Origin of the sequence: Bradyrhizobium amphicarpaeae (assembly GCF_002266435.3) — a bacterium.
GTDB lineage: Bacteria > Pseudomonadota > Alphaproteobacteria > Rhizobiales > Xanthobacteraceae > Bradyrhizobium > Bradyrhizobium amphicarpaeae.
In genome coordinates, this window is sequence record NZ_CP029426.2 from 1,922,141 (window position 1) to 1,975,540 (window position 53,400).

The 53,400-nt window shown below is 64.7% G+C and carries 60 protein-coding genes and 1 tRNA gene (1 of these 61 running past the window's edge); 33 read left to right on the top strand and 28 right to left on the bottom strand.

Features of this window, described 5'->3' with window-relative positions:
* Positions 1 to 32: 32 nt before the first annotated feature.
* The 4 genes from CIT40_RS09075 to CIT40_RS09090 form a co-directional block, all read right to left on the bottom strand.
* On the bottom strand, positions 33 to 299 hold the full coding sequence (locus CIT40_RS09075) for a hypothetical protein (protein WP_018323382.1): 267 nt from the start codon (positions 297 to 299) through the stop codon (positions 33 to 35).
* A gap of 256 nt (positions 300 to 555) precedes the next feature.
* Positions 556 to 933 (bottom strand): TIGR02301 family protein, encoded by a 378-nt coding sequence (locus CIT40_RS09080; RefSeq protein ID WP_094892124.1) that lies wholly within the window; start codon positions 931 to 933, stop codon positions 556 to 558.
* A 79-nt stretch (positions 934 to 1,012) separates the two neighbouring features.
* Positions 1,013 to 1,447: an NUDIX hydrolase gene (locus CIT40_RS09085; RefSeq protein WP_094892125.1), complete on the bottom strand. Its 435-nt coding sequence runs from the start codon at positions 1,445 to 1,447 to the stop codon at positions 1,013 to 1,015.
* 19 nt (positions 1,448 to 1,466) lie between these two features.
* Positions 1,467 to 1,967 (bottom strand): hypothetical protein, encoded by a 501-nt coding sequence (locus CIT40_RS09090; protein WP_094892126.1) that lies wholly within the window; start codon positions 1,965 to 1,967, stop codon positions 1,467 to 1,469.
* A 62-nt stretch (positions 1,968 to 2,029) separates the two neighbouring features.
* On the opposite strand from CIT40_RS09090, the gene CIT40_RS09095 reads away from it, so the two are divergent.
* On the top strand, positions 2,030 to 2,794 hold the full coding sequence (locus tag CIT40_RS09095) for an SOS response-associated peptidase (RefSeq protein WP_094892127.1): 765 nt from the start codon (positions 2,030 to 2,032) through the stop codon (positions 2,792 to 2,794).
* Between the two features lie 37 nt (positions 2,795 to 2,831).
* Here CIT40_RS09095 and CIT40_RS09100 read toward each other — a convergent pair whose 3' ends face one another.
* A complete protein-coding gene (locus CIT40_RS09100; RefSeq protein WP_094892128.1) occupies positions 2,832 to 3,248 on the bottom strand; it encodes a Tautomerase enzyme in 417 nt (138 codons plus the stop codon).
* 161 nt (positions 3,249 to 3,409) lie between these two features.
* On the opposite strand from CIT40_RS09100, the gene CIT40_RS09105 reads away from it, so the two are divergent.
* The gene (locus CIT40_RS09105; RefSeq protein ID WP_162307420.1) at positions 3,410 to 3,916 is read left to right on the top strand and encodes a TetR family transcriptional regulator; all 507 of its coding nucleotides are present in this window, start codon (positions 3,410 to 3,412) and stop codon (positions 3,914 to 3,916) included.
* Positions 3,917 to 3,927: 11 nt separating this feature from the next.
* Here CIT40_RS09105 and CIT40_RS09110 read toward each other — a convergent pair whose 3' ends face one another.
* The 7 genes from CIT40_RS09110 to CIT40_RS09140 all read right to left on the bottom strand — a co-directional run bounded on the left by CIT40_RS09110 (position 3,928) and on the right by CIT40_RS09140 (position 11,189).
* On the bottom strand, positions 3,928 to 5,121 hold the full coding sequence (locus CIT40_RS09110; protein WP_094892130.1) for a CaiB/BaiF CoA transferase family protein: 1,194 nt from the start codon (positions 5,119 to 5,121) through the stop codon (positions 3,928 to 3,930).
* 37 nt (positions 5,122 to 5,158) lie between these two features.
* A complete protein-coding gene (locus CIT40_RS09115) occupies positions 5,159 to 6,088 on the bottom strand; it encodes a glycine/sarcosine/betaine reductase selenoprotein B family protein (RefSeq protein WP_094892131.1) in 930 nt (309 codons plus the stop codon).
* Positions 6,089 to 6,246: 158 nt separating this feature from the next.
* Positions 6,247 to 6,828, bottom strand: coding sequence for an NUDIX hydrolase (locus CIT40_RS09120; RefSeq protein WP_094892132.1), 582 nt, complete (start codon positions 6,826 to 6,828; stop codon positions 6,247 to 6,249).
* A gap of 107 nt (positions 6,829 to 6,935) precedes the next feature.
* Positions 6,936 to 8,129, bottom strand: coding sequence for a hypothetical protein (locus CIT40_RS09125; RefSeq protein ID WP_094892133.1), 1,194 nt, complete (start codon positions 8,127 to 8,129; stop codon positions 6,936 to 6,938).
* Positions 8,130 to 8,308: 179 nt separating this feature from the next.
* Positions 8,309 to 8,746 (bottom strand): GNAT family acetyltransferase, encoded by a 438-nt coding sequence (locus CIT40_RS09130; RefSeq protein ID WP_094892134.1) that lies wholly within the window; start codon positions 8,744 to 8,746, stop codon positions 8,309 to 8,311.
* A complete protein-coding gene (locus CIT40_RS09135) occupies positions 8,743 to 10,176 on the bottom strand; it encodes an FAD-binding oxidoreductase (protein ID WP_094892135.1) in 1,434 nt (477 codons plus the stop codon). The genes CIT40_RS09130 and CIT40_RS09135 overlap by 4 nt, the downstream gene beginning before the upstream one ends.
* Positions 10,177 to 10,199: 23 nt before the next feature.
* Positions 10,200 to 11,189 (bottom strand): L-threonylcarbamoyladenylate synthase, encoded by a 990-nt coding sequence (locus CIT40_RS09140; RefSeq protein WP_148667187.1) that lies wholly within the window; start codon positions 11,187 to 11,189, stop codon positions 10,200 to 10,202.
* 68 nt (positions 11,190 to 11,257) lie between these two features.
* Here CIT40_RS09140 and CIT40_RS09145 point away from each other — a divergent pair.
* Positions 11,258 to 11,334, top strand: a tRNA-Pro gene (locus CIT40_RS09145).
* Between the two features lie 628 nt (positions 11,335 to 11,962).
* On the opposite strand, the gene CIT40_RS09150 is transcribed toward CIT40_RS09145, so the two are convergent.
* Entirely contained in the window at positions 11,963 to 12,103 is a 141-nt protein-coding gene (locus CIT40_RS09150) for a hypothetical protein (protein WP_334265241.1), read from the bottom strand.
* On the opposite strand from CIT40_RS09150, the gene CIT40_RS09155 reads away from it, so the two are divergent.
* Entirely contained in the window at positions 12,087 to 12,275 is a 189-nt protein-coding gene (locus tag CIT40_RS09155; protein WP_334265242.1) for a hypothetical protein, read from the top strand. The genes CIT40_RS09150 and CIT40_RS09155 overlap by 17 nt on opposite strands.
* A gap of 576 nt (positions 12,276 to 12,851) precedes the next feature.
* Here the strand turns inward: CIT40_RS09155 and CIT40_RS09160 are convergent.
* On the bottom strand, positions 12,852 to 13,178 hold the full coding sequence (locus tag CIT40_RS09160) for a hypothetical protein (RefSeq protein WP_094892138.1): 327 nt from the start codon (positions 13,176 to 13,178) through the stop codon (positions 12,852 to 12,854).
* Positions 13,179 to 13,415: 237 nt separating this feature from the next.
* Positions 13,416 to 13,640: a hypothetical protein gene (locus CIT40_RS09165; RefSeq protein ID WP_094892139.1), complete on the bottom strand. Its 225-nt coding sequence runs from the start codon at positions 13,638 to 13,640 to the stop codon at positions 13,416 to 13,418.
* A gap of 287 nt (positions 13,641 to 13,927) precedes the next feature.
* Here CIT40_RS09165 and CIT40_RS09170 point away from each other — a divergent pair, with 287 nt between their 5' ends.
* From CIT40_RS09170 to CIT40_RS09190, 5 genes are all read left to right on the top strand, one after another.
* A complete protein-coding gene (locus tag CIT40_RS09170) occupies positions 13,928 to 14,887 on the top strand; it encodes an N-carbamoyl-D-amino-acid hydrolase (RefSeq protein WP_094892140.1) in 960 nt (319 codons plus the stop codon).
* Positions 14,888 to 15,999: 1,112 nt separating this feature from the next.
* Positions 16,000 to 16,620, top strand: a complete 621-nt coding sequence (locus CIT40_RS09175) for a TetR/AcrR family transcriptional regulator (protein WP_094892141.1) — start codon at positions 16,000 to 16,002, stop codon at positions 16,618 to 16,620.
* Positions 16,621 to 16,673: 53 nt separating this feature from the next.
* Positions 16,674 to 17,867, top strand: coding sequence for an MFS transporter (locus CIT40_RS09180; protein WP_094892142.1), 1,194 nt, complete (start codon positions 16,674 to 16,676; stop codon positions 17,865 to 17,867).
* A gap of 242 nt (positions 17,868 to 18,109) precedes the next feature.
* On the top strand, positions 18,110 to 18,445 hold the full coding sequence (locus CIT40_RS09185; protein WP_244611946.1) for a DUF4118 domain-containing protein: 336 nt from the start codon (positions 18,110 to 18,112) through the stop codon (positions 18,443 to 18,445).
* Between the two features lie 138 nt (positions 18,446 to 18,583).
* Entirely contained in the window at positions 18,584 to 18,793 is a 210-nt protein-coding gene (locus CIT40_RS09190) for a hypothetical protein (protein WP_094892144.1), read from the top strand.
* Between the two features lie 14 nt (positions 18,794 to 18,807).
* On the opposite strand, the gene CIT40_RS09195 is transcribed toward CIT40_RS09190, so the two are convergent.
* Positions 18,808 to 20,040, bottom strand: coding sequence for a class I SAM-dependent methyltransferase (locus tag CIT40_RS09195; RefSeq protein WP_094892145.1), 1,233 nt, complete (start codon positions 20,038 to 20,040; stop codon positions 18,808 to 18,810).
* 161 nt (positions 20,041 to 20,201) lie between these two features.
* Here CIT40_RS09195 and rfbC point away from each other — a divergent pair, with 161 nt between their 5' ends.
* Both rfbC and CIT40_RS09205 read left to right on the top strand, forming a co-directional pair.
* Positions 20,202 to 20,726, top strand: coding sequence for a dTDP-4-dehydrorhamnose 3,5-epimerase (gene rfbC / locus CIT40_RS09200; RefSeq protein WP_094892146.1), 525 nt, complete (start codon positions 20,202 to 20,204; stop codon positions 20,724 to 20,726).
* Positions 20,723 to 21,619 (top strand): NAD-dependent epimerase/dehydratase family protein, encoded by an 897-nt coding sequence (locus CIT40_RS09205; protein ID WP_094892147.1) that lies wholly within the window; start codon positions 20,723 to 20,725, stop codon positions 21,617 to 21,619. Before rfbC ends, CIT40_RS09205 begins: the two co-directional genes overlap by 4 nt.
* Positions 21,620 to 21,846: 227 nt before the next feature.
* On the opposite strand, the gene CIT40_RS09210 is transcribed toward CIT40_RS09205, so the two are convergent.
* On the bottom strand, positions 21,847 to 22,824 hold the full coding sequence (locus CIT40_RS09210; RefSeq protein WP_094892148.1) for a LysR family transcriptional regulator: 978 nt from the start codon (positions 22,822 to 22,824) through the stop codon (positions 21,847 to 21,849).
* A 118-nt stretch (positions 22,825 to 22,942) separates the two neighbouring features.
* On the opposite strand from CIT40_RS09210, the gene CIT40_RS09215 reads away from it, so the two are divergent.
* From CIT40_RS09215 to CIT40_RS09265, 11 genes are all read left to right on the top strand, one after another.
* Positions 22,943 to 23,980, top strand: a complete 1,038-nt coding sequence (locus CIT40_RS09215) for a class 1 fructose-bisphosphatase (RefSeq protein WP_094892149.1) — start codon at positions 22,943 to 22,945, stop codon at positions 23,978 to 23,980.
* 11 nt (positions 23,981 to 23,991) lie between these two features.
* On the top strand, positions 23,992 to 24,867 hold the full coding sequence (locus tag CIT40_RS09220) for a phosphoribulokinase (protein WP_094892150.1): 876 nt from the start codon (positions 23,992 to 23,994) through the stop codon (positions 24,865 to 24,867).
* A gap of 16 nt (positions 24,868 to 24,883) precedes the next feature.
* Positions 24,884 to 26,902, top strand: coding sequence for a transketolase (gene tkt, locus CIT40_RS09225; RefSeq protein ID WP_094892151.1), 2,019 nt, complete (start codon positions 24,884 to 24,886; stop codon positions 26,900 to 26,902).
* Between the two features lie 12 nt (positions 26,903 to 26,914).
* Positions 26,915 to 28,000, top strand: coding sequence for a class II fructose-bisphosphate aldolase (fba, locus tag CIT40_RS09230; protein WP_094892152.1), 1,086 nt, complete (start codon positions 26,915 to 26,917; stop codon positions 27,998 to 28,000).
* 41 nt (positions 28,001 to 28,041) lie between these two features.
* Positions 28,042 to 29,502 carry a form I ribulose bisphosphate carboxylase large subunit gene (locus CIT40_RS09235; protein ID WP_094892153.1) on the top strand — a complete coding sequence of 487 codons (1,461 nt, stop codon included), beginning with the start codon at positions 28,042 to 28,044 and terminating at the stop codon, positions 29,500 to 29,502.
* Between the two features lie 11 nt (positions 29,503 to 29,513).
* Positions 29,514 to 29,921, top strand: a complete 408-nt coding sequence (locus CIT40_RS09240) for a ribulose bisphosphate carboxylase small subunit (protein WP_094892154.1) — start codon at positions 29,514 to 29,516, stop codon at positions 29,919 to 29,921.
* A 96-nt stretch (positions 29,922 to 30,017) separates the two neighbouring features.
* Positions 30,018 to 30,941, top strand: coding sequence for a CbbX protein (gene cbbX, locus CIT40_RS09245; RefSeq protein WP_094892155.1), 924 nt, complete (start codon positions 30,018 to 30,020; stop codon positions 30,939 to 30,941).
* Positions 30,938 to 31,675, top strand: coding sequence for a ribulose-phosphate 3-epimerase (gene rpe, locus CIT40_RS09250; RefSeq protein ID WP_094892156.1), 738 nt, complete (start codon positions 30,938 to 30,940; stop codon positions 31,673 to 31,675). Before cbbX ends, rpe begins: the two co-directional genes overlap by 4 nt.
* A gap of 208 nt (positions 31,676 to 31,883) precedes the next feature.
* On the top strand, positions 31,884 to 33,035 hold the full coding sequence (locus CIT40_RS09255; RefSeq protein WP_094892157.1) for an FIST signal transduction protein: 1,152 nt from the start codon (positions 31,884 to 31,886) through the stop codon (positions 33,033 to 33,035).
* Positions 33,036 to 33,037: 2 nt separating this feature from the next.
* The gene (locus tag CIT40_RS09260) at positions 33,038 to 34,909 is read left to right on the top strand and encodes a putative bifunctional diguanylate cyclase/phosphodiesterase (protein ID WP_244611995.1); all 1,872 of its coding nucleotides are present in this window, start codon (positions 33,038 to 33,040) and stop codon (positions 34,907 to 34,909) included.
* A gap of 168 nt (positions 34,910 to 35,077) precedes the next feature.
* The gene (locus CIT40_RS09265) at positions 35,078 to 35,290 is read left to right on the top strand and encodes a hypothetical protein (RefSeq protein ID WP_094892159.1); all 213 of its coding nucleotides are present in this window, start codon (positions 35,078 to 35,080) and stop codon (positions 35,288 to 35,290) included.
* Positions 35,291 to 35,304: 14 nt separating this feature from the next.
* On the opposite strand, the gene CIT40_RS09270 is transcribed toward CIT40_RS09265, so the two are convergent.
* A complete protein-coding gene (locus CIT40_RS09270; RefSeq protein WP_162307421.1) occupies positions 35,305 to 36,141 on the bottom strand; it encodes a universal stress protein in 837 nt (278 codons plus the stop codon).
* A gap of 209 nt (positions 36,142 to 36,350) precedes the next feature.
* Between CIT40_RS09270 and CIT40_RS09275 the strand changes: the two genes are divergently transcribed.
* Together CIT40_RS09275 and CIT40_RS09280 are read left to right on the top strand one after the other, a co-directional pair.
* Entirely contained in the window at positions 36,351 to 37,886 is a 1,536-nt protein-coding gene (locus tag CIT40_RS09275) for a Do family serine endopeptidase (RefSeq protein WP_162307422.1), read from the top strand.
* A 276-nt stretch (positions 37,887 to 38,162) separates the two neighbouring features.
* Positions 38,163 to 38,525: a hypothetical protein gene (locus tag CIT40_RS09280; RefSeq protein ID WP_094892386.1), complete on the top strand. Its 363-nt coding sequence runs from the start codon at positions 38,163 to 38,165 to the stop codon at positions 38,523 to 38,525.
* Between the two features lie 12 nt (positions 38,526 to 38,537).
* Here the strand turns inward: CIT40_RS09280 and CIT40_RS09285 are convergent, their stop codons facing one another.
* Both CIT40_RS09285 and CIT40_RS09290 read right to left on the bottom strand, forming a co-directional pair.
* On the bottom strand, positions 38,538 to 38,855 hold the full coding sequence (locus CIT40_RS09285) for a DUF6496 domain-containing protein (RefSeq protein WP_094892162.1): 318 nt from the start codon (positions 38,853 to 38,855) through the stop codon (positions 38,538 to 38,540).
* Positions 38,856 to 38,940: 85 nt separating this feature from the next.
* A complete protein-coding gene (locus CIT40_RS09290) occupies positions 38,941 to 39,135 on the bottom strand; it encodes a DUF3072 domain-containing protein (protein ID WP_094892163.1) in 195 nt (64 codons plus the stop codon).
* Positions 39,136 to 39,251: 116 nt separating this feature from the next.
* Between CIT40_RS09290 and CIT40_RS09295 the strand changes: the two genes are divergently transcribed.
* Positions 39,252 to 39,473 carry a hypothetical protein gene (locus tag CIT40_RS09295; protein WP_094892164.1) on the top strand — a complete coding sequence of 74 codons (222 nt, stop codon included), beginning with the start codon at positions 39,252 to 39,254 and terminating at the stop codon, positions 39,471 to 39,473.
* A 136-nt stretch (positions 39,474 to 39,609) separates the two neighbouring features.
* Positions 39,610 to 40,170, top strand: coding sequence for a type 1 glutamine amidotransferase domain-containing protein (locus CIT40_RS09300; RefSeq protein ID WP_094892387.1), 561 nt, complete (start codon positions 39,610 to 39,612; stop codon positions 40,168 to 40,170).
* Positions 40,171 to 40,244: 74 nt separating this feature from the next.
* On the opposite strand, the gene CIT40_RS09305 is transcribed toward CIT40_RS09300, so the two are convergent.
* Positions 40,245 to 40,493 (bottom strand): hypothetical protein, encoded by a 249-nt coding sequence (locus CIT40_RS09305; protein WP_094892165.1) that lies wholly within the window; start codon positions 40,491 to 40,493, stop codon positions 40,245 to 40,247.
* A gap of 94 nt (positions 40,494 to 40,587) precedes the next feature.
* Entirely contained in the window at positions 40,588 to 40,845 is a 258-nt protein-coding gene (locus CIT40_RS09310; protein WP_094892166.1) for a hypothetical protein, read from the bottom strand.
* Here CIT40_RS09310 and CIT40_RS09315 point away from each other — a divergent pair.
* Positions 40,836 to 41,207, top strand: a complete 372-nt coding sequence (locus CIT40_RS09315) for a hypothetical protein (protein ID WP_244611947.1) — start codon at positions 40,836 to 40,838, stop codon at positions 41,205 to 41,207. The genes CIT40_RS09310 and CIT40_RS09315 overlap by 10 nt on opposite strands.
* Here CIT40_RS09315 and CIT40_RS09320 read toward each other — a convergent pair.
* Positions 41,204 to 42,691 carry an HWE histidine kinase domain-containing protein gene (locus tag CIT40_RS09320; RefSeq protein WP_094892168.1) on the bottom strand — a complete coding sequence of 496 codons (1,488 nt, stop codon included), beginning with the start codon at positions 42,689 to 42,691 and terminating at the stop codon, positions 41,204 to 41,206. The genes CIT40_RS09315 and CIT40_RS09320 overlap by 4 nt on opposite strands.
* 14 nt (positions 42,692 to 42,705) lie before the next feature.
* A complete protein-coding gene (locus CIT40_RS09325) occupies positions 42,706 to 49,002 on the bottom strand; it encodes a HAMP domain-containing protein (protein ID WP_094892169.1) in 6,297 nt (2,098 codons plus the stop codon).
* 267 nt (positions 49,003 to 49,269) lie between these two features.
* On the opposite strand from CIT40_RS09325, the gene CIT40_RS09330 reads away from it, so the two are divergent.
* A complete protein-coding gene (locus CIT40_RS09330) occupies positions 49,270 to 49,563 on the top strand; it encodes a hypothetical protein (RefSeq protein WP_094892170.1) in 294 nt (97 codons plus the stop codon).
* Positions 49,564 to 49,565: 2 nt separating this feature from the next.
* On the opposite strand, the gene CIT40_RS09335 is transcribed toward CIT40_RS09330, so the two are convergent.
* Positions 49,566 to 50,078, bottom strand: coding sequence for a DUF4142 domain-containing protein (locus CIT40_RS09335; RefSeq protein WP_094892388.1), 513 nt, complete (start codon positions 50,076 to 50,078; stop codon positions 49,566 to 49,568).
* A gap of 94 nt (positions 50,079 to 50,172) precedes the next feature.
* Here CIT40_RS09335 and CIT40_RS09340 point away from each other — a divergent pair, with 94 nt between their 5' ends.
* The 3 genes from CIT40_RS09340 to CIT40_RS09350 all read left to right on the top strand — a co-directional run bounded on the left by CIT40_RS09340 (position 50,173) and on the right by CIT40_RS09350 (position 50,923).
* Positions 50,173 to 50,367, top strand: a complete 195-nt coding sequence (locus tag CIT40_RS09340; RefSeq protein WP_094892389.1) for a hypothetical protein — start codon at positions 50,173 to 50,175, stop codon at positions 50,365 to 50,367.
* A gap of 117 nt (positions 50,368 to 50,484) precedes the next feature.
* Positions 50,485 to 50,616, top strand: coding sequence for a hypothetical protein (locus CIT40_RS09345; protein WP_283810083.1), 132 nt, complete (start codon positions 50,485 to 50,487; stop codon positions 50,614 to 50,616).
* Between the two features lie 70 nt (positions 50,617 to 50,686).
* Positions 50,687 to 50,923 (top strand): hypothetical protein, encoded by a 237-nt coding sequence (locus CIT40_RS09350; protein ID WP_094892171.1) that lies wholly within the window; start codon positions 50,687 to 50,689, stop codon positions 50,921 to 50,923.
* A 151-nt stretch (positions 50,924 to 51,074) separates the two neighbouring features.
* Here the strand turns inward: CIT40_RS09350 and CIT40_RS09355 are convergent, their stop codons facing one another.
* On the bottom strand, positions 51,075 to 51,323 hold the full coding sequence (locus CIT40_RS09355; protein WP_094892172.1) for a hypothetical protein: 249 nt from the start codon (positions 51,321 to 51,323) through the stop codon (positions 51,075 to 51,077).
* A gap of 172 nt (positions 51,324 to 51,495) precedes the next feature.
* Here CIT40_RS09355 and CIT40_RS09360 point away from each other — a divergent pair, with 172 nt between their 5' ends.
* Positions 51,496 to 51,654 carry a hypothetical protein gene (locus tag CIT40_RS09360; protein ID WP_167443334.1) on the top strand — a complete coding sequence of 53 codons (159 nt, stop codon included), beginning with the start codon at positions 51,496 to 51,498 and terminating at the stop codon, positions 51,652 to 51,654.
* Positions 51,638 to 51,832: a hypothetical protein gene (locus tag CIT40_RS09365; protein ID WP_094892173.1), complete on the top strand. Its 195-nt coding sequence runs from the start codon at positions 51,638 to 51,640 to the stop codon at positions 51,830 to 51,832. The genes CIT40_RS09360 and CIT40_RS09365 overlap by 17 nt, the downstream gene beginning before the upstream one ends.
* 61 nt (positions 51,833 to 51,893) lie before the next feature.
* Here CIT40_RS09365 and CIT40_RS09370 read toward each other — a convergent pair whose 3' ends face one another.
* Together CIT40_RS09370 and CIT40_RS09375 are read right to left on the bottom strand one after the other, a co-directional pair.
* On the bottom strand, positions 51,894 to 52,784 hold the full coding sequence (locus CIT40_RS09370; RefSeq protein ID WP_193550914.1) for an SDR family oxidoreductase: 891 nt from the start codon (positions 52,782 to 52,784) through the stop codon (positions 51,894 to 51,896).
* 202 nt (positions 52,785 to 52,986) lie between these two features.
* Positions 52,987 to 53,400: the 3' portion of a DUF4142 domain-containing protein gene (locus tag CIT40_RS09375; RefSeq protein ID WP_094892174.1), read on the bottom strand. Its footprint extends 138 nt past the window's final position; only the last 414 of its 552 coding nucleotides appear in the window; its start codon lies off the right edge, out of view — the gene reads right to left on this strand; it ends in the stop codon at positions 52,987 to 52,989.

A 53,400-nucleotide genomic window follows, 5' to 3' on the forward strand; every position in this document is an offset into this window, starting at 1 on the left:
GCCCGTGTGGCGGGGTCATTTTCGCGGAGAGCTTACTGCCTCGCGAGCGTGACCGAGAATTCGCCGTTGCGGATGCGGCCCGGAAAACCTTCGACGAACTTGGCGACCGCGTCCTCGCCATAGGTGCCGACGAGCTCGGCGAAGGCCGCAAACAGGCTCGCCTGCGCCAGGCAGTCGCCATCGACGCCCTCATGGCGCGCTTCGGCCCAGGCCTCGTTGAGATAGCTCAGTGCGGCTTGCTTCTGCTCGTGATCGGGCAGCGGCGCGCGGTCGGGGGCGTAGGAAATCGGCTGGCTCATGAAACTCGATCAGGGCTGGGGCGCGATCCACGGCGATGCGCTGTGCGAGAGGTGTAGCATGCGCATTAACGACCGCTAGGCCACATCTTTAGGAACGGTTAACGGCTGTGAACAAAGTCGATAACAGGGTTCCGGGAGAGCCGTCGGGTCGATCCTCTCTGTCATTCCGGGGCGCGCGCGGCGCGAACTATGGTCCGCAATTGCGCACCTGAGAATCCATCGGGCTGCGCGCGCCCCGGAACGACGGGAGGGAGTTTCAGTTCGCGTAGCGGGCCGTCAGATCCCGCGAGATCTTCGAGCCTTCCTCGATGTAACGGCGGATCGCCACCGTCGCGGCCGGCGTGCAGCTGCGATAGGTCTGCTGAAAGCCGTTATAGCCACGGTTGAAGCCGGCGATCATGCGGGTGCGGCGCTCCCCGGAGGGGGTTTCGGCATCGATCAGCGCCTGCATCTCGTTGCGCCATTTGTTGCCCTCGTTGGAGCCGCAGATGCCGCGCAGGTAGTGCAGGCCGCCGAGAATCTCCGCCAGCCGCTGCAAATCGGCGTCGAACGGCGCCGCCACGTCCTGGGCCCGCGCGGGCACGGAGGCGCAGGCGAGAATTAGGGCAAAAATGGCCAGAAATCGCGTGGACATCGGCGGGGTGTATGCCTCTTCAAGGCGGGGGACGCAAGGCAAGCCGCGCGGGACAGGTGCAGCGGAGGTCGGGGCTCGGTCAGGCTCCAATCAGCCGCGCGGCGGACTCGATGACCTCTTCCAGTCCTCCGGTCAGCTTGAGGTCGCCGAGGCCCGCCAGGGCGTCAGGGGCGACCCAGCGGTAATCGTCGAGCTCGTCGTTCAGGGATGGCTCCCTGGCCACCCAGCGGGCGGCAAAGGACATGATCAAATAGTGGCCGGCGCCGGGCGCGGCCGGCAGCACCTCGCGCCAGCCGGCAAGGCCGATGATCTCGATCTCGAGCCCGGTTTCCTCGTCGACTTCGCGGCGCAGGGCCTGGTGCAGCGATTCGCCGAATTCGACCCGGCCGCCGGGCAGCGAATAGAAGCCCTTGGCGGGGGAGCGGGCGCGGCGGGCCAGCAGCACCTTGCCGTCGCGAAAAATCGCGGCGCTGACCGCGATCTGGGGACGGGTGGGCTGGACGACGGCCGACATTGTCTTCAGGAATCCTGGTTCAGTTCGCCATGATGGTTTCGACGTCGGCGTCGGCGCCACCGTGAATAATGCCGCCGCAGGCCGCGATCAGGGGCTGGACCCAGAGGGTCGCCTGCTCGGCGAGCTTGATGCGGGTCTGATCCTTCTCGACCTCGCGCATGGCCGTGCCGACCGCGGTCAGGATCGAGTGCAGGGTCTGGGTGATCTGGTCGAACCGGGCCCGCACGTTCGGATCGGCCTTCTCATAGGCTTCAATGGCCAGGTCCCGCGCCTTGAAGTTCGATGCCGTGAAATGCTCGGCATAGGATAGCGGCGACCAGGTCAAAAAATCTTCGGCGCATTCCGGCATGTCGGGGATCATTTCAAGAAGCATCACAGCTTCATTGAAATGGTTGAGATAGTCAGTGGCCAGCCCGGTCCGCGGATTGATATTGGCCACGCGCAGCCGTTCGGCCCAGTCGGCGGCCTCGGGGCCCGTCTGTGCATGCGTCCGCGCGGGTTGGGAGGCCGTTGAGCTCATCTGCCGCAGTGTTAACGTTCGAGGTTAAAAGGACCTCAACGGACCCTATATAGACACCTGAGATGTGTGGACGCTTCGTCATAACTTCGGCCCCCGCGGCCCTGCGGCAACTGTTTGGCTATGTCGAGCAGCCGAACTTCCCGCCCCGGTACAATGTGGCGCCGACACAACCGATTCCGGTCGTCTGGATCGAGAACGGCGCGCGCCATTTCCGTCTGATGCGCTGGGGCCTCTTGCCGGGCTGGGTCAAGGACCCCAAAGGGTTCACGCTCCTGATCAATGCCCGCTCCGAAACGGTGCTGGAGAAGCCCGCGTTCAAGCGGGCGATACGGCGTCGCCGCGGCCTGATCCCGGCCGACGGCTACTATGAGTGGAAATCGGAAGGCGGCCGCAAGCAGCCCTTCTTCATCCACCGCGCCGACGGCGCGCCGCTTGGTTTCGCTGCGGTGTTCGAAACCTGGGCCGGGCCGAACGGCGAGGAGCTCGACACCGTCGCGATCGTCACGGCTGCCGCGGGCGAGGATCTCGCCACGCTGCATGACCGCGTGCCCGTCACCATCAGCCCGCGCGATTTCGAGCGCTGGCTCGACATCAGGGGCGACGAGGTCGATGCGATCCTGCCGCTGATGACGGCCCCACGCATCGGCGAATTCGCCTGGCACCCGGTTTCCACCCGCGTCAACCGCGTCGCCAACGACGACGATCAGCTGCTGCTGCCGATCAGCGCGGAGGAGATGGCGGCGGAAGCAGAGGCGGCGAAGCCGAAGAAGGCGGCGCGGAAGGCCGCGGCCGGGCCGGGCGATGACGGGCAGGGCTCGTTGTTCTAGCGCGGTGCCGCCGCATCGAACTCCAGCAGCGGCGCGCTCAGGCCGCGGCGACGGCTGATCCGAGGGCGGCGTTGCTGAAGGCCTTGCCGCCGATACCCCAGCCGCCGTCCACGGCGTAGCTGACATTGGCGAAGATCTGCTCGCGCCTGATACGACCCTCGGCCGCGGTCTCGATGATCGCCGTTCCTTCCGAGATCCAGGCGTCCTTCAGCTCCTGCGTCGGCAGCACGAAGGACGGCACCGTCAGCTCGAACACGGCGATGTCCGCGCGCTTTCCACCGGCATAGGTGCGGCTGTTCGGGACCACGGTCACCTCGCCGATGACGTTCGGTGTCATGAAGCGATTGCCGGTCAGGCCGTGCAGCCGCAACAGCAGCTCGGTCAGCTTGCGGAACGCCTCGGCTTCTCCGGCGGGCGTCAACGTGCCTTCGGGAACGATTACTTGGATGGGCATCTGAGTTCTCCAGTTTGCACCGTGAGATAACGGTCGTTATATAAAACATAACGATCGTTATGTCGTCAAGGACAATATAACGATCGCTATCGAAGAGGTGGCTGGCGATGGCACGACCGAGGAAGAGCGAAGGAGACGCGCGGGCGCGGCTGGCGGATTCGGTGGGGCGCGGCTTCCGCATCGGTGGATTCGGCGGCGCAGGTGTGGACGCACTGGCCAAAGGGGCGGGCCTCACGTCAGGGGCGTTTTATGCCCATTTCGAATCCAAGGCGGATGCGTTCCGCCTCGCCGTGGCGGACGGTCTTGCGTTCCTGCGCGACGGCATCGGCAAGTTTCAGACACAATATGGCAGCGGCTGGCGCGATCCGTTCATCGATTTCTATCTGGGGCCGCGGATGGAGGTCGGCCTCGACGAAGCCTGCGCGCTGCCGAGCTTTTCCTCCGACGTTGCACGCGCGGACGCTGCAACGCGCGCCGTCTATCAAGCCGAGCTCGAGCAATTGGCGGACCTGGTTGCGCACGGCTTCCGGGGCGCCCATGCGCGCCAGCGGGCGCTGGCGCTGCTTGCGATTCTGACGGGGGCGGCGGACATGGCCCGCGCCGTCAAGGACGATGGCGTCAGACGGGACATCCTCGCCGCCGCGAAGCTGGCAGCGAAGGCGATCTAGCGCGCGGGCGTTCAGACGATCTCCGCTGCCCTCAGCCGCGCGATCTCCGCGGCGTCGAACCCCAGCTCGTCCAGCACCGCGTCGGTATCCGCGCCGAGTTCCGGCGCCATCCGGTCCAGCCGGCCGCCGCCATGGGCCAGCTTGAAGCCGCTGCCGGCAAAGCGCAGGCGGCCGTATTGCGTATCCAGCTGCTGGATGGCGTCGCGAGCCTTGATCTGCGGATGGTCGATTACCTCCTCGACCTTCCAGATGCTGGCGCAGGGCGCGCCGGCGTCTTCCAGAATCGTCTCCCATTCGCGCGCCGGTCTGGCCGCCAGCGCTTGCTCGATGATGGCACGCAGCGCCGGTTCGTTCTCGTTGCGCGAAAACCAGTCGGCAAAGCGCGGGTCGGAGAGCGTGTCCTCGCGGCCGAGCGCGCTCATCAGCGCGCGGTACTGCTTCTCGTTGTTGACGGCGAGCAGGATGTGGCCGTCGCCGCATCTGAACAGATTCGCCGTGGTCCTGCGGCTCACGGCCTGATTGCCCGAGAGCTGCTGGCGATGGCCCGCGACCGACCAGTCCGCGATCTGCCCCGACAGAAACGCCATCGTCGCCTCCAGCATGGAGACGTCGACCAACTGGCCTTTGCCGGTACGGTCGCGCTGATACAGCGCGCTCGACACGCCGAACGCGGCGGTGGCGCCCGACAGCACGTCGCAGACCGCGAAGCCCGCGCGCGTTGGCCCCGTCTCGGGATGCCCCGTGATCGCCATGATGCCCGACAGCGCCTGCATCTTGCCGTCATAGCCGGGGCGCAGGCGATCCGGGCCGGTCTGGCCGAAGCCCGAGACCGCGCAATAGATCAGCTTCGGATTGATCGCGGATAGCGCCTCATAGCCGATGCCGAGCTTGTCCATCACGCCCGGGCGGAAATTCTCCATGACGACGTCGACGGTCGCCGCGAGCTTCTTCACGATCGCGATCGCCTCCGGCTTCTGCAGATCGAGCGTCAGGCTGCGCTTGTTGCCGTTGACGGCCTGAAACGCCGGCGCGAGGCCGCGATCGGCCCATTCGCGGCTCAGCGGCGTGCGGCGCATGTCCTCGCCCTCGCGCCGCTCGACCTTGACGACGTCGGCCCCCAGCAGCGCGAGCTGATAGCTCGCATAGGGCCCGGCCAGCACCTGGGTGAAGTCCAGGATCTTCACGCCCTCGAACGGTCGCGTCACGTCGCTCTCCCCATTTTGTTGTCGTTGTCGGAGGACGTCAGGCGGCGCGGTTGCCGCGCGCGATCTCCTTCTGCTTGTCGAATTCAGCGCGGCGGCGTGCCAGCTCTTCAGGCGAAAGCTGCGCGACGTTGTTGTAGTCGAGCTTCCAGGAGGCGTCCTCGCTCCAGCGCAGCGGCGATTGCATCGTCGTCTGCGGGCCGCTCGCGCTCTCAAGCAGCTTGAGCGCCAGTTCGAGCGTCTGCGCCTGCGAGGCGACGTCGTGCGGCTTGCCGGCGGAATTGCCGAGCGGGAAGTCCGAGTACAGGAAGCGCGGCACGGCGGCGTGCTCGATGATGTCCTTGGCGCAGCCCATGATCACGGTCGGGATGCCGTTCCGCTCGAGATGCCGCGCCACCAGCGCGGTGGTCTGGTGGCAGACCGGGCAGTTCGGCACCAGCACCGCGACGTCGACCTCGTCCGCGAGGCAGCGCGCGAGAATGTCCGGCGCGTCGGTGTCGAGCGTGACGCGGTGGCTGCGATTGGTCGGCGCGCCGAAGAAGCGTTGGCTCACTTCGCCGATGCGGCCGGCGGCGGACGCCTTCAGGAGCTGCGGCAGCGGAAACCAGGTGCCGCTGTCGGTGGCCGAGGTGTGCTTGCGGTCGTAGCCGATATGCGAGATGCGCAAATCGTGCTCTTTCGAGGTGTCGCCGTCATAGACCTGATAGAACTTCGCGCCGCCATTATACGCCGCGCCCGGTCCCTGGTCGCCCTTGCCGGGATCGTACGGCGCGGCGGTCGTGATGATGGTCACGCGCGACTTTGCCAGCGGCTTCTTCAGCGGCTGGAATGGCGCCTCGGTGTAATGCGCCCAGCGATACGCCGTGGTGTAGCCGATCGCCACGTAATAATCGCGGGTGCGCTGCATGTAGGGGATGGGGGAATCGTAGTCGGGCGCAAAGCCGAATTCGTCGTCGCGCGGCGTGGACATGGGCGCGTCTCCTGTTTCTTGGTTGGCGACAGACTAGAGGGAGTTTTCCGGTTGCTCAACGGGGGGAGGGAGGACGCAGGACAGAATTGCAGATGAGGATGGTGACACACGAACGGTGCCGCTACCCTCCCCCTCCAGGGGAGGGTAAGCAAGCTCACCTACCGAAAAATATGCAGCGCCGCGTATTGCAGCAGCATGATCGCCTTGGCGTCGATGATGCGGCCGTCGGCGATCATCGCCAGCGCCGCGTCGATCGAAAGCTCCAGCACCTCGATGTCCTCGCCCTCGTGCGCGAGGCCGCCGCCGGCGCTGACGCGCATCGAAGGTTCGTATTCGGCGATGAAGAAATGCAGCTTCTCGGTGATGGCGCCCGGGCTCATGAACGCCTCGAACACTTTCTCCAAATGGTGCAGGCGGTAGCCGGTCTCCTCCTCGGCCTCGGCGCGGATTCGCACCTCCGGCGAGGCGTCGTCGAGCACACCTGCCGCCGCTTCGATCAGCAGATCGTCGTAGCCGCGGATGAATGCCGGCAGGCGGAACTGCCGAACCAGGATCACGGTGCGCCCGGCGCGATTATACGGCAGCACGGCCGCGGCATTGTCGCGCTCGTAGGTTTCCCGATGCTGCGTCTGCCACTCGCCGCTGGCGCGCCGATACTCGAACGTGGTGTTCTTCAGCGTGGTCCAGCCGTCCGAGAGCACGCGGACGTCCTTGATGCGGACGCGGTCGGAAATGGTCATGCGATCTTCCCAGGTTTTCGCACCGCTGTTCGCGCGATGGGACCCACCAAGCTCAATCGGCGCGGTCGCCACAATCTGCGAGGCATGGCAGGTCGGTCCTGCCGGATCTACCGCGTGAGTTCCGCCGCGACAACGGGCGATGGTGGGGCCACCGGTTCGCGCTCGTCGGGGTGCTCCCCCGTTCCGGGCACGTCAGGCCACATCCACCAAGCGAACTTTGTGTACGGATCTTCGGCAATCTGATCAAGTACGAAACGAGTGGAGTCCGTGTCGAGCGCCACAGCATTCGCGAAAGCCTGTAGTTGACGCTGCGCAGCAGCCTGGGAGGACGTTGGAGCTGGCGCGGGTTCGCCTTTTGTTACGGCTTGGTCACGAAGTTCGTCATAGTTCAAAAGCTCATCGTTCAGAGTCTTGATTTCGAGGCCACTCCGCAATCCATACTTCTGAACAATCTTCATTTGGTTGTCATCGAAGTACATTTTCACCATCGCCCTGCTGCAGCAAATCAAGATGAACGAAAAATCCATGCCGGACCTGATCGAGAGCGCGACGGGATCGGCATAGGCAAGCTGCACGATCGTCTTCACGCCCTCATCGATGAAGCGCTCGGCAATTGGCACGGTGATGCCGTCGATCTTCGTGAGCTGCTGGACGCCGTCTTCACTTGTATCTGCATCGAGCTTGAGCGGTATCGCGGCGGTGCGGCGCATGAACTTGAGCACCGTATCGGTAGGAAAGGCACCAACAAAGAAAGCCAGGGCGCCGGTGCTTAACGTGACCGTCGAACCGGTTACGACCCCGGCAAACGCAGAGATGGCAAATCCGAATGGCAGCGAGATCAATAGGCGCAACGTCGCGCGATTGACGTCGGATGTCACGACGTCGTTCTGCCGTGCCCGAAAGATGAGATCGTATGTGATCCACATATAGGCGCCGGCAAGCGACAGGATGGCGATCTTCGCGGTGCCCTCCTGGGCGCTGGCCCAATCGTGTGAAAGCACCCAAGACACGCAATAATACGAAAAGGCGAATAGCGTTATCGAGAGCAGAAGCATCGGAACCAGGAACAGGGGGCGGCCATATCGCCGGTCGTACTCTTTCGAGAATCCGACATTGTCGGTGAACTCGCTCTCCGGGCAAAAGGCCATCCTGTAGTAGCCGATCGATTGATTTGAGAGGCGCGAGACGATTTGCTGCTTGCGGGCCGGCCAACCGAACAGAAGATAGTGGCCGACCGGGATCAAGGGTAGCGACGCGATAATGCCTGTCGCGATCAATGTGGTGTTCTGCATGTTGCTCATCGCAGGCCCCAAAAAGCAATTTCAACAATGAATCGCGTGCGCGCACGGGATCCGTTGCGCGACCGCATAAAAATGAACTACCATAACGTGTATTAAATTATGCCGGCAATCAAGTGGTGGAGCCGAAGATTTGCCGCCGCGGCATGAGCCGTGCGCCCGGACCCGTTGTCGCGACTTCGCTACGGCGTCGGTGCGCGCCCGTCGAGCCACTTCTGGAACATCACCGAGCTGGATTCCTCGAACCCCAGCGACTGGTAGAACGCATTGGCCTGCGCATTCTCGCGGCGGACGAGCAGTTGCAGCTTCGAAATTCCGGCCTGCCGCAGCCAGTCCTCGGCCGCGGCCATCATGACGCGGCCATGGCCGCGCTTGCGGCCGTCGGGGTCGACCGCGACGTAATAGACCCAGCCGCGGTGGCCGTCATGGCCGACCATGATTGTCGCCACGATGGCGCCGGCGTCGCGGCCGATCAGCACGGTGGAATTGTCGCGCCGGCGCGCCAGCGCGATGTCGGCATGGGGATCGTTCCAGGGCCGGGTCAGGCCGCAGCGCTGCCACAGCGCGACGACGGTCTCGACATCGGCATCGGCGATGGCGTCGATCGCAAGAGGGCTCACAGCACCTTGCCCGGGTTCATGATGCCGTGCGGATCGAGCATCGCCTTGATCGCGCGCATCAGCTCGATCGCGGTCTTGTCCTTGACCTCGGGCAGTTCGTCGCGCTTGAGCACGCCGATGCCGTGCTCGGCGGAGATCGAGCCGCCCATGCGCAGCACGATCTCGAACACCACCGCGTTCACATCGTGCCAGCGCGCCAGATAATCGGCGGTGTCGGCTCCGATCGGCTGGCTGACATTGTAATGCAGATTGCCGTCGCCGAGATGGCCGAACGGCACCGGCCGCGCGCCCGGGATCAGCTTCACCACCGCCGCGTTGGCTTCGTCGATGAACGCGGGCACCGCGGCGATCGGCACCGAGATGTCGTGCTTGATCGAGCCTCCCTCGGGCTTCTGTGCCGCCGACATCTCTTCGCGCAGCTTCCAGAAATTGTTGCGCTGGGTGAGGTTGGCCGCGATCACGGCGTCGTCGACGATCTCCTCCTCCATGGCGCGGGCCAGGATCGTCTCCAGCGGCGTGCGGGCATCGTCGCCGGGCGACGACAGCTCCATCAGCACGTACCAGGGATGCTTCTCGGCAAGGGGATCGCGCACATCGATGCCGTGCCGGACCGAGAAATCCACCGCCATCTCGGCCAACAGCTCGAAACTCGTCAGCAAATTGGCGGCCTCGCTCTGCGCGATCGTCAGCAGCTTGAGCGCCGCCTCCGGCGATTTCAGCCCGACATAGGCCGTCTCGATCGCCCGCGGCTTCGGAAACAGTTTCAGGGTCGCCGCCGTGATGATGCCGAGCGTGCCTTCGGCACCGATGAAGAGATTGTGCAGATTGTAGCCGGTGTTGTCCTTCTTCAGCTTCGACAGCGTGTTGAGCACGCGCCCGTCGGCGAGCACCACTTCCAGCCCCAGCGCCATCTCGCGCGCGACGCCATAGGCGAGCGCGGCGGTGCCGCCGGCATTGGTGGAGAGATTGCCGCCGATGGTGCAGCTTCCCTCCGCGCCCAGCGAGAGCGGAAACAGCCGGTCGACCTCGGCCGCCTTCGCCTGGGCGATCTGCAGCACCACGCCGGCCTCACACGTCATGGTGTTGGACGCCGTGTCGACCTCGCGGATCTTGTCGAGCCGCCGCAGCGACACCACGACCTCGCCATTGTGCGGGGTCTGGCCGCCGACCAGCCCGGTGTTGCCGCCCTGCGGCACCAGCGCGATGTTGTGTGCGGAGGCGAGCTTGCAGATGTCGGAGACCTCCGCGGTCGAGCCCGGGCGCAGCACCAACGGCGAACGGCCGTGGAACAGATTGCGCTCCTCGGTGACGTAAGGCTCGATATCGGTCGCATCGGTGATCGCGTGGCGCTCGCCGACGATCTTGCGGAATTGGTCGATCAGCTCGGGCGCAAGCGGAGGCGCTGGCGTGGCGGATTGATTGATGTTCATTGTCGTGTCTCTTCTCAAGCTTCTTATCGCAGAACCGCAGCCCGGCGCAGCCGGTCGTTGATCGCTTCGCCAAGTTCTTCCTCGGGGATCGCCATCACCGCAATCGCCCGCGGGCTCTTCGCATCGAGGCTGCGAAGATAGCCGAACAGATTGGCGGCGGCTTCATCGAGATCAGCGCTGGGCGACAAATTCATGACGGCGACGGCGGCGTCGACGCCGGGCAGGCGCGCTGGTCCGAACGCCAGCAGCGCTTCGTCGGGCGCAACGTCCTGCGCGCCAAGTCGCACCTGGGCGCGCGGCGCGTAATGCGAGGCCAGCATGCCCGGCGCCAGCGGCTGGCTGTCGTCGCCCCCGGGCTCCACCGGCGGCCGCGCCAGCGGCGCGCCCAGCACCGCCTCGATCCGATCGCGCGACAGCCCGCCGGGCCGCAGCAGCATCGGCGCCTCAAAGCAGCCGACAATGGTCGATTCGACCCCGACCGCAACAGGCCCCCCGTCCACGATCAGGTCGATCCGTCCCGACAGGTCGCTCGCGACATGGGCGGCCAACGTCGGCGAGACGTGGCCGGAGATATTGGCGGACGGCGCCACCACGGCCCCGCCAAAGGCGCGGAGGATCGCCTGCGCCACCTCGTGGGCGGGGATTCGAATCGCGACCGTGTCGAGGCCCGCGGTGGCGAGATCCGCCACCGGGCAGTCGTCCGTCTTCGGCACCACCAGCGTCAGCGGCCCCGGCCAGAACGCTTCGGCGAGCCTCAATGCACGGGCGTCGAACCGGCCGATCCGGCGCGCGGCCGCGATGTCAGGCACATGGGCGATCAGCGGATTGAAGGCCGGCCGCCCCTTGGCGGCGTAGAGATGGGCGATCGCGGCGGCATTGGCCGCATCCGCCCCCAGCCCGTAGACGGTCTCGGTCGGAAACGCGACCAGCCCGCCGGCGGTAAGCCGGCGGGCCGCAGCCTCGGCTCCGGCCAGGCCGGCCGGTAAAACCAGTGTTTCAAGACCCGTTTTCACAGGGATAAAATTCCTCATGCCGGCCGCTTGCAGTGCGTCGAACCCGCCGCTATAAGCCGGCCTCTTGTCGGAGTGTGGCTCAGCCCGGTAGAGCACTGCGTTCGGGACGCAGGGGTCGCAGGTTCGAATCCTGCCACTCCGACCAAGATCATCAGCATTTTCAGTCGCTTCCGTCGAACCGGGCGCTGCGTTCAGCGGGTAGGTATTCCTACGCCGTGGGCAGCTATCGGCCTTATATTGAGTGCGAAAAGCCCGGGCAATCGGCGTGTTGCAGGCGCGTGGGGAATTCCTTCGCCTTGATCAGATTTGTGGCTAGCGCAAGCTGTCGTTCGATACTGATAAAGCGATTGTCGCCCGGTACGGCGGGGTCCGCAGTGCCCTCAAGAGCGGACATCAACAGTACCAACGCGAACAACCGCTGAGGGCCAGATGCGAAGCGACTCAACGTGAGCCAATCGGGTCTGCCATGCCTCGGTGAGCGGAGCTTGATGAAGCGTTAGCCGCTTGACCGATGGACCAAAAGCAGACTTCGACTTCTTCAATGATGTCGATGACGGCCTCCGGCTTGCTATAGTTCAATTCTCGATAGCCGCCTCGCCGTGTTGTCCGGTAGCCTTTACCTAAAGCGGCACTGCTTGGTTCCGGTCGTCATCGGTTTGCCGCGGAAATTCGTGCGCCGTTTTCGTTCCTATCCTGTGGTAAAATATATCTCACCTCAACACGCCCTCCCGCACAACTCCATCGCCTCGCCTCCCGTATCTGTCACGCCAGTATCAGACTGGCCAGAAACCTTTGGGAGACAATTCGATGCGGACAACAGCAATCCTTGCCATCGCCATCGTCTGTGCGGCTTCGGTACCTGCCTCTGCGAAGATGATGAGTTGCAGCGGCGAAAACATGTCGAAGACCGCCATGATGATGTCGTCGATGCCGGATGGGCAGAACAAGATGGCCATGAACAAGGAGATGGCCATGGCCAACATGGAGATGAGCAAAGGCAATGCACGAGGTGCCTGCATGCACTACATGCGCGCCCAGAAGATGGGGATGATGAAATCCGACGGCATGATGAACCGCGGAATGTAGACCGTACGCCCGGATCATCGGTCGAATCACCAAGATGTAAACCGCGCCTCTCCAGATCCACGGTTTGCAGTGACCGCACCGTTTTGAGTTTCCTGGATGGTGCGGTCTTCCGCTTCGAAGCTTTGATTATGCCAAATTCCGCGCTCGCAACGATAGCCAGCGCCGAGATGTGCCGGACGTCAGCGCACTTCATGCTGATCAATACGCCGCATCACAAGCAAAGGTGCAAGGTGTGCGGAAATCCGCTCCCAGCGCCGAAGACTGCAAGCTGATCGGTGGCATGGAGAGTGTTGCGATGTGCGAAGCATGCGCGGATTCGTACAACAAGGTGGCGGCCTGAGCGAACAGTCAATATCGCCAAGAGACGGAATGCACGGCCTCGTGCCTTGGCTTACAACTCTCTCACTCAGCTTGGGGGTGGAGATGGGATCATTCTTTCTCGCGGTTGTCGTGGTAAGCGGCGCGATCGTCTACGCGGTCTACCGGCATTGCGCGTGATCATCGGACCCGACCGAGATCGCGCGGGATGTCTTGCAATATCGCTCGGAGTGCTCCGGCGACAGCTTGGGCCAATCTCTATCGTCTCGCCACCACCACGCCCAGCATGAACGCCACCATCAACGCCGGCAGGGGCGCCTCGCGCACCATGCCGCGGACGATGTCCGGCCAGTGTTGACCCTGCTCTGGCTTCGGCAATCGCAAATCACCAGTCGGCTCGATGCCCCAACTTGATGCGAGCTCGGCGATCTCGCTTTGCGCCAGACGCACATCGTCGCGGACGCGGTGGATGGCGGTCTGGGCGCGGTCGCGCGGCGCGAGCAGCATCAGCGTGGTCACGGCCGTGCGCAGCGTCATCTCGCCATAGCCTTGCAGCCGCACCTGCTCCTCGGGATCGGACGTCATGCCAAATTCCTCACTGTGCCAAATTCTTCACGACGCCAATTCTTCACAACGCAAAGTGGCGCGCGAAGGCGAAGGCCGCCGCCGCGCACAGAACCAGCGTGGACACCGCGCCGGCCACGCCGCGCGCGAGATGGGTTCGCGTCAGGTGCCTGGTCATGATCGTGCTCCATGCTCTGCATGGCAATGGCGGCGGCGGAACTTGGTTCCTTGCGCGCGATGCTAATCGGCGGGCGCCTTCTACTTCCGCAGCAACTCGCTCAAGGCCGCCGTCGCTTCCGCGCAGCGGAGGTCGTCGATCTCGCGCGACAGGCTGAGTGCGCTCGCTCTCAGTTCTTCCAGCTTCCAGCTATCCGGATGCTGGCCTTCGAGCTGACCGAGACGCTTGTTCAGATCGTCCAGTCTCGATTGGAGCTGCCCGATGCTGGCGTCTCCATTCACTTTCCAAACGCGTTGTGCACGCATCGTTGTTCCCCTGATAGTCTCACGGCCTTGTGAGAGCGGTTCGTGGCCGGAATGGGTGTTTCTTTTGGCCGCCTTCAGACGGTGGGGAACCGTTGCAGATCCGCAACGAAGTTCCCCCATCTGTCGCCGGCGACTGCGCAGCGGCGCATGATGATACCCTTCGGCATGGAATTTGATTGTGTCCCGTCACGATGAGCCGAGCCGGCCTGTGCGCGCGCTGCGCTGCTCGTTAGGCTCAGGCCGCGCGTACTCAGCAATGAAGAAATTCGGCAACGAAGGAATCAGGCGTGACGAGATTTGTGACCATCGCAGCCGGCCAGCTCGGTCCGATCGCCAGGACCGAGAGCAGGACCGAAGTCGTGACCCGTCTGATGGCTCTGATGCGCGAGGCGAAGGCATGCGGCTGCGATCTGATCGTGTATCCCGAGCTCGCGCTGACGACGTTTTTTCCGCGCTGGTATTTCGAGGATCAGGCCGAGATCGACAGCTTCTTCGAGCGCGAGATGCCGGGGCCGGAGACGCGAGCCCTGTTCGATCTCGGGCGCGAGCTCGGTCTCGGCTTCTGTCTCGGCTATGCCGAGCTGGCGGTCGAGGACGGTATTGTCCGGCGTTACAACACGTCCATTCTGGTCGACAAGAGCGGCGCGATCGTCGCCCGGTATCGCAAGGTTCACCTGCCCGGCCATGCAGAGCACGAGCCGTGGCGGAAATTTCAGCATCTGGAAAAGCGCTATTTCGAGCCGGGCCGCGGCTTCGGCGTCGTCGATGCCTTCGGCGGCGTGATGGGCATGGCGATCTGCAATGACCGCCGCTGGAGCGAGACCTACCGGGTGATGGGCCTTCAGGGGGTCGAGATGTTGATGATCGGCTACAACACGCCGGTGCACAATCCGCCCGCGCCGGAGCATGACGATCTCTCGCTGTTCCACAACCATCTGGTGATGCAGGCTGGCGCCTATCAGAACGGCACCTTCGTGGTCGGCGTCGCCAAGGCCGGCGTCGAGGAAGGCGTGGACCACATCGGCGGCAGCTGCGTCATCGCGCCCTCGGGCGAGATCATCGCGAGATGCACGACCAAGGGCGACGAAATTGCGCTGGCGCGCTGCGATCTCGACCTCTGCAACTCCTACAAGCGTACCACCTTCAATTTCGACGTTCACCGCCAGCCGCAGGCTTACGGGATGATCGTCGAACGGAAGGGCGTGACGACGATGGCGGATGGAACGGCCGCGTCGAGGAAGGGGTGAGCGCTTGTAGCCCGGGTGAGCGCAGCGACACCCGGGAAACCCACGCACAAAGATCCCGGATCTCGCTGCGCTCATCCGGGCTACGCCACCTTGCCTGTGTCGCCTTCTGTCAATCCACCCGCGTAAAAATATTCCACTTTACCGAAATTCGGTTTCGGCGTATGTGTCGTCCATCCCGGCTCACCCAAGAGGGGCGGCGTGTAGTCGTCATGTTCGCGAGCCGGGGATGCGGTGGACGCGGCAGCGTCGGCACGAGAGGTGCGGGCAGGGCGGGTAGTCCCTGTGAGTCCGTAACCGCGTGCGGACGACGGCGCTGTCAGGGTTCGTCTCGTTCGTAAGTTTTCGGCTCTGTCGACGGAGTCGGAAATACTGCGGGCGAAATGGCGGGCCGTGCGTACGGCAAAACCGTGTGGTCCTGACCGTCGTTGCCACGGTCAAGTTTCCGCGAAGGTGCGAGCGAGCCCAACCGGGCGGACTGCATCATCCAAATTCGCGGGGCGAGGGAGGCCAAAGGAAAGTTCGGCTCCCGGGAGATCACGGCATAAGCCGTGCAACCATCGCGCAGGGAAGGCCGAGTGATCGGCGACACCTGTATGCTGCTGTGCGGTTCTTTCTGCGTGTGCATTTGCGCGCAGCGGACCGCGGGTGCCAGCCGGCACCCGGCCTTCCCTGCGCCCTCTTGGATTGGAGGGCGAAGAGATCAAGCAAAGCTCGGGCGAATTGAGCCGCGAGAACGCGAAGGCGTGTCTGCAAGCGGGATATAGCGGGAAGAACGATGCCGTCGCGTCATAGTCGGTCATTGCTTCGTCGCATCAGCGCAAAATTGCTCCGCAATTTTGTCGCGGGCTCCTCGCAATGACGTGGAGAGAGCTGTGCCAAACTCCGCTCTCGTGCCCCGGACGCGGCGCAGCGCGCAGCGGTGCGCTGCAGAGCCGGGGCCCATCTCACCGCGTCCCGTGCCGCCCTGGGTCCCGGCTCTGCGCCGCAACGCCAAGAGGCGTTGCAGCTTGTCCGGGACACGCGATGCGAGGGTGCTGCGTAAAACCACCCTGATGCAGCCCATCACAACTCCGTGTCTTTATTAGGGAACATTCATTCTCTATCATCCCGCAATGCAAAAAGCCGCGCGCCGATTCCAGAATGTTGCCCGTCCGCCCGGTCGGCCCCGGGAGTTCGACATGGACATTGCGCTGGACCGCGCCGTGCGGGTGTTTCGCGAGCGCGGCTATCATGCGACCTCCATTGGAGACCTCACCGCGGCGATGCGGCTGGCGACGGGGAGCATCTACAAGGCGTTTCGCGACAAGCATGCGGTGTTCCTGGCCGCCTTCGAGCACTATGCGGCACGGCGCCAGGAACAGAGCCGCAGCGCCGCCCGGCGCGGCACGAACGGCCGCGACCGGATCCGCAACGTGCTGCTGTCCTATGTCGCGCAGTCGCAAGGTACCGAGGGACGGCGCGGCTGCCTCGTGGTCGGCAGCGCGGTCGAATTGTCGGCGGTCGATTCGGTCGTGGCCGCCCGCGTCGGCGCCCAGCTCAAGACCAACGAAGATTTCATCGCCGGCCTCATTCGCGAGGGGAAGGCCGACGGTTCGATTCCCGGCCATGTCGCGGCCGACGACACCGCGCGGCTGATGATCTGCATCACGCAGGGCCTGCGTGTCGTCGGCAAGGCGCGCCTGCCGCTCGACGGGACCCGCCTGGTCGGCATCGCGATGAAGCTGCTCGCCTGAATTCTTGTCCTATTAGGGAATAATCGTTCCCGATTGTTCGGAGACCATGCGTCATGACGATGAATGCCACGATCGAAACCGCGCCCGGGCCGGATGCGGTGTCGCAGCGCCTGACCTTCGTGCTGGCCGCGGCCTGTGGCATGATCGCGGCCAACATCTACTACGCGCAGCCGCTGATCGCCCCGATCAGCGCCGCGCTCGGCCTGTCGCATGCGGCGGCCGGGCTGATCGTCACCATGACGCAGATCGGCTACGGCACCGGGCTGTTGCTGATCGTGCCGCTCGGGGATCTCGTCGAGAACCGTATCCTGATCTGCTCCGTCATCACGCTCGGCGCGGCGGCCCTGCTCGCCGCCGCGTTCGCCACCCATGCGTTGCCGTTCCTGATCGCCGCGCTGTTCATCGGCATCGGTTCGGTCGCGGTGCAGATCATCATTCCCTATGCCGCCCACATGGCGCCGGAAGCCATCCGCGGCCGCGTCGTCGGCAACGTCTCGACCGGCCTGATGCTCGGCATCATGCTGGCGCGTCCGGTGTCGAGCTTCGTCACCGCGGCGCTGTCGTGGCACGCGGTGTTCTTCGCCTCCGCCGCGCTGATGATCGTGCTGACGGCGGTGCTCTGGATGACGCTGCCGACCCGCAAGCCGGTGACGCGGATGCATTATGGCGAGCTGCTGCTGTCGATGCCGCACCTGGTGCGGGCGACGCCGCTGCTGCGGCGCCGGGCGCTCTACCAGGCCAGCCTGTTCGGCTGCTTCACCCTGTTCTGGACCGTGGCGCCGCTGCAGCTCGCGGCCGCATTCGGCTTCACCCAGCGCGGCATCGCGCTGTTCGCTCTCGCCGGTGTGGCCGGCGTGTTCGCAGCTCCCATCGCCGGACGGCTCGCCGATCACGGCCACAGCCGCGTCGCGACGCTGGTCGCGATGCTGCTCGCGGCCGGGGGCTTCCTCGTGACCTATCTCGGCGCGCCCGGCTCGATGCTGAACCTGGTCTGTCTGGTCGCGGCGGCGATCGCCATCGATGTCGGCGTCCAGGGCAACGTCGTGCTCGGCTTCCGCGCCATCTTCGCGCTCGGGCACGAGCACCGCAGCCGTCTCAACGGCCTCTACATGGCGACGTTTTTCACCGCCGGCGCGGCCGGCTCCGCGGTCGGCGCCTGGGCTTTCGCGCAAGGCGGCTGGACGCTCGCATCCGCCATCGGCCTCGCTCTGCCCGTCGCGGGCCTGCTCTATGCGGCGACCGAATAGCCGCCGGCCGGCCCGATTGTGCGATGCGGCCGTTTACCAAGCCCCAGGCCCGGAGCCCCTTGATGCCTGCGGTGCCGCAATTTCGATCTCGCGATTAGCCGGCGGCTGTAGTACTTTGGTCTCAATTGGGCCCGGTCAACGGGCGGCGGGGGAGGCTGATGAGGCGTGCGGGTTTGTCTGGCGTACCGCGGGTACGGCCATGGTCTTGGCAGGCGTTTCTGCTCGGATTCGTGGTGGTCGCAATGTCTGCCGCGCTTCAGGGCATCTGTGTCGCGTTCGGCGCAAAGCTCTATTTCGCGGCGTTCCTGCCCAGCATCTTCGTGGTCGGATTTGTCGCCGGCGCGCCCGCGGCGGCGTTCACCGCGCTGCTCACCATTCCGGTGGTGTGGTGGGCGTTCATGCCGCCGTTCTTCAAGTTCAGCGCGCTCTCCAGCGCGAACGCGGATTCCATCAATCTGTTCTTCCTGCTGGCCGTGTTCCTGATCGGCCTTGCCGATCTCTGCCGCGAGACGATGCGGATCACCACAAGCGGCGCGCGGAAGCCTCCGGGAGACGGCACGGCAACGAATCCGCAATAAATTGTCCACTCTCGACCGTGCGCGTTGCCTGCGCGCAACAGTCCGGCAACCATCCGCGAACTCGCCGCGCGCCGCTAACTTTTCGAAAAAGATTTGCCCGCAATTTCTCCCCCGGGAATGACGAGGGAGTTTTCGGACATGAACGGCCAAATCAACGGTCAGGCCATTTTGGAGAACGTGCGCCGTTATCGCGGCATCGCATCGCTCTATCGGCAGACCGCCGCATTCCGCCCGGGCCAGAGCTGGTCGCTGCTGGAGCAGGCGAGCGATTGGGAAGCGCGGGCGCTGTCGGAGCTGGAAGCCTATTTCGCGACGCGCATGGACTACGCCGCTCCACTCGCAGCCTGATCGTTAACCATCGCTCACGATATGATCGTGAAATCGGGTGCGGGCACCGCGAATTGTCCGCCCCAGGCGCGAACCTCCGCCAGCTGGGCGATGATCTCGTCCTTCAGATTCCAGGGCAGGATGAAGACGTAATCAGGCCGGGCGGCGATCAAGGCGGCGGGATCGCGGATCGGCAGATGCGTTCCCGGAAGCAGCAGGCCCTGCTTGTGCGGATTGCGGTCCACCGTGAACGGAATCAGCTCGCGCGTGATGCCGCAATAATTCAGCAGCGTGTTGCCCTTCGCGGGCGCGCCATAGGCGAGCACCGTCTTGCCCGCGCACCGCGCCGTGACGAGGAAGTCGCGGATCGTCCCGCGCTTCGCCGCCACCTTCGCCTGAAAATCACGATGGCTCGCGGGCTGGTCGAGCCCGGCGATGGCCTCGCGCCGGCGCAAGCTCTCGATCGCAGGCGAGCCGCCCGGAGTTGCGGCTTCGCTGCAGACGTGCAGGCGCAACGAGCCGCCATGCGTCGGCAATTCCTCCACGTCGAAGACGCGCAAATCATGGGCGCGAAAGACCCTCTCGAGGGTCGCGAGCGAGAAGTACGAGAGGTGCTCGTGATAGATCGTGTCGAACTGGATGCCTTCGATCAGGTGCAACAGATGCGGAAGCTCCAGCGTCGCGCGCCCGTGCTCGGGCAGCAGAATGCGCAGGCCCGTAACGAAATCGTTGATATCGGGAACGTGCGGCAGCACGTTGTTGGCGACGATCAGCTCGGGCCTGTGGCCTTCGGCGCGCAGCGCGGTCGCGACGTCGCGGCCGAAATAGCAGGTCCGGGTCGGGATGCCCTTGGCGATCGCAGCCGCAGCCGGGCCGCTGGCCGGCTCGATCCCGAGCGCGCGGATGCCGGCGCGCCGGAAATATTGCAGCAGATATCCGTCATTGCTGGCGATCTCGATCACCTCGGACGCAGCGCCGAGCTTCGCGCGGGCGATCATCTCGGCGGCATAGCTCTCCGCATGACGGAGCCAGCTCTCGGAATAGGACGAATAATAGAGATATTGCTCGAAGATGTTGGCTGCAGGCTCGAATTGCGGAAGCTGCACCAGCCCGCAGGCACCGCACGCACGGGCATGCAGCGGATAGGTCGGCTCAGTCGCATCCGCCCGCTCCGGCGGCACGAAGGAGTTCGCCAAAGGCGACAGGCCGAGATCGACGAAGGTCTCGTCGAGCTCTCGCGCGCAAAAGCGGCATCGATGCCTGTCCATGAACGGATCGTCCCGTTGTGCCTGCGTGCCGCGGCTGTTAGTGAATTCTCCCAAGCCACGGAAACTCCGACAAGGTTGCGCATGATGCAACCGAAAAGGCGTTTCGGTGAATGGATGTTCGCAGCGGCGATTTGCGCAGCGTCAATGTGCGGGGGCCCGGGATGAAGTTCAATGCATTGGCCCTGCCAGGCGTGGTTGAAATCGGCATCGAGCCGGAGACCGACGCGCGCGGATACTTCGCCCGGCTGTTCGACACTGAGGCCTTCGCGGCGCAGGGCCTGCCGACGCAGTTCGCGCAACACAGCCTCTCGCACAACGAACGCGCCGGCACACTGCGCGGCCTGCACTACCAGGCGGACCGGCCGGAGGCCAAGCTGGTGCGGTGCGTGGCCGGCCGCGCCTTCGACGTGATCGTCGATCTTCGCCGGTCGCTGCCGAGCTACGGGCAATGGTGCTCGGTCGAGCTCGCCGCCGATCGCGGCAATGCCGTGTTCATCCCCGCCGGATGCGCGCACGGCTTTCAGACGCTCGTCGACGGGACCGAACTGATGTATTGCATCGATGTGCCCTATGACGCGCAAGGCGCGGCCGGCATTCGCTGGGACGATCCATCGTTGGCGATCGACTGGCCGCTGGCCGATCCGATCCTGTCCGCGCGCGACCGCGCGCTGCCGTATCTCGCATGAAGCGCGTGCTGGTCACGGGCGCGTCGGGCTTCATCGGCCGCGCATTGCTGCCCGTGCTGGCCGATCGCGGCTTCGAAATCCACGGCGTCGCGCGCTCGACGCAGCCGGCGATGTCAGGCGTGAGTTGGCATGCCGCCGATCTCCTCACCGAAGCAGGCCGCGCGCATGCGCTGTCCGCATCGCGGCCGACGCATCTGGTTCATCTCGCCTGGGAAGCCCGGCCGGGCCGCTATCGCGAGGATCCGGTCAACCGGCTCTGGGCCGAGGCGAGCATTGACCTGCTGTCGCGCGCGCGAGCCTGCGGCGTCAACCGCATCTTCGGTATCGGGAGCTGTCTCGAATATGGACCGCAGACCGCCCCATGTGAGGAGCGCACCAGCCAATGCCGTCCCACGACACTGTACGGAAGAGCCAAGCTCGCGACGGCCGAAGCCTTTCTCGCGGCAGGTGCGGCCTGGGGCCGCGTGTTCGTCCCGTTCGGCCCGCACGAGCCCGAGGCGCGCCTGATCCCTTCGCTGATCCGCAGCCTTCACGCGGGACAGCATTTCGATTGCTCGCATGGCGGGCAGCTGCGCGATGTCGTCTATGTCGATGACCTCGCCCAAATGATCGCCGCCGTGCTCGACAGCGAGTTCACTGCTGTCGTCAATCTCGCCAGCGGTGCGCCGCGCAGCCTGCGCAGCGTGATCGAGCATGTCGCTGGTCTTCTCGACGCAACGCATCTGGTCAGGTTCGGCGCCGTCGATGCAACGGGCGTCGATGCCGAACCGATCCTTGCCGCCGACGTCTGCCGTCTCCGCGGCGTCGCCGCGGCCGTGCCGGTGATCGGATTCGAGGAAGGTGCTGCCCGCACTCTCGCATGGTGGAACGACCGTCTGCCGGGGAGGGGATGACGTGCGGTCTCCTCACAACAGGCCGGTGGCAAGCGGCATCCGTGGCAATTACGGGATTGTCTCGCTGCCCGCCTGTGCTAGCAACGGGCCGATCGAACTCCTTCACGTCGGCCGGGGCAAGCGATGACCACGTTCAACCGCATCTTCACGACCGAGCGCCTGCTCCAGATCATCGTGATTCTGGCGGCGACCTTCGCCATGAAGCTGATGAGCTGAACACCGCCCGGTTATCGCGCGCCGAAATCGGGTATTTCGGGCAGATAGTTCGACCCTTCCGAGCCGAGAAAATCGAACATCGCCTGCGCCGGCGGCAGCAGCACCTTGTCGCTGCGGCGGATCACGTACCATTGCCGCACGATCGGCAGGCCCGCGACGTCGAGCACGACGAGCCGGCCCTCGGCGAGCTCGTGAGCCACCGTGTGGGCCGAGATGAAGGCGATACCGAGCCCGGCGATCACTGCCTGCTTGATGGTCTCGTTGCTGCTCATCTCCATGCCGACGATCGGCTCGAGGTCGGACTTCTGGAACATGCCCTCCATCAGCGTCCGCGTGCCCGATCCGGGCTCGCGGGTGAGGAAGGTCTCGTGCACGAGATCGGTCAGGTTGAGGCCCGAATCGTTCTCCAGCCAGTGCCCCTTGCGCGCGACGATGATGTGCGGATTGCGCCCGAGCTGGCGGACGTCGACGGTGACGTCGGCCGGTGGCCGACCCATCACCGCGAAATCCAGATCGTAGCCGTGCATGGCCTCGCGGATCTCCTTGCGGTTGCCGATGGTGAGCTTGATCTCGATCTTGGGATAGCGCTTGGAGAATGCCGCGATCGCATGCGGCACGAAATATTTCGCGGTCGAGACCGCGCCGAGATGCACGCTGCCGCCGGTCCGCCCCGCCAGCAGGTCGAGCGCGCCCTGGCAGTCCATGATGGCGGCCTCGACCCGTTCGGCCAGCGCCAGAACCTCCTTGCCGGCCTCCGTCAGCAGCATGCCGTCGCCGGTTCGCTGCACCAGCGGCAGGCCGGCGAGGTCCTGAAGCTGCCGGAGTTGCTGGGTCACGGCCGGCTGGGTCAGCCCGAGATGGCCGGACGCCGCCGTCACGCTGCCCTTGGCCGAAAGCGCCGCAAGCGAGCGCAGCTGCCGGATCGTCAGGTGCCGGAGCTGCGCGGTCGCGTGGCCGGGGCCATTATAAGAAAATTCTTTGACACTCATTATGAATAGAAATTTTCCTTATTAAGCCGCCCCTGTCAATCTCCTGATGCCGGGACTGACCGTACCGACCTCCAGAGGGGAGGGAACTGGATATGGCACCGGCAAAGGGGATGCGCAGATGACCGGGCAACTGAGGCTGGACGACCACCTTCGACGGTATTCCGAGACCGCGCCTCACGCGCTGGCCGTGGCGGCTGCGGTCGATGCCATCGCGGCGGCGGCGATCGAGATTGCCGACCTGATCGCCACCGGCGATCTCGCGGACGCTTCCGGCCTGACCACCGGCCGCAACAGCGACGGCGACGTCCAGCGCGATCTCGACGTGCAGGCGGATGCGATCCTGCGCCGCGGCCTCAACAAGCTGCCGATCGCAGCGCTCGCCTCGGAAGAGATGCGCGAGGCCCAGATTGGCGACCGCGAAGGCCGCATCTGCGTCGCGATCGATCCGCTCGACGGCTCCTCCAACATCGACATCAACATGACGGTCGGCACGATCTTCTCGATCCTGCCTGCGCCCGATGACCTGTCGCTCGCCTTCCACCAGCGCGGCACCGCGCAGCTCGCGGCGGGCTTCGTCACCTACGGCCCGCAGACCTCTCTGGTGCTGACGCTCGGCGACGGCGTCGATATCTTCACGCTCGATCGCAAGGCCGGCTGCTTCCGCCTCGCACGCAGCGGCGCGCAGATTGCCGAGCGCTGCGAAGAGTTCGCGATCAACGCGTCGAACCGCCGGCACTGGGATGCGCCGGTGCGCGCCTTCGTCGACGAGTGCCTCGCCGGCGTCGAGGGGCCCGCCAACCACGATTTCAACATGCGCTGGGTCGGCTCGCTGGTCGCCGAGGCCTATCGCATCCTCACCCGCGGCGGCATCTTCCTCTATCCCTCGGACGCGCGCCCCGGCTACGGCGACGGCCGCCTGCGCCTGACTTACGAGGCGCATCCGATGGCCATGATCATCGAGCAGGCCGGCGGCTCCGCCACGACAGGACGCGAGCGCATCCTCGACCTCTCGGCGCAGAACCTGCACCAGCGCGTGCCGCTGATCATGGGTTCGAGCAACGAGGTGCGCCGGGTCGAGGAGCTGCATTGCGATCCGCTCCTGCTCGCCGGCGAAACGGCGCCGCTGTTCGCGCGCCGCGGCTTCTTCCGCGTCTGAGCGAGGCCCCCATGTCCAGAAAGCATCCGATCATCTCCATCACTGGTTCGTCCGGCGCCGGCACCACCTCGGTCAAGAAGACCTTCGAGCAGATCTTCTTCCGCGAGAAGGTCAACGCGGCCTACATCGAGGGTGACGCGTTTCACCGCTACGACCGCGCCGAGATGCGCGCGCAGATGGCGAAGGAGTCCGATCGCGGCAACAAGCATTTCAGCCATTTCAGTCCCGAGACCAATCTGTTCGAGGAGCTGGAGCGCGCGTTCCGCGACTATGGCGAGACCGGCACCGCGACGACGCGGCACTACGTGCACGACGCCGAGGAGTCCGCGCTGCATGGCACGGCGCCCGGTACCTTCACCGATTGGAAGAAGCTGCCCGAGAACTCGGACCTGCTGTTCTACGAGGGCCTGCACGGCGCCGTCGTCACCGACAAGGTCAACGTCGCGCGCTATGCCGACCTCAAGATCGGCGTCGTGCCGGTGATCAATCTCGAATGGATCCAGAAGCTGCACCGCGACCGCAGCGCGCGCGGCTATTCGACCGAGGCCGTCACCGACACCATCCTGCGGCGGATGCCCGATTACATCCACTACATATGCCCGCAATTCACCGAGACCGACATCAACTTCCAGCGCGTGCCCACGGTGGACACCTCCAATCCGTTCGTCGCCCGCTGGATTCCGACGCCGGACGAATCGATGGTGGTGATCCGCTTCAAGAATCCGCGCGGCATCGACTTCCCCTACCTGCTCTCGATGCTGCCGCAGAGCTGGATGTCGCGCGCGAACTCGATCGTGTGTCCGGGCGCGAAGCTCGACCTCGCCATGCAGCTGATCCTGACGCCGCTGATCATGCAGTTGATCGAGCGCAAGCGAAATCTGAAGTGAACGAGGGGAGCATCCGATGAACATCTCCGTCCACGCCGAAGCCGACCTCTACGCGGTGAGCCACAACAATCTCGCCAACGCTGTCCGCTTCCTGGCGGTCGACGCCATCGAGACCTCGCAATCGGGTCATCCCGGCCTTCCCATGGGCATGGCCGATGTTGCTACCGTCCTGTTCTCGCGCTTCCTGAAGTTCGACTCGGCGCATCCGAACTGGCCGGATCGCGACCGCTTCGTGCTGTCGGCGGGCCACGGTTCGATGCTGCTCTATGCGTTGCTGCATCTGACCGGCGGCGATGTCAGCCTCAACGACATCAAGGCTTTCAGGCAATGGGGTTCGAAGACGCCGGGTCACCCTGAATACGGCCATACGCCAGGCGTCGAGATGACGACCGGGCCGCTGGGGCAGGGGATCGCGACCGCGGTCGGCATGGCGCTCGCCGAGCGGATGGCCAATGCGCGGCATGGCGACGGGCTCGTCGATCACTTCACCTATGTGATCGCGGGTGACGGCTGCCTGATGGAAGGCATCAGCCAGGAAGCGATCTCGCTCGCCGGTCATCTCGGGCTCGGCCGTCTGCTCGTACTGTTCGACGACAATGGCATCTCGATCGATGGGCCGACCTCGCTGGCAACGTCCGACGACCAACTCGCGCGTTTCGCCGCCTCCGGCTGGTCGGTGCGCAGCATCGACGGGCACGATCCCGAAGCGATCGCGCAGGCGATCGCGGAGGAGCGAGAGACCGCAAAGCCGTCGCTGATCGCCTGCCGCACCATCATCGGCTACGGCGCGCCGGACCGGCAGGGCACCGAGAAAGCCCATGGTGCGCCGCTCGGCACCGAGCAGGCCGCGGCGGCGCGGCGGGCTCTCGGCTGGGACTATCAGCCCTTCGTGGTGCCGATCCCGATCCTGAAGGCGTGGCGGATGATCGGGCAACGCGGGCAGGTCGATCGGCTCGCCTGGCTCGATCGCTATGAAGGCGCGACGCCCGAGCAGCGCGACATGTTCGTCGAAGGCAAGGCGGTTGCCCTGCCGGCCGCCTATGCGCTGGCCGCGGCGAAATTGCGCGAACGCTTTGCGTCCGAGCGTCCGAAGCTCGCGACCCGGCAAGCCTCGCAACATGTCCTCGACGGCATCGCCGGGACGATTGCCGGCCTGGTCGGCGGCTCCGCGGACCTCACGCACTCGAACCTCACGCACGCCAAGGGCCAAGCTCCCGTCAAGCGCGGGGCGTTCGCCGGCGACTACATCCACTATGGCATTCGCGAGCATGGCATGGCCGCCGCGATGAACGGCCTCGCGCTGCATGGCGGCTTCATCCCGTATGGCGGCACTTTCCTCGCGTTCTCCGATTACAGCCGGCCCGCGATCCGCCTTGCGGCCCTGATGCGGCTGCGCGTCATCCATGTGATGACCCACGATTCCATCGGGCTCGGCGAGGACGGCCCGACGCATCAGCCGGTCGAGCACCTCGCGGCGTTGCGGGTGATCCCGAATCTCCTGGTGTTCCGTCCCGCCGACGCGGTGGAGACGCTGGAGGCCTGGGACTGCGCGCTCAATTCCGAGGATCGTCCGTCCGTGCTGTGCCTGTCGCGTCAGGCGCTGCCGACCTTCCGCAGCGATGCGCGCGGAAAAAACCGTGTCTCCCGCGGCGCCTATCTCGTCGTCTCGCCGGACGGCGGCCGCGACGTGACGCTGATCGCAACCGGCTCGGAGGTGTCGATCGCACTGGACGCTGCTCGCCTGCTCGCGAGCGAGCACATCCGCGCGGCCGTGGTGTCCGCGCCTTGCTTTGCCCTGTTCGAGCAACAGCCCGACGATTACCGCGCCACCGTGCTCGGGACCGCGCCGCGCGTCGGTGTCGAGGCGGCCGTACAGGGCGATTGGTCGCGCTGGATCGGCGCTGACGGCGAGTTTGTCGGCATGCGCGGCTTCGGCGCCTCGGCGCCGGCGCCGGTGCTGTACCGCGAATTCGGCATCACACCGCAAAGCATTGCGGAAGCCGCCCGCCGGGCGATCGCCCGCAAGGGACAATAAGGAGGACCACTCGTGGCACGTATCACCCTCAGGCAATTGCTCGACCACGCAGCCAGCCACGGCTACGCGGTGCCGGCGTTCAACATCAACAACATGGAGCAGGGCATCGCGATCATGCAGGCGGCGGCCGAGGTCGATGCGCCCGTGATCATCCAGGCCTCGCGCGGCGCGCGCAGCTATGCCGGCGATCTCATGCTCTCGCACATGATCGACGCGCTGGAGCGGACCTATCCGGACATTCCGCTCTGCATGCACCAGGACCACGGCAATGACGAGGCGACCTGCGCCTCCGCCATCGCCCACGGATTTACCTCGGTGATGATGGACGGCTCGCTCAAGGCCGACGCCAAGACGGCCGCCGATTACGACTACAATGTCGCGATCACCCGCCGCGTCGTCGATCTCGCGCATTGGGTCGGCGCCTCTGTCGAAGGCGAACTCGGCGTGCTCGGCTCGCTGGAACATGGCGGCGGCGAGCAGGAGGATGGCCACGGCGTCGAGGGCACGGTCAGCCACGATCAGCTTTTGACCGATCCCGACCAGGCGGTCGACTTCGTTCGTGCCACCAAGGTCGATGCGCTCGCCATCGCGATGGGCACCTCGCACGGCGCCTACAAGTTCAGCCGCAAGCCGGATGGCGACATCCTGGCGATGCGGGTGGTTGAGGAGATCCACCGCCGGCTCCCGAATACCCATCTGGTGATGCACGGCTCCTCCTCGGTGCCGCAGCCTCTCCAGGACATGTTCAACCAGTTCGGCGGCGAGATGCCTCAGACCTGGGGCGTGCCGGTGGAGGAGATCGTTCGCGGCATCAAGAGCGGCGTGCGCAAGGTCAATATCGACACCGACTGCCGGTTGGCGATGACGGCTGTGTTCCGCAAGGTCGCCGCGCAAAATCGCAGTGAGTTCGATCCGCGCAAGTTCCTCAAGCCGGCGATGGACGCGATGCGCGACCTCTGCCGCGAACGGTTCGAGCAGTTCGGCACCGCGGGCCACGCCGGCAAGATCAAGGTCGTACCGATGAGCGAGATGGCGCGCCGGTACCGTGGTGGCGAGCTCGATCCACGCATCGGTGCCCGTGAGCCCGTCGCAGCCTGAGCAGATTCAGAGACCAGAAGAGAGAAATGAGGGAGAGAGCCATGAACGCACATACAGGAACCGTCCGCGGCAAGGAGCGCTACCGCTCGGGCACCATGGAATACGCGCGCATGGGCTATTGGGAGCCCGACTATGTCCCGAAGGACACCGACGTGATCGCACTGTTCCGCGTCACGCCGCAAGAGGGCGTCGATCCGATCGAAGCATCTGCCGCGGTTGCCGGCGAATCCTCGACCGCGACCTGGACGGTGGTGTGGACTGACCGTCTGACTGCCGCGGAGAAATATCGCGCGAAGTGTTATCGCGTCGATCCGGTACCCAACACGCCAGGCTCCTATTTCGCCTATATCGCCTACGATCTCGACCTGTTCGAGCCGGGCTCGATCGCCAACCTCTCGGCCTCGATCATCGGCAATGTGTTCGGCTTCAAGCCGCTGAAGGCACTGCGTCTGGAAGACATGCGCTTCCCGGTCGCCTATGTGAAGACCTTCCAGGGGCCGGCGACCGGCATCGTGGTCGAGCGCGAGCGGCTGGACAAGTTCGGCCGGCCGCTGCTGGGTGCGACCGTGAAGCCGAAGCTCGGTCTCTCCGGCCGCAACTACGGTCGCGTGGTCTACGAGGCGCTGAAGGGCGGACTCGATTTCACCAAGGACGACGAGAACATCAACTCGCAGCCCTTCATGCACTGGCGCGACCGCTTCCTCTATTGCATGGAGGCGGTGAACCGCGCGCAGGCCGCCTCCGGCGAAGTCAAGGGGACGTATCTGAACGTCACCGCCGCGACCATGGAAGACATGTATGAGCGCGCCGAGTTTGCCAAGGAGCTCGGTTCGGTCATCATCATGATCGATCTCGTGATCGGCTACACCGCGATCCAGTCGATGGCGAAATGGGCGCGTCGCAACGACATGATCCTGCATCTGCATCGTGCCGGTCACTCGACCTATACGCGGCAGAAGAGCCACGGCGTCTCGTTCCGCGTCATCGCCAAATGGATGCGGCTCGCCGGCGTCGACCACATCCACGCCGGTACGGTGGTCGGCAAGCTCGAGGGCGATCCCAATACCACGCGCGGCTATTACGACGTCTGCCGCGAGGATTTCAACCCGACCAAGCTGGAGCATGGCCTGTTCTTCGACCAGAACTGGGCGAGCCTGAACAAGATGATGCCGGTCGCCTCCGGGGGCATCCATGCCGGCCAGATGCACCAGCTGCTCGATCTGCTCGGCGAAGACGTCGTGCTTCAGTTCGGCGGCGGCACCATCGGTCATCCCATGGGGATTGCGGCCGGCGCGATCGCCAACCGCGTGGCGCTGGAAGCGATGATCCTCGCCCGCAACGAAGGGCGCGACTACGTCCATGAAGGTCCCGAGATACTGGCCAAGGCGGCACAGACCTGCACGCCGCTGAAGGCTGCGCTCGATGTCTGGAAGGACGTCACCTTCAACTATCAATCCACCGACACGCCGGACTTCGTGCCGACCGCGCTCGAAACCGTCTGAGGAGACGCGACATGAAACTCACACAGGGCTGCTTCTCGTTCCTGCCTGATCTCACCGATGACCAGATCACCAAGCAGGTGCAGTATTGTCTCGCCAACGGCTGGGCGGTGAACATCGAGTTCACCGACGACCCGCACCCCCGCAACACCTATTGGGAGATGTGGGGCCTGCCGATGTTCGATCTCCAGGACGCCGCCGGCGTGATGATGGAACTTGCCGAGTGCCGCCGGGTGTACGGCGACCGCTACATCCGCATCAGCGGCTTCGATTCCACCCATGGCTGGGAATCGGTGCGGATCTCCTTCCTGGTCAACCGGCCGCCGAAGGAGGCCGAATTCGAGCTGGTGCGTCAGGAAGTCGGCGGGCGCGCCATCCGTTACTCCACGGTGCGCAAGCCGGTCGCGTCAGCGTTGCCATAAGCCATTCCTATCCGCACGGAGCAACTCTGCTCCAGATCCTTGGCGGACAACTGCTTCGCCGCCGCCCCGCGGCGAAGCCCTTTATTCGAGGCGCCGATGCTGGACGTGCCTGATACAACGACCCCCGAAACCGCGTTCGATCTCCGCAAGGAAGCCGAATCGGCCGGGATCATTGCAACGCTGCAGCAACTCGATCAGGAGCTGATAGGTCTGCGGCCGGTCAAAGATCGCGTGCGCCAGATCGCTTCGTTGCTGCTGATCGAGCGTATTCGGCAGCGTGCGGGCTTGGCCTCCGCGCCGCCGACGCTGCATATGTCATTCACCGGCAATCCCGGCACCGGCAAGACCACGGTCGCGCTGCGGATGGCGAAGATCCTGCACGGTCTCGGCTTCGTGCGGCGCGGGCAGGTGATCTCGGTGACGCGCGATGATCTGGTCGGCCAGTATATCGGCCACACCGCGCCGAAGACCAAGGAGATATTGAAGAAGGCGATGGGCGGCGTCCTGTTCATCGACGAAGCCTATTATCTGCACCGGCCCGACAACGAGCGCGATTACGGTCAGGAGGCCATCGAGATCCTGCTCCAGGTCATGGAGAACCAGCGTGAGGATCTCGTCGTCATCCTTGCGGGCTATCGCGAGCGGATGTCGACCTTTTTCGGCTCCAATCCCGGCTTCCGTTCCCGCATCGCCCATCACATCGAATTCCCGGACTATTCGGAGGCCGAACTGCTGGTGATCGCCGAACTGATGCTCAAGGAGCGTGGCTATCGCTTTTCCGCGGCGGCCCGTGAGGCTTTCGAGAAGTACATCGATCTGCGCCGGACCCAGCCCTTCTTCTCCAACGCGCGCTCGATCCGCAACGCAGTCGACCGCATCCGCCTGCGGCAGGCCGATCGTCTGGTGTCCGATCTCGACCGCATGCTCGATGTCGCCGATCTCGAAACCATCGATCCCATCGACGTGTTGGCAAGCCGCGTCTTCAGCGGCGGCGCCGATGCACGGAGTCCACAGCCATGACCGGAGAGATCATTATCGCTCCCTCGATCCTGGCGGCGGATTTCGCGCGCCTCGGCGAGGAGATCACGGCCATCGACACCGCCGGCGCCGACTGGATCCATTGCGACGTCATGGACGGACATTTCGTGCCGAACATCAGTTTCGGCGCCGATGTCATCAAGGCGATCCGGCCGACAACGACGAAGATTTTCGACGTGCATCTCATGATCGCTCCGGTCGATCCCTATCTCGAGGCGTTCGCGAAGGCGGGGGCTGACGTCATCACCGTGCATGCCGAAGCCGGCGCCCATCTCGACCGGTCGCTTCAGGCCATCCGCGCGCTCGGCAAGAAGGCCGGTGTCAGCCTGTGCCCGTCGACGCCCGAGAGCGCGATCGAATATGTGCTCGATCGTCTCGACCTGATCCTGGTGATGACGGTCAATCCCGGCTTCGGCGGCCAGTCCTTTCTGGAATCCCAGTTCGCGAAGATCGAGCGGATCAAAGCGATGATCGGCGACCGGCCGATCCGGCTCGAGGTCGATGGTGGCATCACGCGCGACAATGCCGCTGCCGTGGCCGCCGCGGGCGCCGATACGCTGGTGGCGGGTTCCGCAGTATTTCGCGGCAAGAGCGGGGCCGCGTATGCGGCGAATATCGCGGCCATTCGCACCGCCGCCGAGACGGGGCGGGTTCCGAAGCGGCAAGAAAATGCCGTGCAGCCAATGCGCCTCGGCGAAGGCGCGCGCATCCGGTAGATTACGTAGGGCATTGCCAAGCGATTGGGCCGAGGTGTCGATCGTCTCATCGGGCGCATTTTTCTCCGGGTTCCTACGGAGAATCCAACGCGACTAGGCAATCCCTTTCATGACGGGGTAACCAACGGTGCCGAAGGACACACGCGATTAACGGCGACGCAATGCGCCGCTCCACAATCTGTGGTTCAAGAACTGCAGAGAGCGTGGCATGCACATTCAATATATTCACTGGAATGCTGCCCATGGCTGGCGCGGAGCGGACGCCCTGCGGGAACCTGCCCAGCTCGTGCTCTATTTCGGCAGCCGTGAGCAACTGGCGGACGGCGAACGTTATCGCGAGCTGCGCGGTCTCTATCCCGAAAGCCATATCGTCGGTTGCAGCACCGGCGGACAAATCCATGGCGACGACATCTGCGATGACGAGGTCATCGCAGTCGCCCTGCGCTTCGCCCATACGCAAGTGCGGTTGGTGCAGGAGGTCGTCGAGAGCCGCGACGCGTCGCGGGCCTGCGGCGCGCGCCTTGCCCGCCAGGCGCAGGCGGCGGATCTGGCGGGTCTGTTTGTCCTGTCCGACGGATTGGCGGTGAACGGCGGCGCACTGCTTGCCGGAATCACCGAGGTTCTGGGACCGGATTTGCCTGTTACCGGCGGGCTCGCCGGCGACGGCACACGATTTGAACAGACGATCGTCGGAGCCGACGCCGAGCCGACGCCGAACCGCGTCGCCGCCATCGCATTCTACGGCGCCTCGCTTCGTTTCGCGCATGGCTGTGCCGGAGGCTGGGATGTGTTCGGGCCGCGTCGCAAGGTGACGAAGTCGGAAGGATCCGTGGTCGTGGAACTCGACGGCGAGCCGCCGCTGGACCTCTACACCCGCTATCTCGGCGAGGAAGAAGCCGAGGCGATGCCGGGTTCGGGTCTGGCATTCCCGTTGCGCATTCACGACGCCGCCGAGCCGGACCGGCAGATCGTACGCTCGGTGTTCGCGGTGGACCGCAATGCCCGCACCCTGACGTTCGCCGCCGACATTCCGGAGGGATGCACCGCGCAATTGATGCGGGCCAATTTCGACAGTCTCGCCGCCGGTGCCGGCGAAGCGGGCAGGCAGGCGCGCAACGCGCTCGCAGAGGGCGTTGACGGCGACAAGCTTGCCATCCTGGTGAGCTGTACCGGTCGCCGCAGGGTCATGGGGCAGCGCACGCAGGACGAGCTGGACGCCGTTGCCGCCGAGCTCGGCGAGGATTTCGTCCGGATCGGGTTCTACTCCTACGGAGAGATCGCCCCGCCGGCCGCGTCCGGCCGCTGCGAGCTGCACAACCAGACCATGACCGTCACTGTCATCGCGGAGGCGGCAGCTTGACCATGCACCGGCTGCTCGCAAGACAGATCCGCCAGTCGACCGACGAGTCCGGGCAGGTCGACCTGACCAGGCTCGGCGAGCTCGTCAGTGCGGCCTACGAGGAGGGCGATCGCGATCGCCGCCGCACCGACCGTGCGATCAAGCTGATGATCGAGGAACTCGAACAGACGCACAACCGCGCCGAACAGGATCTGCGGCGCGCGCGCGAATTCCTCGACAGCATCATCGAGAACATCCCGATCGCCGTGTTCGCCAAGGATGCGAAGGATTCCAGCTACGTCCTGCTCAACCGCGCCGGCGAAGAGTATTACGGCATGCCGCGCGAGGCGATGCTGGGCAAGACTCCTCAGCAGATCTTTCCGGACGATATTGCCCGCGTCGTCAACGAGCAGGATCGCCGCGTCGTCGACAGCGGCATGCCGATGTTCCTGGAGGGGCATCTGCTCGAAGTCGGCGTGAAGGGCCACGATCGTCTGGTCAATTCGCGCAAGCTGCTGGTCAGGGACGGCAGCGGCGCGCCGCAATATCTGGTCGGCGTGATCGAGGACGTCACCGAGAGGATCACGAACGAGGCGCGGATCAGCCATCTTGCGCATCATGACGCCTTGACCGACCTGCCGAACCGCAGCGCCTTCAACGCCGCACTCGGCGAGCGGTTGGAGCGGGCGCAGGAGGCGGCGACCAGTTTTGCCGTGCTCAGCCTCGATCTCGACCGCTTCAAGGAGGTCAACGACGTGTTCGGCCATCCGGTCGGCGACATGCTGATGCGGGCGGCGGCCGACCGGCTTGCCGCGGAAGCCGACGGCGCCTTCGTCGCACGTATCGGCGGCGACGAGTTCATGATCCTGATGCCCGACGACATCAGCCGCGATGACGTCCTGGCGCTCGCCGAACGGCTGGTCGAGACGATCGGCAAAGAGCTCGAGGTCGACGACTATCTCCCCCATGTCGGCCTTAGCGTCGGCATCGCGTTTTATCCCGATGACGGCGTGAATGCCGCCACGCTGCTCGCGAATGCCGATTCAGCGCTCTATCGTGCCAAGCGTGAGGGCCGTGGGCGCGTCCGCGTCTTCGAAACCGAGATGGACCAGGAGCTGCGCGACCGCAGGCTGTTGCAGCACGATCTGCGGCAGGCGCTGGAGCTGAACCAGTTCCTGGTCTACTTCCAGCCGCAGGCGCGGGTGGATGGCGAGGTCATCGGCTTCGAAGCCCTGCTGCGCTGGAATCACCCGACGCGGGGCTTCGTGCCGCCGGACCAGTTCATCCCGCTCGCCGAGGAGAACGGGCTGATCGTCCAGATCGGCGAATGGGTCCTGCGCGAAGCGTGCCGTGAAGCGGCATCCTGGCCGCGGCCGCTGCAGGTCGCCGTCAATCTGTCACCGGTTCAGTTCCAGGCCGGCGATCTCGAACGTTCGATCCACCAGATCCTGCTGGAGACCGGGCTCACGCCGACGCGGCTCGAGGTCGAGATCACCGAAGGCGTGCTGATCGGCGATTTCACCCGCGCGCTCAATCTGCTGCGACGGCTGAAGGCGCTCGGCATCCGTATCGCGATGGACGATTTCGGCACCGGCTATTCCTCGCTGTCCTATCTGCAGTCGTTCCCATTCGACAAGATCAAGATCGATCGCAGCTTCATCTCCAATCTCGAGGCGACGCCGCAATCGGCCGAGATCGTTCGCGCGGTCCTGAGCCTCGCGCACGCCCTGAATATTCCGGTCATCGCCGAGGGCGTGGAGACGGAAGCGCAGCGTGCCTTCCTGGCGCGGGAGGCCTGCGAGGAGATGCAGGGCTATCTGGTCGGTCGGCCAGACCTGATCGAGCGCTATTTCGACCTGGTCGGCATCACCGTCGAGCGCCGGCTCTTCGCCTAGCGCCAGAACGTCAGTTGCCCCCTGTTTGGAACTTTGGGGCGGATATATATTTCCAAATGGCAAGCCGAGGCCAGACGCGCGGTGTGGGCGCAGAAAATCTTTTGCACAACCGCCATCGGCCTGACGCAAATCAGGGCAATAAGCTCAGTGAATGCGAGGGAGGGTCTCATGGAGAACGTACGTCGCTACCGGGCGCTGGCGTCGCTCTGCCGTCAGCAGGCGGCTTACCGGCCGCTGCAGGCCTGGGAGCTCCTCGGCCAGGCCGAACATTTCGAACATCTCGCCGGGGTCGAGCTCAAGACGCATTTCGACGCGTGCAATGTGCCGCACCACGAGGATGCCGCCATGCCCGCGACGTGGGAGACTCCGGTCGCGGCGTGACGGCGCCTGTGGTCTCAATGCGACATCAGCGTCGGGACCGTCATGGCTTCCAGCATGGCGCGGGTGACGCCGCCGAGAACGCGCTCCTGCAATCGCGAATGGCCGTAACCGCCCATCACCAGGAGATCGAGCGCCTCGTCGGCCGCCAGCGACAGGATGGTCGGCTGGATGTCGGCGCGGCTCGCCGACAGGCCGACCGTGCGGGTCGACAATCCGCGCCGGCCGAGATGTCTTGCGAGGCTGCTCGCTGACACTTCGTCGGACACGGCCTTGGCTTCGTTGATGGTGATGATCACGATCTCGTCGGCGCGCGCCAGGAACGGTGCCGCGTCGTGCACGGCGCGGGCCGCGAGGCGGCTGCCGTCCCAGCAGATGCCGATCCGGCTTGCCTTGAAAGCTCCATGGAAGGTGTAGGGCAGGAACAGCACCGGACCGCCTGCCTGGAACAGGATCTCGCGCGGCAATTCGTTGTCGAACGAGCCCTGCGCCGGATCAGGCTGGAGCACGACGCTGAGGTCGTGCAGTCGCGCCATCTCGCCGAGCGAGCCGGCCGCATCCACCGGGATCGCGCCGAGCGCGCGGCAGCCGTAGGAGACGCCGGCGTTCGCGGCTTCGATGCCAAACACCGCGAGCGCGGCCTCGGCCCGTTCCACCGCGCGCTCGCGCTCCAGTTCGAACACGGCCGCCACCGCGGCGCCGCCCTCCATCACGTAAGCGGCACTGGTTGCGACATAGCCGATCGCGACCGCGTCGAGATGGGCGTTGAACTGCGCCGCGAGCGAAATCGAGCCGTCGATCGCGGAACGCATGGGACGTTCGGTGGGGATGTGGACGAGAATGTCTTTGTACATGGCGCGCCTCCGATGGACATCATCCGGTGACCGCAGTTTTCCACTGTCCGAAGGACGCGCGTTGAGCTGCATCAAATGCGCGGGCGGCGAGCTTCCGCGGGGTTGCGCGCCTTCTTTGCCAAGATTTAATCGGATGGACGGGACGCCGTAAGGTGGCGAGGGTCATGTTGGGGACAAGGCGACACCTTATCCAACATGGACATTTCGACATGAACGATCGCGTCAATTCCGACATCCCGACGTCCCGCAGGATCTTGAGGCCGCGCCGGCTGGCGCTGCTCGGCACCGTCGCTGCGCTCGGCGTGGCCGTGCTGGCGGCTGCTCCCGGCTCCTTGCCGTTCGGTCCGAGCTCCTTCATCGCGCCGGCCCAGGCCGCGGAATCCGCAACGACTCCGCCGGGCTTCGGTGATCTCGTCAGTAGGGTCAAGCCCGCCGTGATCTCGGTGCGGGTCAAGATCGACCAGGACAATGACAAGAGCGCGATGTTGCAGCAGAACCGGATGGATCAGGACGAGGATTCTCCGTTCGACCAGTTTTCCCGGCAGTTCGGGTTCCGCGGCCCCGGCGGCATGAACGGGATGCCGCGCCAGCGCCATCAGATGATCACGGGCGAGGGCTCCGGCTTCTTCATTTCCGCCGACGGCTATGCCGTCACCAACAACCACGTCGTCGACCACGCCGAGTCGGTGCAGGTGACCATGGACGACGGCACCAGCTACACCGCCAAGGTGGTCGGCACCGATCCGAAGACCGATCTCGCGCTGATCAAGGTCGACGGCAAGAAGGATTTTCCGTTCGTCAAATTCTCCGACCAGAAGCCGCGCATCGGCGACTGGGTGGTCGCGGTCGGCAACCCCTTCGGCCTCGGCGGCACCGTGACTGCCGGCATCGTTTCGGCCAGTGGCCGCGACATCGGCAACGGTCCCTATGACGATTTCATCCAGATCGATGCGCCCATCAACAAGGGCAATTCCGGCGGCCCGGCCTTCGACATGAACGGCAACGTGATCGGCGTGAACACGGCGATCTTCTCGCCCTCCGGCGGCTCGGTCGGCATCGGCTTCGACATCCCGGCCTCGACCGCAAAGCTCGTCGTCGCGCAGCTGAAGGACAAGGGCGCGGTGACCCGTGGCTGGCTCGGTGTGCAAGTGCAGCCGGTCACTGCCGAGATCGCCGACAGCCTCGGGCTCAAGCAGGCGCGTGGCGCCATCGTCGACACCCCGCAGGACGGCAGCCCGGCGGCGAAAGCCGGCATCGAGGCGGGTGACGTCATCACCGCCGTCAACGGCACGGCGGTCAAGGATTCGCGAGATCTTGCCCGCACGATCGCGACCCTTGCGCCGGGCAGCTCGGTGAAGCTCGACGTCTTCCACAAGGGCGACAGCAAAACGGTGACGCTGGCGCTCGGCGAGCTGCCGAACGAACGGCAAGCCAAGGCCGATGTTGGCAAGGACCAGTCGGGCCCGGGCACGCCGCGCCTCGGTCTTGCGCTGGCGCCGGCCGGTGACGTCCAGGGCGCCGGCCAGAAGGGCGTCGTCGTCACCGAGGTCGACCCGCAGGGGCCGGCGGCGGAGCGTGGCATTCAGACCGGCGACGTCATCCTCAATGTCGGCGGCAAGGCCGTCGCCAATGTCGGCGACGTCCGATCCGAGCTGGCTCAGGCCAAATCGTCCGGCAAGCACAGCGTGCTGTTGCAGGTCAGGAACGCGCAGGCGACCCGGTTCGTCGCGGTACCGTTCGCCTGAGCCGAACGTCGATCGGCGTTGATCAAGAAAGGCGGCCCTTGTGGCCGCCTTTTTCATTTGTCTTCAGGCTAGCCGGGACGTGATCGATAACATTCTCGTTAACGGCAACAATGATGACGCGGTTCGTCCGAAAAAGCCGTGTTCGGTCATCAGAGTTCCTGATGGTGCAACTCTTCGGTGGCAACGCCGCCGCCGGCATGGGTTGCAAGCGTGGAACTTCGAACCTGCTGCCGCTTTGTGGAACTGGCCGCTCGTTCGCATGTGATCGGTGCCGACATGGATCGATTGAAGCTCTCGCTAAGGAGTGCGCTGCTCGTGGCGCCATTCGTGCTCTGGGGCGGAAACGCTCTCGGGCGGGACGACGGCCGCTACGCGGATTCACCCCTGAAGCCATGGTTCGACGGTTTGCGCAGCCACCTCGGCCCATGCTGCTCGGATGCGGACGGGTTTGCCGTCGCCGATCCCGACTGGGACTCGCATAACGGGCACTATCGCGTGCGTCTCGACGGCGAGTGGATCGAGGTGCCGGACGAGGCCGTCATCACTGAGCCGAACCGGGCCGGCCGCACCATGGTGTGGCCGGTGAAGACCGCGTTCGGGGTCTCGATCCGCTGCTTCATGCCGGGCAGCATGATCTGAGACGGATCGCCGTCAGCGCTTGCTGGATTTGCGCTTCGACGATTTTTTTGTGGTTCTCCTTGTCGTCGTCTTCTTGGTCGTCGTCTTCTTGGTCGTCCTTTTCTTGGACGTTTTCTTGGACGGCGTCTTGGCAGCCTTCTTCGGGACCTTCTTGCCCTTCTTGCGTGCCTTCGACAGTCCGATCGCAATCGCCTGCTTGCGGCTCTTCACGCGACCGCCACGGCCTTTGCGCCCGCTCTTCGCGGTGCCCTTCTTGTAACGCCGCATCTCGCTCTCGACATCGCTGCCGGAGCTGGGTGAATAGCGGCGTCTCTTTGCCTTGCGTGCCATGCATGTTCTCCCTTGGCCGGGGAAACCTCGCGACAAGGGCATGGTTCCGGAAGCGCGCACCCACGTTGCAGACGCGCGACGCAGCCTAGAACGAATTCGCCAGATCGATCTCGGCTTCCAGCACCTGAATGCGCCGTGCGGCCTCGCTGAACGATAGATCGCGCGCATATTGCGCGGGCTGATAGGCCTCTTCGCTCAGCCGTTTCAACCTCATCCCCTGCGTCCGCGTCATCTGCTCGGTGAGGAAAACGCTGGCGTCGTATCGACCTTGAACCTGCATGTCGCTTCTCCCTCCTGAAAATCGTGCCTTGACTATATGTTCTTATTTTGTTCTAACAAGCCATGGACAATAGAATTAATGAAATTCGACGTAAAATCAGCGCCTTGAGGCTTGAAATGGCCGGCGTCGAGGCCTCGGTGCGCGACCGCATCAACGGCGACCGCGATTGCGCCGAACAGGCGCTGTTGCAGATGGATCTGCGCCGGAAGGTCGACCTGCTGATCAACGAATGGAAGGCTGCCGGCGGCGGCGGTGTCCTGCCCGACGTTCGCAATCCGGTTCGCCTTCGTCTCATCAAGACAGTCGGCAGTTCCGGGCGCGCGAGCGTCTCGCGCTGAGTTCTGCGAGCGGATTCCCTCGTGCGAACGCTTCTGCAATCCCCGCTGCACATCCCCGTGAGATGCCGGCCGGCTCACGGAACGGAAGCCGTGACGGCCGATTGACCGGGCTCCTCTTACAGCAATGGAGCGTTCCATGGATCTCAAAGGCAAGACCATTGCCATTCTCGCGACGAATGGTTTCGAGCAGTCGGAACTGGAAGTGCCGCGCGACCGTCTGAAACAGGCCGGCGCTACGGTTCACGTGATCTCGCCCACGGCCGGCGAGATCAAGGGCTGGGACAAGAAGGATTGGGGGCGGCCGGTGACGGTCGACAAGACGCTGGACCAGGTTTCCAGCAGCGACTACGACGCCCTGGTATTGCCGGGCGGACAGATCAACCCCGACCTGCTTCGCCTCGAGCCGAGAGCATTGTCCTTCATCAAGGAGGTCTTCAATGCGAAGAAGGTCGTTGCCGCCGTCTGCCATGCGCCGTGGCTCCTGATCGAGACGGGCATCGCCAAGGGCCGCAAGATGACGTCCTACAAGTCCATCAAGACCGACGTCATCAATGCCGGCGCGGCATGGGAAGACTCGGCCGTGGTCGTCGACCAGGGCATCATCACCTCGCGCAATCCCGGTGACTTGGAAGCGTTCAGCGCCAAGATCATCGAAGAAGTGAAGGAGGGCCGTCACGTGCAGCGCAACGCTGCCTGAGTGACAGCAGCTCTCCTGCAACGAAAAAGCCCCGCGTCGCCGCGGGGCTTTTGTCTGAGTTGGTCGGCCTGAGCTCACTTGGAATTGCTCATGCCCTTGCCGCTCTTGTTCATCATGGTGCCGCCTTGGTCCGAGCCGGGACCGGAGCCGCCCTGGCCGGAAGGATCCGCGCCCTTCGAGGACTTGGTGTTGGCGCCGGTGGTCTGCGAGGACGACATCGACGATCCGTGTTTCGCCTTGTGCGACTTGGCCTGTGCGGCGAGCGGCGCGGCGGCGAGGCCGGTGGCCAATATTGCGGTGAGAACGAGCTTCGTCTTCGTCATGCGGGGAACTCCCTGAGTTAAATTGACGCAGGCTGCCAACCGCCATTTGCCGAAGGAGTTCCTGAGGACACGTCGGCCGAGCCGCACGCACGCTTCAAGTTTGCTTGTCCTCCACGAGGATGAACACGGCGCCGGTGAGTGTCGCGCCGATCGCGAACGTCGTCACCAGGGTGAGGGCGAAGACGATCGCGGCTTGGCTTCCGCCGTGATCGAGCAGGCTGGCGACGGCGGGATTGGACAGGATCAGCGTGAGGCCGAAGGTAAGGCCGAGCGCCGCGCCCATCATCGCATGCGTCATCAGTCTGATGAGGCCGGTCGGAGAGATCAGGTCCGAAGACTTTCTTGCGCGCATGGAACCGCATCCCGAACTGGCATGCAAACGCGGATGACATTTCGCGGTTCCAGATGCGTGGAGAAATCTTCATGACGGCTTCATCCGACGTTCATGCCGGATTTGCGAGGATGAAGACCAGCAAAACGGGAACATTCGATATGGGTGAAGTCGTCTATCTTTACCGCTCGCTGGCCTATCGCAACGCGGCTGCGGACCTGCTGCGCAAGGCCCGCAAACTGCCACGCGGCGTGGAGCGAAGTGCGGCCCGCCGCTACGCCAGGGCGCTGCGCGATCTCGCCCGGACGGAAGCCTGGCTCGAAGGACGCCTCGCCGAGCAAGCGCGGCCGCCCCGGCGAACGAGGATGGTGGCGTCGGGCTAGCCCGAGGCGCGTTGCAATCCGGACGCGCTTGCGGCGTCGAATTTTCCGGGTGTGGTCGCCGCCGTCTTGCGTATCAGCGGCACCTCCAGGCGGCACACCAATCCCTCGGCCCGCCAATCGAATTGCGCTTGTCCACCGAGCTGGGACTCGACGCTCGCAAGCAGGCTCCGCGTGCCGAAGCCGCGAGATTTCGGCGGCATGACGAGTGGGCCGCCGGATTCTTCCCAGCTCAGCGTCAGCAATTGGTCCTCGACTTGCCAGCCGATCGCGAGCCGTCCCGACCTGGTCGAGAGGGCGCCGTACTTGGCCGAATTGGTGAAGAGCTCGTGCAGCGCGAGCGCCAAGGTCTGAGCCGTCGTCGGCAGCAACTGGACCTCCGGACCCGCCAACACGATCTGGCCGCCGAGCGAATAGGGCGCAACCTCCTCGTCGATCAGCTTGGAGAGCTCGGCGCCCTGCCAGCTCGACAGCGACAGGATGGTGTGCACGCGCGCCAAGGCGTTGATGCGTCCCTCCACGGCGTTGACATAGGCCTTGACCTCGTCGGCGCGGGTGAGGCGCACGATCGACTGCGCCAGGGCCAGCGCGTTCTTGGCGCGATGATCGACTTCCCGGGCCAGCAGATTCTGCCGTTCCTCGGCACGCTTGCGTTCTGTGATGTCCACGGTGACGCCGCTCACGCGCACGACGCGACTGCTGTCGTCCACCGTTGCTGCCGCCGTGCCCACGCACCAGCGCACCTCCCCATCGGGCCGCAGGATGCGGAACTCGGTCTCATAGGCCCGCGTGCCCATGTTGAATTCGGCAACCGCCTTGCGCAACTGCTCGACGTCATCGGGATGCAGCAGCGCCTGCACGTTGGCCGGGTTGACCGCGAAGCTTTCGGGGTTGACGCCAAAGATGCGATATTGCCCCTCGTCCCACATCCAGTCGCCGCTGATCCAGTCCCAGTCCCAGGAACCCATCTTGCCGGCGGCGATCGCCATGCTGCGCCGCTGCTCGCTTTCGCGTAATTTCGTGGTGGAGTTCTCCAGTTCCGCCGTGCGTGCGCGGACGCGATCCTCGAGCTCCTGGTTCAGCCGTTCCAGCTCGCGGGTCTTGCGGTAGAGTTCGGAAAACACCTTGATCTTGGCGCGCAGCACCTCCGGCACGACCGGTACCGGCACGTAGTCGACCGCGCCCATCTCGTAGCCGCGCAACCGGTCGATGTCGCTGACCTGGATGGCGGAGATGAAGATCATCGCGGTCTTCTGGAAGCGCGGATGCTCGCGGATCATCGCGGCGAGTTCGAAGCCGTCGAGCTCGGGCATGCAGACGTCGACCAGGATCACCGCGATCTCGGTCTTGAGCAGCACCTCCAGCGCCTCGCGGCCGGACGAGGCGATCACGAGGTTTTCGCCGAGTTCCTTCAATATCACCTCATAGGCGAGCAGCTTTGCGGGCTGGTCGTCGACGAGGAGGATGTTGACCTTTTCGTGGTCCATTCGCGGATCCAAACTCAACGGTGCAGCCACATGCGGATCGCAAGCAGCAATTGATCGGTGTTGACGGGTTTGGCGAGGTAGTCGGACGCGCCGGCCTCCAGGCATTTTTCGCGGTCGCCCTTCATCGCCTTGGCGGTCAGCGCGATGATCGGAAGGCGGGCGAAGGCCGGGTTTTCGCGAATGACGCCGATGGTCTGGTAGCCATCCATCTGCGGCATCATGATGTCCATCAGCACGATGGCGATCTCCGGATTGGATTCGACCAGGGTGACGGCTTCACGGCCGGTCGTGGCCGTCAGCACCTTCATGCCGCGCCGTTCCAGCACGCTCGACAGCGCGAAGATGTTGCGGGCATCGTCGTCGACGAGCAGGGCGGTCTTGCCGATCAGGTCCTCGTCGGAACTGTTCAGCTTCTCCAGCATGCGCTGCTTCTCGAGCGGAAGTTCCGTGATCACGCGGTGCAGGAACAATGCGGTCTCGTCGAGCAGGCGTTCCGGCGATTCCACGCCCTTGACCACGATGCTGCGCGCCATGGTGTGAAGTTCCGCATCCTCGTCCGCGGAGAGCTCGCGGCCGGTGAAGACCACGACCGGGATGTTCGACAGGGCCTCGTCGTTGCGAATCTGGTCCAGCACCTCGAAGCCGCTCATGTCGGGTAGCCTGAGGTCGAGCACCACGCAGTCGCAGGGGGCCTCGCGCAGCGTCGAAAGCGCACCGGCGCCGGTGTCGGTCGTCACGATCTCGATGTCGTCGTGATGCAGCAACTCGCGGATCGAGAGCTGCTCGGCCTCGTTGTCCTCGACGATCAGGAGCCGCTTGCGCCTGGGGCGTGCATATTCCTTGATCTGCGTCAGCGCGGCCGAGACGCCCTCGGTCGTCGTCGGTTTGTTGACGAAGGAGAACGCGCCGCGCGCGAGCGCATGCTGGCGATCTTCGTCGAGCGTGATGATCTGCACGGGGATATGGCGGGTCAACGGATTGTGCTTGAGCTGGCTCAACACGGTCCAGCCGAGCATGTCGGGCAGGAACACGTCGAGCGAGACCGCGCGCGGCTGGTACTGCTTGGCGAGCTCCAGCGCCTCGGCACCGCGGGCAGCGACCAGCACCTTGAATCCCTTGTCGCGCGCGAGGTCGACCAGCACGCGCGCGTAATGCGGGTCGTCCTCGACGATCAGGAGGATGCTGTCGCCGGGTTCGAGATTGAGGCGGTCGTCGGCAAGCTGCTCGATGACGCGCTGCTGCTCCGGCGCGGCCGGCTGCAGCGCCGGCGGCTGGTTGTGCGGCTGCAGCGTCGGCGTCGTACGCGGCGCGAGCGTCGGGCCGGAATATTTGAGCGGCAGATAGAGCGTGAACGACGAGCCCTTGCCCGGCAGGCTGCGCAGATGGATCTCGCCGCCCAGCAGGCTCGCCAGTTCGCGGCTGATCGCAAGTCCAAGGCCGGTGCCGCCGTATTTCCGGCTGGTGCCGGCGTCGGCCTGCTGGAACGCCTCGAAGATCAGCTTCTGCTTCTCCAGCGGAATGCCGATGCCGGTGTCGGACACTTCGAACGCGATCACGGCCGGGGCGGAGTTCAGCACCGGGTGATCCGTCCCCCAGCCGCCGACCGCGCCGGTGACCTTCAGGCGCACCTCGCCTTCGGCGGTGAACTTGAAGGCGTTGGAGAGCAGGTTCTTCAGAACCTGCTGCAGCCGCTTCGAATCGGTGACGACGCTGCGCGGCAGGTTCGGATCGATGTCGATCTTGAACGACAGATTGCGGTTGTCCGCCTCGTGCCGGAACGGCCGGCCGACGGTCTCGAGCAGGTTCGCCGTCAGGATCTCCTCGGCGTCGACAGTGACCGTTCCCGACTCGATCTTGGACAGATCCAGGATGTCGCTGATGAGATTGAGCAGGTCGGTGCCGGCGCCGTGGATGGTGCGGGCGAATTCGACCTGCTTGGCCGAGAGGTTGCCATCCGGATTGTCGGTGAGCTGCTGTCCAAGGATCAGGATCGAGTTCAGCGGTGTGCGCAGCTCGTGGCTCATATTGGCCAGGAATTCGGACTTGTATTTCGAGGTCAGGGCAAGCTCGGTGGCCTTTTCCTCCAGGGCGCGGCGGGCCTGCTCGATCTCCTGGTTCTTGCGCTCGACCTCGACGTTGCGCTCGGCGAGCTGCTGGGCCTTCTGCTCGAGCTGGTCGTTGGTCTGCTGCAGCTCGCGCTGCTGGGTCTGAAGCTCGCCGGCGAGCTGCTGCGACTGCTTGAGCAGGCCTTCGGTCTGCATCGTCGCTTCGATCGAATTGAGCACGATGCCGATGGAGTCGGTGAGCTGCTCCAGGAAGGTCATCTGCGAGGTGGTGAAGGAGACGAGCGAGGCGAGCTCGATCACGGCCTTGACCTGGTTTTCGAACAGCACCGGGAGCACGACGAGGTTCTTCGGCGCGACGCGGAACAGCGCGGAGTTGATCGGCACCACGTCGGAGGGGATGTCGGCGACCATGCGCGGCCGCTTGTCGAGGGCGCACTGGCCGATCAGGCCATCGCCGAATTGCAGGACGCGCTGATAGGGATAGATGCCGTCGCTGGCGTAGGAAGCGAGTAGAACGAGTTCCGGATTGTCCTCGCTCTCGACCTGGTAGATCACGCCGGTATGGGCGTTCACCAGCGGCGACAATTCGGTGAGCAACAGCCGGCCGACGGTGGTCAGGTCGCGCTGGCCCTGCAGCATGTTGGTGAATTTGGCGAGGTTGGTCTTCAGCCAGTCCTGCTCGGTGTTCACGTCCGTCGTGAGACGGAGATTCGTGATCATCGTGTTGATGTTGTCTTTCAGCTCGGCGACTTCGCCGCGGGCATCGACCTGGATCGATCGCGTCAAATCGCCCTTGGTGACGGCGGTCGCGACTTCCGCGATCGCGCGCACCTGCGAGGTGAGGTTGGCCGCGAGCAGGTTGACGTTGCCGGTGAGGTCCTTCCAAGTGCCGGCAGCACCCGGCACGTTGGCCTGACCGCCGAGGCGGCCTTCGACGCCGACCTCGCGCGCCACCGACGTCACCTGGTCGGCGAAGGTCGCGAGCGTCTCGGTCATGTTGTTGATGGTGTCGGCGAGGGCGGCGACCTCGCCGCGGGATTTCATCGTCAGGTTCTGCTTGAGATCGCCGTTGGCGACCGCGGTCACGACCTTGACGATGCCGCGGACCTGCTCGGTCAGGTTCGCCGCCATCAGGTTCACCGTGTCGGTGAGATCCTTCCAGGTGCCGGCGACGCCGGGCACCTGGGCCTGGCCGCCGAGCTTGCCCTCAGTGCCGACCTCGCGCGCCACGCGCGTGACTTCGCCGGCGAAGGCGTTGAGCTGGTCCACCATGGTGTTGATGGTGTTCTTCAGCTCGAGGATTTCGCCCTTCACGTCCACGGTGATCTTGCGCGACAAGTCGCCGCGCGCGACCGCGGTCGTGACTTCGGCGATGTTGCGGACCTGGGTGGTGAGGTTCGCGGCCAGAAGATTGACGTTGTCGGTCAGATCCTTCCACGTGCCGCCGACGCCGGGCACGACGGCCTGACCGCCGAGGCGGCCTTCGGTGCCGACCTCGCGCGCGACGCGCGTCACTTCGGCGGCGAAAGAGCGGAGCTGCTCGACCATGGTGTTCAAGGTGTCCTTGAGCAGCAGGATCTCGCCGCGCACGTCCACCGTGATCTTCTTCGACAAATCGCCGCCGGCGATCGCGGTCGCGACCTCGGCGATGTTGCGGACCTGGGCCGTCAGGTTCGAGGCCATGAAGTTGACGTTGTCGGTGAGGTCCTTCCAGGTGCCGGCGACGCCGGGCACCTCGGCCTGGCCGCCGAGCTTGCCTTCGGTGCCGACCTCGCGCGCCACGCGCGTCACTTCGCCGGCAAAGCCGTTGAGCTGGTCCACCATGGTGTTGATGGTGTTCTTGAGCTCGAGGATCTCGCCCTTCACGTCCACGGTGATCTTGCGCGACAGGTCGCCACGCGCCACGGCGGTGGTCACTTCGGCGATGTTGCGAACCTGGGCAGTGAGGTTGCCCGCCATCGAGTTGACGCTGTCGGTCAGGTCCTTCCAGGTGCCGGCGACGCCTGGCACATTGGCCTGGCCGCCGAGGCGACCTTCGGTGCCGACCTCGCGCGCCACGCGCGTCACCTCGCCCGCGAAGCGGTTGAGCTGGTCGACCATCGTGTTCAAGGTGTCCTTGAGCTGCAGGATCTCGCCGCGTACGTCCACGGTGATCTTGCGCGACAGATCGCCGCCCGCGATCGCGGTCGCGACCTCTGCGATGTTGCGGACCTGGGCGGTGAGGTTGCCCGCCATCGAGTTGACGCTGTCGGTGAGGTCCTTCCAGGTGCCGGCGACGCCGGGGACGCCGGCCTGGCCGCCGAGCTTGCCGTCGGTGCCCACCTCGCGCGCGACGCGCGTGACTTCGCCGGCGAAGGCGTTGAGCTGGTCGACCATGGTGTTGAGCGTCTCCTTCAGCTGAAGGATCTCGCCCGACACGTTCACCGTGATCTTCTTCGACAGATCGCCCTTGGCGACCGCAGTCGCGACCTCGGCGATGTTGCGGACCTGGCCGGTGAGGTTCGAGGCCATCGAGTTGACGCTGTCGGTCAGGTCCTTCCAGGTGCCGCCGACGCCGCGCACGACGGCCTGACCGCCGAGCTTGCCTTCGGTGCCGACCTCGCGCGCCACGCGGGTGACTTCGCCGGCGAAGGCGTTGAGCTGGTCCACCATGGTGTTGATGGTGTCCTTCAGCTCCAGGATCTCGCCGCGCACGTCCACCGTGATCTTCTTCGACAGATCGCCGCCGGCGACCGCGGTCGTCACCTCGGCGATGTTGCGGACTTGCGCCGTCAGGTTCGACGCCATCGAGTTGACGCTCTCGGTGAGGTCCTTCCAGGTGCCGGCGACGCCGAGCACGTTGGCCTGGCCGCCGAGCCGTCCCTCGGTGCCGACCTCGCGCGCCACGCGCGTCACTTCGCCGGCAAACGCGTTGAGCTGGTCGACCATGGTGTTGAGCGTTTCCTTCAGCTGAAGGATTTCGCCCGAGACGTTCACGGTGATCTTCTTAGAAAGGTCGCCGCTCGCGATGGCCGTGGCGACGTCGGCGATGTTGCGGACCTGCGCGGTCAGGTTCGAGGCCATGAAGTTGACGTTGTCGGTGAGGTCCTTCCAGGTGCCGGCCACGCCGGGCACCTGGGCCTGACCGCCGAGCTTGCCTTCGGTGCCGACCTCGCGCGCCACGCGCGTCACTTCCGAGGCGAAGGCGTTGAGCTGGTCCACCATGGTGTTGATGGTATCTTTCAGCTCGAGGATCTCGCCGCGCACGTCCACCGTGATCTTGCGCGAGAGGTCGCCGCGCGCCACGGCGGTGGTGACGTTGGCGATGTTGCGGACCTGCGCGGTCAAATTGCCGCACATCGCGTTGACGGAGTCGGTCAGGTCCTTCCAGGTGCCGGCGACGCCGGGCACGATGGCCTGGCCGCCGAGCTTGCCGTCGGTGCCGACCTCGCGCGCCACGCGCGTCACCTCGGAGGCGAACGAGCGCAACTGGTCCACCATCGTGTTGATGGCTTCTTTGAGTTGAAGGATTTCGCCACGGACGTCGACGGTGATCTTCTTGGACAAATCGCCGTTTGCGACCGCGATCGTCACCTCGGCGATGTTGCGAACCTGGTTGGTCAAATTGTTCGCCATCGAGTTGACGCTCTCGGTGAGGTCCTTCCAGACGCCGGTCACTTCCGGCACCTGGGCCTGGCCGCCGAGCTTGCCCTCGGTGCCGACCTCGCGCGCCACGCGCGTCACCTCGGAGGTGAACACGCCGAGCTGCTTGATCATGGTGTTGACGATGTTGGCCGACTGCAGGAACTCGCCCCGCAGCGGACGGCCGTCGACATCGAGCTTGACGGTCTGGAGCAGGTCGCCTTGCGCAACGGCGGCGACCGCGCGCGTCACCTCGCGGGTCGGCCAAAGCAAATCGTCGATCAGCGTGTTGACCGAACCTTCCATGTCGGCCCAGGAGCCGGAGGCAAGGCCGAACTTCACGCGCTGGCGCGTCTTGCCTTCGCGGCCGACCACCTGGCCGACAAGCTCGAGTTGCTGCGCCATGCGCTGGTTGGCGGCGATGATTTCATTGAAAGTGTCGGCGATCTTGCCGTCGATGCCGAGATAGTCGCCGCTCATGCGGACGGAGAAATCGCCGCTGCGCATGGCCTGCAGGGCGAGCAGCAGTTCCGCCCGCGAATCCGCATCAGATACACCGTTGGGTTTTGGCTTTGGGACGCGACGACCGGACCGTGATGCAGATCCGGGATCGAGGTCGCTCATATTAATTCCCCCGCAGGTGTCGGCCGAATCCAAAGGCCGGACGCGATTGGTCAAAATAGAGCGTCAGCCATATCCGAAATCAAGCACCAACGTCTCGGCGCGAGGAAATGGAACCTGCCGTGCTCAGCCCGGCGGATATAACAACGATGCGCCGAAATGGTTCCATGCGAATTGAAAAAGAGGTCCCGGCCCGTTTTTTCGTTCACCGCACCGTTCGGAACACGCGGCAAATCTCGCGGTTAGCACGCAATGACAGGGAGAACGGATATGAAAGCTGGATTTGCCGCGATCGTCGTCGTGCTGTTAGCCGGGTCAGCCCTGGCGCAAAACGGAGCGCCGAGCGGCCGCGGGGCGGTGACCGGCGATCCAGCCGCGAATTCCGCCAGCCCAAAGGCGGATACGCCAACCACGGGGGCGGCGTCCCGGTCGAACCCGAGCGGCAGCGGCACGTCATCGTCTGGCGGCAAGGATGACAATGGCGATGCGGGCCGGGACAAGATGCCGGAGAGCAACCGCGCGGTCCGGCCGGAGAGCCAGCAACATCATCCGAACGACAAATAGAGCTACTTGTCCGCCATGGTGCGCTCGGCGTCCTTGACCTGCGCACGCAGCAGCGGGAGCTGCTCGCGGGCGAACGCCGCGAGCGCGGTGTTGTCTGGCGCCTTCAGATAGCGTTCAAGCAACGCGATGGCCGATTCGTACTCCGGAATCTGCGAGGCATAGAAGGTTCGGACGAAGGTCGGTCCGTCCGACGTTTCGGGCTCCACCAGGCCCGCGCTGACAGCCGTCGTCTTGCCGATGCGCGGTTCCGCGCCGATCGCCTCCTGGATCTGCTTCAGCGTCTTGTCGCGCTTGGCGGCTTCCTCGGCGCGCAAGGCGGCGAGATTCCTGACCTCGGCATTGCCCTTCAGATCGGTGCTCTCCAGCAGGCCCTGCTGGAAACGGCTGAAATCGTAGAGGCCGCTGATGACGTCGATTGCGCGCGGCGCGCGATCGCCAAGCCCTCGTTCACCGCTGTTGTCGGCGGGCGCTGCGGTGCTGATGAAAGCCAGGATGATCGCAACGAGAATTCGCATCGTGATCAACCGCGGCTCACATGCGAAGTTCCCTGGAACATTACGATCCGGCAATCGGGTTGCGATGCGGGTGTTCCGCCCCCACGTATATTCCATGAAACAGTCTGACATCTTCAGAGACAACGCCGATAATTGTCTTCAACTCGCCGAGCGAGCGGAAGGACAACCCACCCACAAGCGCTATTCGCGCATGGCCGACGCCTGGACGGCGCTCGCTCATGAGCAGGACTGGCTGGATGGTGAAGTTCCGCCCGTCGCGAGGCGTTTTCCGCAGCAGCGGGAGGCGTGAGCGGTCTCTTTCCGTGCATCTCCGTGTGAGATCGCTCACGGACTGCAAGCGACCGGTCCAGGATGATCAGGGGATAGTCGATCGCGTTGGTTTTGGATTCCAGAAGGAGGTTTTGCGATGGCTCCACGTCTGGCTCTTGTTTCACTCATTCTCGCCTTCGGCGTCTCGGTCGCATTCGCGACGGTGACGACCGTGCGGCAGGTACATCTGGTGAAGGCATCGGCGGTGGCCCACGCGGCGCACAGTTAGCGCCACGCCGGAACATTCGACGCCGCGGTGCGTAAGCGCTTCGAGACATCAGAAGAGGCGCAGGTAGATCATGGCAAATTCCAACCACGGCATCGTCAAGGACAAGCGGGCGGAGGAGCAGCCCAGCGACAAGCAGCGCGCGCAGTCCGTGCACACGACGGACGCATCAAACAGGGACACGCAGACGAAGGGTACGAAGGGCTCGCCGTCGCGAGAGGCGACGCGCGATCCCAAGCTGAACGACAACAGCAAGACGCCGGGCTCGGGGATGACGCCGGATGATTCCGGCGCGGCGCCAACCGGCTAGACGCTTTCAATCTGACGGAACGAATCCTCGCGCGACGAGTCGATAGATTGCTTCCGGTTGTCATGCCCCCGGTGCACCGGAAGCAATCTCCAAGGACGGCCCTGGCACCCACCGTGCCGGGGCCGTTTGTTGATGGACGGCTCCCAGAGAGTCAGCCCCCGGCACCGTTCTCGGGATCTTCCTGCGTATGTCCTTCGGGCCCGCGGCCGAACACGCCGAAGGCGCTCGACTTCACACCCGCGGTTGCCTCGACGCCGACAGCAGCGAGTCCGAACTTGAGCAGTTCGCGAACCGCTGCGGCACGCGTTGGCATGCGATGTTTGAACCGGAAATCGTCAATGGCGGCCAACTCTTCCGGCGAGAGCATGACCTGAAGCCGCTCGGCGCGAAGGTCGTTCATGGTCGATCACGCAAATTGAGTGGTTTGAGCAACTTACTCAACAAGCCAATTTGGCAAGAGTTCCCCAAGAGTCCAAAGAGTCGCGGAATGAGTAAAAAAGTAGAATAAATTCAATAGGTTGTCATGAAACGACTTTCGCCTTGGCGCATTTTCATGGAAAGGGAGTTGAGCCATGACGGATGAAGTCAGGTTGCCCCGTAAGCTTTCCGAAGAGCCGGAAGCGCCCAAACCGGTACGCCAAAGCCACCAAGAGGTCATCGATCAAGTCGAGCGCTGGGCCAACAGCCCGGGGCTGCAGCCTCCAAGGAGGGAAGATGCGAAGACGGTCTGAGCCACACACATTCGAGCAGCGTCTCAAGGCGCACAAGCAGCGGCTCGAGCACGAACTGTCCGGCCTGCCGGATGGGCACCAGCGCGACGCCGTTAGTGCGCGCATCGATCAGCTTCAGACGGCCAGCGAGATGCACGGCTTCCTGATGCTACGGGGCGATTCCTCGCCCCGTCGCTGACGGCGCCAGCCGATCGGGTCTTGTCTGGTCAAACGCGCACGAGCCCTCCGCATCGGCTCCGTCAAGGCTGGCCGGATCCGCCGGCCGCGCCATACACCTGGCCGGTCGCATAGCTGGCGTCGGCCGCCGCAAGCTGCACATAGATCGAGGCGAGCTCGACGGGCTGGCCGGGACGACCGAGCGGCGTCATGCCGCCGAACTTTTCCAGCTTCTCCATCGTGGCCCCGCCGGAGACCTGGAGCGGCGTCCAGATCGGCCCCGGGGCGACGCCGTTGACGCGGATGCCCTTCGATGCGAGCTGCTTGGCCAGCGACTTCACATAGTTCATCGTTGCAGCCTTGGTCTGCGCATAGTCGTAGAGATCTGGCGACGGGTCGTAAGCCTGCTCCGAGGTGGTGCCGATGATGCAGGAGCCGGGCTTGAGATGCCGCAGCGCCGCCTTGATGATCCAGAACGGAGCGTAGATGTTGGTCTTCATGGTGGCGTCGAAATCTTCCGACGACACGTCGAGAATGGACGCGCGGGTCTGCTGCCGGGCGGCGTTGTTGACGAGGATGTCGAGGCCGCCGAGGCCCTGCACAGCCTGCTCAACCAGTTGGCGGCAGAAGGCCTCGTCCTTGAGGTCGCCGGGGATCGCAAGCCCGGTTCGTCCTTCCTTCTTGATCAGCGCGATCACTTCCTGTGCGTCGGGCTCTTCCGCCGGCAAATAATTGATCGCGACGTCGGCGCCTTCGCGCGCATAGGCGATGGCGGCGGCGCGGCCCATACCGGAATCGCCGCCGGTGATCAGCGCCTTGCGGCCGGCGAGCCGGCCGGAGCCCTTGTAGCTGGTCTCGCCATGGTCGGGACGCGGCTCCATCTGGCCGGCGAGGCCTGGCCATGGCTGCGATTGCTTCTTGAACGGCGGCTTCGGATAGCGGCTGACGGGATCGATGAGACTGTGCTCGGCCATCGAGGTATCTCCTTTCGCTGTGGATGCCAGCGAAGCCGCCGCGAGCGTTGCGCCTGCAGCGTGGACGACGTGGCGACGTGACAATGAGGTTTTGCTGGGGTTCGACATCATGCTCTCCGGGATGATCGAGGCTCAATGCGCGGAGGCGGTCGACGTTGCTAAGCAAAGGACGCCGGGCGTGCCGGCGTCCTTCAGCATTGCGTTACTTGGATTGGCCGACGCTCGGCGCCTTCCCGAGAGTCTTTGCCATCTCGAGGTGATGCTTCAGGGCAGGCAGCGTCTTGCCGGCCCAATTCTTGAGATCGGCATTGTCGCCGCCCTTGGCGTAGCGTTCGAATAGCGAGACGGCGTCTTCATGCGCGCTGACCTGATAGGAATTGTAGTCCGAGCTGAAGTCCTTGCCGTTCACACCCTTCAGCTTGTCGAGCTTGCTCTGGTGCGAGCTGTCGAGTTGGGTCGGAAGCGTGGCCTGGATTTTCTTTTCGCCGACCAGGCCCTTGAGCTCGGTGCTGGTCTTGGTGTGGTCGGTGATCATCTGCTGGGCGAAAGACTTCTCTTCCGCGTTGCCCTTCTGCTCGGCGAGCTTGCTCGATTCGATCTCGAACATGTCGCTGAT

What these genes read in the sequence shown, in the direction of transcription:
- CIT40_RS09280 (WP_094892386.1), top strand. Translation starts at nt 38,163, where the DNA reads ATGGATCGATTGAAGCTCTCGCTAAGGAGTGCGCTGCTCGTGGCGCCA.
- CIT40_RS09180 (WP_094892142.1), top strand. Translation starts at nt 16,674, where the DNA reads ATGACGATGAATGCCACGATCGAAACCGCGCCCGGGCCGGATGCGGTG.
- CIT40_RS09115 (WP_094892131.1), bottom strand. Translation starts at nt 6,088, where the DNA reads ATGTCCACGCCGCGCGACGACGAATTCGGCTTTGCGCCCGACTACGAT.
- CIT40_RS09360 (WP_167443334.1), top strand. Translation starts at nt 51,496, where the DNA reads ATGACGGATGAAGTCAGGTTGCCCCGTAAGCTTTCCGAAGAGCCGGAA.
- CIT40_RS09190 (WP_094892144.1), top strand. Translation starts at nt 18,584, where the DNA reads ATGAACGGCCAAATCAACGGTCAGGCCATTTTGGAGAACGTGCGCCGT.
- CIT40_RS09165 (WP_094892139.1), bottom strand. Translation starts at nt 13,640, where the DNA reads ATGCGTGCACAACGCGTTTGGAAAGTGAATGGAGACGCCAGCATCGGG.
- CIT40_RS09290 (WP_094892163.1), bottom strand. Translation starts at nt 39,135, where the DNA reads ATGCAGGTTCAAGGTCGATACGACGCCAGCGTTTTCCTCACCGAGCAG.
- CIT40_RS09285 (WP_094892162.1), bottom strand. Translation starts at nt 38,855, where the DNA reads ATGGCACGCAAGGCAAAGAGACGCCGCTATTCACCCAGCTCCGGCAGC.
- CIT40_RS09210 (WP_094892148.1), bottom strand. Translation starts at nt 22,824, where the DNA reads ATGAGTGTCAAAGAATTTTCTTATAATGGCCCCGGCCACGCGACCGCG.
- rfbC (WP_094892146.1), top strand. Translation starts at nt 20,202, where the DNA reads ATGAAGTTCAATGCATTGGCCCTGCCAGGCGTGGTTGAAATCGGCATC.
- CIT40_RS09195 (WP_094892145.1), bottom strand. Translation starts at nt 20,040, where the DNA reads ATGGACAGGCATCGATGCCGCTTTTGCGCGCGAGAGCTCGACGAGACC.
- CIT40_RS09370 (WP_193550914.1), bottom strand. Translation starts at nt 52,784, where the DNA reads ATGGCCGAGCACAGTCTCATCGATCCCGTCAGCCGCTATCCGAAGCCG.
- CIT40_RS09095 (WP_094892127.1), top strand. Translation starts at nt 2,030, where the DNA reads ATGTGTGGACGCTTCGTCATAACTTCGGCCCCCGCGGCCCTGCGGCAA.
- CIT40_RS09260 (WP_244611995.1), top strand. Translation starts at nt 33,038, where the DNA reads ATGCACCGGCTGCTCGCAAGACAGATCCGCCAGTCGACCGACGAGTCC.
- CIT40_RS09355 (WP_094892172.1), bottom strand. Translation starts at nt 51,323, where the DNA reads ATGAACGACCTTCGCGCCGAGCGGCTTCAGGTCATGCTCTCGCCGGAA.
- CIT40_RS09185 (WP_244611946.1), top strand. Translation starts at nt 18,110, where the DNA reads ATGTCTGCCGCGCTTCAGGGCATCTGTGTCGCGTTCGGCGCAAAGCTC.
- CIT40_RS09205 (WP_094892147.1), top strand. Translation starts at nt 20,723, where the DNA reads ATGAAGCGCGTGCTGGTCACGGGCGCGTCGGGCTTCATCGGCCGCGCA.
- CIT40_RS09235 (WP_094892153.1), top strand. Translation starts at nt 28,042, where the DNA reads ATGAACGCACATACAGGAACCGTCCGCGGCAAGGAGCGCTACCGCTCG.
- CIT40_RS09240 (WP_094892154.1), top strand. Translation starts at nt 29,514, where the DNA reads ATGAAACTCACACAGGGCTGCTTCTCGTTCCTGCCTGATCTCACCGAT.
- tkt (WP_094892151.1), top strand. Translation starts at nt 24,884, where the DNA reads ATGAACATCTCCGTCCACGCCGAAGCCGACCTCTACGCGGTGAGCCAC.
- CIT40_RS09120 (WP_094892132.1), bottom strand. Translation starts at nt 6,828, where the DNA reads ATGACCATTTCCGACCGCGTCCGCATCAAGGACGTCCGCGTGCTCTCG.
- CIT40_RS09150 (WP_334265241.1), bottom strand. Translation starts at nt 12,103, where the DNA reads ATGGCGGTCTTCGACATGTTTTCGCCGCTGCAACTCATCATCTTCGCA.
- CIT40_RS09340 (WP_094892389.1), top strand. Translation starts at nt 50,173, where the DNA reads ATGAAACAGTCTGACATCTTCAGAGACAACGCCGATAATTGTCTTCAA.
- cbbX (WP_094892155.1), top strand. Translation starts at nt 30,018, where the DNA reads ATGCTGGACGTGCCTGATACAACGACCCCCGAAACCGCGTTCGATCTC.
- CIT40_RS09270 (WP_162307421.1), bottom strand. Translation starts at nt 36,141, where the DNA reads ATGTACAAAGACATTCTCGTCCACATCCCCACCGAACGTCCCATGCGT.
- CIT40_RS09300 (WP_094892387.1), top strand. Translation starts at nt 39,610, where the DNA reads ATGGATCTCAAAGGCAAGACCATTGCCATTCTCGCGACGAATGGTTTC.
- CIT40_RS09275 (WP_162307422.1), top strand. Translation starts at nt 36,351, where the DNA reads ATGAACGATCGCGTCAATTCCGACATCCCGACGTCCCGCAGGATCTTG.
- CIT40_RS09100 (WP_094892128.1), bottom strand. Translation starts at nt 3,248, where the DNA reads ATGCCCATCCAAGTAATCGTTCCCGAAGGCACGTTGACGCCCGCCGGA.
- CIT40_RS09345 (WP_283810083.1), top strand. Translation starts at nt 50,485, where the DNA reads ATGGCTCCACGTCTGGCTCTTGTTTCACTCATTCTCGCCTTCGGCGTC.
- CIT40_RS09075 (WP_018323382.1), bottom strand. Translation starts at nt 299, where the DNA reads ATGAGCCAGCCGATTTCCTACGCCCCCGACCGCGCGCCGCTGCCCGAT.
- CIT40_RS09325 (WP_094892169.1), bottom strand. Translation starts at nt 49,002, where the DNA reads ATGAGCGACCTCGATCCCGGATCTGCATCACGGTCCGGTCGTCGCGTC.
- CIT40_RS09310 (WP_094892166.1), bottom strand. Translation starts at nt 40,845, where the DNA reads ATGCGCGCAAGAAAGTCTTCGGACCTGATCTCTCCGACCGGCCTCATC.
- CIT40_RS09295 (WP_094892164.1), top strand. Translation starts at nt 39,252, where the DNA reads ATGGCCGGCGTCGAGGCCTCGGTGCGCGACCGCATCAACGGCGACCGC.
- CIT40_RS09350 (WP_094892171.1), top strand. Translation starts at nt 50,687, where the DNA reads ATGGCAAATTCCAACCACGGCATCGTCAAGGACAAGCGGGCGGAGGAG.
- CIT40_RS09330 (WP_094892170.1), top strand. Translation starts at nt 49,270, where the DNA reads ATGAAAGCTGGATTTGCCGCGATCGTCGTCGTGCTGTTAGCCGGGTCA.
- CIT40_RS09320 (WP_094892168.1), bottom strand. Translation starts at nt 42,691, where the DNA reads ATGGACCACGAAAAGGTCAACATCCTCCTCGTCGACGACCAGCCCGCA.
- CIT40_RS09125 (WP_094892133.1), bottom strand. Translation starts at nt 8,129, where the DNA reads ATGAGCAACATGCAGAACACCACATTGATCGCGACAGGCATTATCGCG.
- CIT40_RS09215 (WP_094892149.1), top strand. Translation starts at nt 22,943, where the DNA reads ATGACCGGGCAACTGAGGCTGGACGACCACCTTCGACGGTATTCCGAG.
- CIT40_RS09155 (WP_334265242.1), top strand. Translation starts at nt 12,087, where the DNA reads ATGTCGAAGACCGCCATGATGATGTCGTCGATGCCGGATGGGCAGAAC.
- rpe (WP_094892156.1), top strand. Translation starts at nt 30,938, where the DNA reads ATGACCGGAGAGATCATTATCGCTCCCTCGATCCTGGCGGCGGATTTC.
- CIT40_RS09255 (WP_094892157.1), top strand. Translation starts at nt 31,884, where the DNA reads ATGCACATTCAATATATTCACTGGAATGCTGCCCATGGCTGGCGCGGA.
- CIT40_RS09265 (WP_094892159.1), top strand. Translation starts at nt 35,078, where the DNA reads ATGGAGAACGTACGTCGCTACCGGGCGCTGGCGTCGCTCTGCCGTCAG.
- CIT40_RS09175 (WP_094892141.1), top strand. Translation starts at nt 16,000, where the DNA reads ATGCAAAAAGCCGCGCGCCGATTCCAGAATGTTGCCCGTCCGCCCGGT.
- CIT40_RS09365 (WP_094892173.1), top strand. Translation starts at nt 51,638, where the DNA reads ATGCGAAGACGGTCTGAGCCACACACATTCGAGCAGCGTCTCAAGGCG.
- CIT40_RS09085 (WP_094892125.1), bottom strand. Translation starts at nt 1,447, where the DNA reads ATGTCGGCCGTCGTCCAGCCCACCCGTCCCCAGATCGCGGTCAGCGCC.
- CIT40_RS09305 (WP_094892165.1), bottom strand. Translation starts at nt 40,493, where the DNA reads ATGACGAAGACGAAGCTCGTTCTCACCGCAATATTGGCCACCGGCCTC.
- CIT40_RS09335 (WP_094892388.1), bottom strand. Translation starts at nt 50,078, where the DNA reads ATGCGAATTCTCGTTGCGATCATCCTGGCTTTCATCAGCACCGCAGCG.
- CIT40_RS09080 (WP_094892124.1), bottom strand. Translation starts at nt 933, where the DNA reads ATGTCCACGCGATTTCTGGCCATTTTTGCCCTAATTCTCGCCTGCGCC.
- CIT40_RS09220 (WP_094892150.1), top strand. Translation starts at nt 23,992, where the DNA reads ATGTCCAGAAAGCATCCGATCATCTCCATCACTGGTTCGTCCGGCGCC.
- CIT40_RS09160 (WP_094892138.1), bottom strand. Translation starts at nt 13,178, where the DNA reads ATGACGTCCGATCCCGAGGAGCAGGTGCGGCTGCAAGGCTATGGCGAG.
- CIT40_RS09090 (WP_094892126.1), bottom strand. Translation starts at nt 1,967, where the DNA reads ATGAGCTCAACGGCCTCCCAACCCGCGCGGACGCATGCACAGACGGGC.
- CIT40_RS09135 (WP_094892135.1), bottom strand. Translation starts at nt 10,176, where the DNA reads ATGAACATCAATCAATCCGCCACGCCAGCGCCTCCGCTTGCGCCCGAG.